56 protein-coding genes and 2 tRNA genes (1 of these 58 cut by a window edge) are annotated in these 57,523 nt (G+C 55.5%); 41 read left to right on the top strand and 17 right to left on the bottom strand.

All coding sequences use genetic code 11. The features are described 5' to 3' along the window. The 5 genes from NFR47_RS05360 to NFR47_RS05340 all read left to right on the top strand — a co-directional run. Positions 1-114, top strand: the final stretch of a protein-coding gene (locus NFR47_RS05360; protein ID WP_251214542.1) for a tetratricopeptide repeat protein. The gene continues 978 nt to the left of window position 1, outside the view; only the last 114 of its 1,092 coding nucleotides appear in the window; the start codon falls outside the window, past its left edge; it ends in the stop codon at positions 112-114. 5 nt (positions 115-119) lie between these two features. After that, a complete protein-coding gene (locus NFR47_RS05355) occupies positions 120-287 on the top strand; it encodes a hypothetical protein (protein ID WP_251214541.1) in 168 nt (55 codons plus the stop codon). A gap of 102 nt (positions 288-389) precedes the next feature. Further along, the gene (locus NFR47_RS05350; protein ID WP_420838560.1) at positions 390-842 is read left to right on the top strand and encodes a very short patch repair endonuclease; all 453 of its coding nucleotides are present in this window, start codon (positions 390-392) and stop codon (positions 840-842) included. 60 nt (positions 843-902) lie between these two features. Beyond that, positions 903-2,153 (top strand): DNA (cytosine-5-)-methyltransferase, encoded by a 1,251-nt coding sequence (gene dcm, locus NFR47_RS05345; protein ID WP_251214540.1) that lies wholly within the window; start codon positions 903-905, stop codon positions 2,151-2,153. Then, on the top strand, positions 2,137-3,321 hold the full coding sequence (locus NFR47_RS05340; protein WP_251214539.1) for a type II restriction endonuclease: 1,185 nt from the start codon (positions 2,137-2,139) through the stop codon (positions 3,319-3,321). The genes dcm and NFR47_RS05340 overlap by 17 nt, the downstream gene beginning before the upstream one ends. Before the next feature lie 499 nt (positions 3,322-3,820). Here the strand turns inward: NFR47_RS05340 and NFR47_RS05335 are convergent, their stop codons facing one another. The 3 genes from NFR47_RS05335 to NFR47_RS05330 form a co-directional block, all read right to left on the bottom strand. Then, entirely contained in the window at positions 3,821-4,114 is a 294-nt protein-coding gene (locus NFR47_RS05335; protein ID WP_251214538.1) for a helix-turn-helix domain-containing protein, read from the bottom strand. Beyond that, entirely contained in the window at positions 4,092-4,280 is a 189-nt protein-coding gene (locus NFR47_RS08530; RefSeq protein ID WP_300851270.1) for a helix-turn-helix domain-containing protein, read from the bottom strand. Before NFR47_RS08530 ends, NFR47_RS05335 begins: the two co-directional genes overlap by 23 nt. Before the next feature lie 235 nt (positions 4,281-4,515). Then, positions 4,516-5,733, bottom strand: coding sequence for a site-specific integrase (locus NFR47_RS05330; protein WP_251214537.1), 1,218 nt, complete (start codon positions 5,731-5,733; stop codon positions 4,516-4,518). Between the two features lie 411 nt (positions 5,734-6,144). On the opposite strand from NFR47_RS05330, the gene NFR47_RS05325 reads away from it, so the two are divergent. From NFR47_RS05325 to NFR47_RS05290, 8 genes are all read left to right on the top strand, one after another. Next, positions 6,145-7,428, top strand: a complete 1,284-nt coding sequence (locus tag NFR47_RS05325; RefSeq protein ID WP_251214536.1) for a site-specific integrase — start codon at positions 6,145-6,147, stop codon at positions 7,426-7,428. Between the two features lie 63 nt (positions 7,429-7,491). Continuing rightward, positions 7,492-8,787: a PDDEXK nuclease domain-containing protein gene (locus NFR47_RS05320; RefSeq protein ID WP_032582750.1), complete on the top strand. Its 1,296-nt coding sequence runs from the start codon at positions 7,492-7,494 to the stop codon at positions 8,785-8,787. A gap of 8 nt (positions 8,788-8,795) precedes the next feature. Then, positions 8,796-9,839 carry a hypothetical protein gene (locus tag NFR47_RS05315; RefSeq protein WP_004308775.1) on the top strand — a complete coding sequence of 348 codons (1,044 nt, stop codon included), beginning with the start codon at positions 8,796-8,798 and terminating at the stop codon, positions 9,837-9,839. 224 nt (positions 9,840-10,063) lie between these two features. Then, positions 10,064-10,372, top strand: coding sequence for a DUF3853 family protein (locus tag NFR47_RS05310; RefSeq protein WP_004308776.1), 309 nt, complete (start codon positions 10,064-10,066; stop codon positions 10,370-10,372). Between the two features lie 14 nt (positions 10,373-10,386). Next, the gene (locus tag NFR47_RS05305) at positions 10,387-11,463 is read left to right on the top strand and encodes an AAA family ATPase (RefSeq protein WP_008766855.1); all 1,077 of its coding nucleotides are present in this window, start codon (positions 10,387-10,389) and stop codon (positions 11,461-11,463) included. Positions 11,464-11,675: 212 nt separating this feature from the next. After that, on the top strand, positions 11,676-12,632 hold the full coding sequence (locus NFR47_RS05300; RefSeq protein ID WP_148365914.1) for a toprim domain-containing protein: 957 nt from the start codon (positions 11,676-11,678) through the stop codon (positions 12,630-12,632). A 211-nt stretch (positions 12,633-12,843) separates the two neighbouring features. Continuing rightward, entirely contained in the window at positions 12,844-14,247 is a 1,404-nt protein-coding gene (locus NFR47_RS05295; RefSeq protein ID WP_004308779.1) for a hypothetical protein, read from the top strand. A gap of 88 nt (positions 14,248-14,335) precedes the next feature. Beyond that, positions 14,336-14,689 (top strand): nuclear transport factor 2 family protein, encoded by a 354-nt coding sequence (locus tag NFR47_RS05290; protein WP_004308780.1) that lies wholly within the window; start codon positions 14,336-14,338, stop codon positions 14,687-14,689. Between the two features lie 445 nt (positions 14,690-15,134). On the opposite strand, the gene lnu(AN2) is transcribed toward NFR47_RS05290, so the two are convergent. From lnu(AN2) to NFR47_RS05275, 3 genes are all read right to left on the bottom strand, one after another. Further along, positions 15,135-15,647 (bottom strand): lincosamide nucleotidyltransferase Lnu(AN2), encoded by a 513-nt coding sequence (gene lnu(AN2) / locus NFR47_RS05285; RefSeq protein WP_009038171.1) that lies wholly within the window; start codon positions 15,645-15,647, stop codon positions 15,135-15,137. A gap of 24 nt (positions 15,648-15,671) precedes the next feature. Then, positions 15,672-16,877, bottom strand: a complete 1,206-nt coding sequence (gene mef(En2) / locus NFR47_RS05280; RefSeq protein ID WP_005786079.1) for a macrolide efflux MFS transporter Mef(En2) — start codon at positions 16,875-16,877, stop codon at positions 15,672-15,674. A 327-nt stretch (positions 16,878-17,204) separates the two neighbouring features. Next, a tRNA-Ser gene (locus tag NFR47_RS05275) sits at positions 17,205-17,291 on the bottom strand. A 322-nt stretch (positions 17,292-17,613) separates the two neighbouring features. Between NFR47_RS05275 and NFR47_RS05270 the strand changes: the two genes are divergently transcribed. Both NFR47_RS05270 and NFR47_RS05265 read left to right on the top strand, forming a co-directional pair. Next, positions 17,614-18,735: a hypothetical protein gene (locus tag NFR47_RS05270; protein ID WP_251214535.1), complete on the top strand. Its 1,122-nt coding sequence runs from the start codon at positions 17,614-17,616 to the stop codon at positions 18,733-18,735. Positions 18,736-18,756: 21 nt separating this feature from the next. Further along, positions 18,757-20,478 (top strand): OmpP1/FadL family transporter, encoded by a 1,722-nt coding sequence (locus NFR47_RS05265; RefSeq protein ID WP_251214534.1) that lies wholly within the window; start codon positions 18,757-18,759, stop codon positions 20,476-20,478. A 165-nt stretch (positions 20,479-20,643) separates the two neighbouring features. On the opposite strand, the gene NFR47_RS05260 is transcribed toward NFR47_RS05265, so the two are convergent. After that, on the bottom strand, positions 20,644-21,636 hold the full coding sequence (locus tag NFR47_RS05260; protein WP_251214533.1) for a manganese catalase family protein: 993 nt from the start codon (positions 21,634-21,636) through the stop codon (positions 20,644-20,646). Positions 21,637-21,919: 283 nt separating this feature from the next. On the opposite strand from NFR47_RS05260, the gene proS reads away from it, so the two are divergent. From proS to NFR47_RS05245, 3 genes are all read left to right on the top strand, one after another. After that, complete coding sequence (proS, locus tag NFR47_RS05255) at positions 21,920-23,404, top strand: proline--tRNA ligase (RefSeq protein WP_251214532.1); 1,485 nt, start codon at positions 21,920-21,922, stop codon at positions 23,402-23,404. Positions 23,405-23,790: 386 nt separating this feature from the next. Continuing rightward, positions 23,791-24,372, top strand: a complete 582-nt coding sequence (locus NFR47_RS05250) for an RNA polymerase sigma factor (protein ID WP_251214531.1) — start codon at positions 23,791-23,793, stop codon at positions 24,370-24,372. 56 nt (positions 24,373-24,428) lie between these two features. Beyond that, positions 24,429-24,578 (top strand): hypothetical protein, encoded by a 150-nt coding sequence (locus NFR47_RS05245; protein WP_251214530.1) that lies wholly within the window; start codon positions 24,429-24,431, stop codon positions 24,576-24,578. A 121-nt stretch (positions 24,579-24,699) separates the two neighbouring features. Here NFR47_RS05245 and NFR47_RS05240 read toward each other — a convergent pair whose 3' ends face one another. After that, positions 24,700-25,290 carry an HdeD family acid-resistance protein gene (locus NFR47_RS05240; RefSeq protein WP_251214529.1) on the bottom strand — a complete coding sequence of 197 codons (591 nt, stop codon included), beginning with the start codon at positions 25,288-25,290 and terminating at the stop codon, positions 24,700-24,702. Positions 25,291-25,478: 188 nt separating this feature from the next. Here NFR47_RS05240 and NFR47_RS05235 point away from each other — a divergent pair, with 188 nt between their 5' ends. Next, a complete protein-coding gene (locus tag NFR47_RS05235; protein WP_251214528.1) occupies positions 25,479-26,348 on the top strand; it encodes an enoyl-ACP reductase FabI in 870 nt (289 codons plus the stop codon). A gap of 51 nt (positions 26,349-26,399) precedes the next feature. On the opposite strand, the gene NFR47_RS05230 is transcribed toward NFR47_RS05235, so the two are convergent. The 3 genes from NFR47_RS05230 to NFR47_RS05220 are packed head-to-tail and all read right to left on the bottom strand — an operon-like array spanning position 26,400 to position 29,422. Beyond that, positions 26,400-27,593 (bottom strand): cytochrome d ubiquinol oxidase subunit II, encoded by a 1,194-nt coding sequence (locus NFR47_RS05230; protein ID WP_420838562.1) that lies wholly within the window; start codon positions 27,591-27,593, stop codon positions 26,400-26,402. A 23-nt stretch (positions 27,594-27,616) separates the two neighbouring features. Then, positions 27,617-29,203, bottom strand: coding sequence for a cytochrome ubiquinol oxidase subunit I (locus tag NFR47_RS05225; protein ID WP_251214526.1), 1,587 nt, complete (start codon positions 29,201-29,203; stop codon positions 27,617-27,619). Positions 29,204-29,218: 15 nt separating this feature from the next. Next, positions 29,219-29,422: a DUF4492 domain-containing protein gene (locus NFR47_RS05220; RefSeq protein WP_251214607.1), complete on the bottom strand. Its 204-nt coding sequence runs from the start codon at positions 29,420-29,422 to the stop codon at positions 29,219-29,221. A 118-nt stretch (positions 29,423-29,540) separates the two neighbouring features. On the opposite strand from NFR47_RS05220, the gene NFR47_RS05215 reads away from it, so the two are divergent. Together NFR47_RS05215 and NFR47_RS05210 are read left to right on the top strand one after the other, a co-directional pair. Next, positions 29,541-30,980 carry a Na+/H+ antiporter NhaC family protein gene (locus NFR47_RS05215; RefSeq protein ID WP_251214525.1) on the top strand — a complete coding sequence of 480 codons (1,440 nt, stop codon included), beginning with the start codon at positions 29,541-29,543 and terminating at the stop codon, positions 30,978-30,980. Continuing rightward, positions 30,977-31,627 (top strand): HAD family hydrolase, encoded by a 651-nt coding sequence (locus NFR47_RS05210; protein WP_251214524.1) that lies wholly within the window; start codon positions 30,977-30,979, stop codon positions 31,625-31,627. Before NFR47_RS05215 ends, NFR47_RS05210 begins: the two co-directional genes overlap by 4 nt. On the opposite strand, the gene NFR47_RS05205 is transcribed toward NFR47_RS05210, so the two are convergent. Next, on the bottom strand, positions 31,624-32,751 hold the full coding sequence (locus NFR47_RS05205; protein ID WP_251214523.1) for a sigma-54-dependent transcriptional regulator: 1,128 nt from the start codon (positions 32,749-32,751) through the stop codon (positions 31,624-31,626). The two genes, NFR47_RS05210 and NFR47_RS05205, sit on opposite strands and share 4 nt — an antisense overlap. 307 nt (positions 32,752-33,058) lie before the next feature. Here NFR47_RS05205 and NFR47_RS05200 point away from each other — a divergent pair, with 307 nt between their 5' ends. The 11 genes from NFR47_RS05200 (at position 33,059) to NFR47_RS05150 (ending at position 42,550) form a co-directional block, all read left to right on the top strand. Next, positions 33,059-33,742 (top strand): DUF4290 domain-containing protein, encoded by a 684-nt coding sequence (locus NFR47_RS05200; protein ID WP_251214522.1) that lies wholly within the window; start codon positions 33,059-33,061, stop codon positions 33,740-33,742. A gap of 114 nt (positions 33,743-33,856) precedes the next feature. Next, the gene (locus tag NFR47_RS05195; protein ID WP_251214521.1) at positions 33,857-34,999 is read left to right on the top strand and encodes a peroxiredoxin family protein; all 1,143 of its coding nucleotides are present in this window, start codon (positions 33,857-33,859) and stop codon (positions 34,997-34,999) included. 3 nt (positions 35,000-35,002) lie between these two features. Continuing rightward, a complete protein-coding gene (locus NFR47_RS05190) occupies positions 35,003-35,755 on the top strand; it encodes a UDP-2,3-diacylglucosamine diphosphatase (RefSeq protein ID WP_251214520.1) in 753 nt (250 codons plus the stop codon). Beyond that, positions 35,752-36,645 carry a thymidylate synthase gene (gene thyA, locus NFR47_RS05185; RefSeq protein WP_251214519.1) on the top strand — a complete coding sequence of 298 codons (894 nt, stop codon included), beginning with the start codon at positions 35,752-35,754 and terminating at the stop codon, positions 36,643-36,645. The genes NFR47_RS05190 and thyA overlap by 4 nt, the downstream gene beginning before the upstream one ends. 77 nt (positions 36,646-36,722) lie before the next feature. After that, entirely contained in the window at positions 36,723-37,202 is a 480-nt protein-coding gene (locus NFR47_RS05180) for a dihydrofolate reductase (protein WP_251214518.1), read from the top strand. A gap of 177 nt (positions 37,203-37,379) precedes the next feature. Next, positions 37,380-38,078 carry a 4Fe-4S dicluster domain-containing protein gene (locus NFR47_RS05175; RefSeq protein WP_251214517.1) on the top strand — a complete coding sequence of 233 codons (699 nt, stop codon included), beginning with the start codon at positions 37,380-37,382 and terminating at the stop codon, positions 38,076-38,078. A gap of 8 nt (positions 38,079-38,086) precedes the next feature. After that, the gene (locus tag NFR47_RS05170) at positions 38,087-39,172 is read left to right on the top strand and encodes a heterodisulfide reductase-related iron-sulfur binding cluster (protein ID WP_251214516.1); all 1,086 of its coding nucleotides are present in this window, start codon (positions 38,087-38,089) and stop codon (positions 39,170-39,172) included. A 28-nt stretch (positions 39,173-39,200) separates the two neighbouring features. Then, positions 39,201-40,205: an FAD-dependent oxidoreductase gene (locus NFR47_RS05165; RefSeq protein ID WP_251214515.1), complete on the top strand. Its 1,005-nt coding sequence runs from the start codon at positions 39,201-39,203 to the stop codon at positions 40,203-40,205. 4 nt (positions 40,206-40,209) lie between these two features. Continuing rightward, positions 40,210-40,545: a 4Fe-4S dicluster domain-containing protein gene (locus tag NFR47_RS05160; protein ID WP_251214514.1), complete on the top strand. Its 336-nt coding sequence runs from the start codon at positions 40,210-40,212 to the stop codon at positions 40,543-40,545. Between the two features lie 2 nt (positions 40,546-40,547). Next, positions 40,548-42,332, top strand: coding sequence for a (Fe-S)-binding protein (locus NFR47_RS05155; RefSeq protein ID WP_251214513.1), 1,785 nt, complete (start codon positions 40,548-40,550; stop codon positions 42,330-42,332). 142 nt (positions 42,333-42,474) lie between these two features. After that, a tRNA-Met gene (locus NFR47_RS05150) sits at positions 42,475-42,550 on the top strand. Positions 42,551-42,701: 151 nt separating this feature from the next. Here NFR47_RS05150 and NFR47_RS05145 read toward each other — a convergent pair. Genes NFR47_RS05145 through NFR47_RS05135 form a run of 3 tightly spaced genes read right to left on the bottom strand, consistent with a single transcriptional unit; the run spans position 42,702 to position 45,164 of the window. Continuing rightward, the gene (locus NFR47_RS05145; RefSeq protein WP_251214512.1) at positions 42,702-42,977 is read right to left on the bottom strand and encodes a hypothetical protein; all 276 of its coding nucleotides are present in this window, start codon (positions 42,975-42,977) and stop codon (positions 42,702-42,704) included. 51 nt (positions 42,978-43,028) lie between these two features. Then, on the bottom strand, positions 43,029-44,438 hold the full coding sequence (locus NFR47_RS05140; protein WP_251214511.1) for a CCA tRNA nucleotidyltransferase: 1,410 nt from the start codon (positions 44,436-44,438) through the stop codon (positions 43,029-43,031). A 3-nt stretch (positions 44,439-44,441) separates the two neighbouring features. Then, complete coding sequence (locus NFR47_RS05135; RefSeq protein WP_251214510.1) at positions 44,442-45,164, bottom strand: pyridoxine 5'-phosphate synthase; 723 nt, start codon at positions 45,162-45,164, stop codon at positions 44,442-44,444. 155 nt (positions 45,165-45,319) lie between these two features. On the opposite strand from NFR47_RS05135, the gene NFR47_RS05130 reads away from it, so the two are divergent. The 6 genes from NFR47_RS05130 to NFR47_RS05105 all read left to right on the top strand — a co-directional run bounded on the left by NFR47_RS05130 (position 45,320) and on the right by NFR47_RS05105 (position 52,058). Next, the gene (locus tag NFR47_RS05130; protein WP_251214509.1) at positions 45,320-46,213 is read left to right on the top strand and encodes an NAD(+)/NADH kinase; all 894 of its coding nucleotides are present in this window, start codon (positions 45,320-45,322) and stop codon (positions 46,211-46,213) included. A gap of 240 nt (positions 46,214-46,453) precedes the next feature. After that, a complete protein-coding gene (gene uppS, locus NFR47_RS05125; protein ID WP_251214508.1) occupies positions 46,454-47,167 on the top strand; it encodes a polyprenyl diphosphate synthase in 714 nt (237 codons plus the stop codon). A 27-nt stretch (positions 47,168-47,194) separates the two neighbouring features. Next, positions 47,195-49,735 (top strand): outer membrane protein assembly factor BamA, encoded by a 2,541-nt coding sequence (gene bamA / locus NFR47_RS05120; protein WP_251214507.1) that lies wholly within the window; start codon positions 47,195-47,197, stop codon positions 49,733-49,735. A 96-nt stretch (positions 49,736-49,831) separates the two neighbouring features. Then, the gene (locus NFR47_RS05115; RefSeq protein WP_251214506.1) at positions 49,832-50,338 is read left to right on the top strand and encodes an OmpH/Skp family outer membrane protein; all 507 of its coding nucleotides are present in this window, start codon (positions 49,832-49,834) and stop codon (positions 50,336-50,338) included. Between the two features lie 34 nt (positions 50,339-50,372). Further along, on the top strand, positions 50,373-50,897 hold the full coding sequence (locus tag NFR47_RS05110; protein WP_251214505.1) for an OmpH/Skp family outer membrane protein: 525 nt from the start codon (positions 50,373-50,375) through the stop codon (positions 50,895-50,897). A 198-nt stretch (positions 50,898-51,095) separates the two neighbouring features. Continuing rightward, positions 51,096-52,058, top strand: a complete 963-nt coding sequence (locus NFR47_RS05105; RefSeq protein WP_251214504.1) for an AraC family transcriptional regulator — start codon at positions 51,096-51,098, stop codon at positions 52,056-52,058. A 1-nt stretch (position 52,059) separates the two neighbouring features. Here NFR47_RS05105 and tamL read toward each other — a convergent pair whose 3' ends face one another. After that, entirely contained in the window at positions 52,060-54,438 is a 2,379-nt protein-coding gene (gene tamL / locus NFR47_RS05100; RefSeq protein WP_251214503.1) for a translocation and assembly module lipoprotein TamL, read from the bottom strand. A 5-nt stretch (positions 54,439-54,443) separates the two neighbouring features. After that, positions 54,444-55,190, bottom strand: coding sequence for a nitroreductase family protein (locus NFR47_RS05095; RefSeq protein WP_251214502.1), 747 nt, complete (start codon positions 55,188-55,190; stop codon positions 54,444-54,446). Between the two features lie 147 nt (positions 55,191-55,337). Between NFR47_RS05095 and dapF the strand changes: the two genes are divergently transcribed. Genes dapF through NFR47_RS05080 form a run of 3 tightly spaced genes read left to right on the top strand, consistent with a single transcriptional unit; the run spans position 55,338 to position 57,156 of the window. Further along, positions 55,338-56,141, top strand: coding sequence for a diaminopimelate epimerase (gene dapF / locus NFR47_RS05090; protein ID WP_251214501.1), 804 nt, complete (start codon positions 55,338-55,340; stop codon positions 56,139-56,141). A gap of 12 nt (positions 56,142-56,153) precedes the next feature. Beyond that, complete coding sequence (locus NFR47_RS05085; RefSeq protein ID WP_251214500.1) at positions 56,154-56,342, top strand: hypothetical protein; 189 nt, start codon at positions 56,154-56,156, stop codon at positions 56,340-56,342. 4 nt (positions 56,343-56,346) lie between these two features. Further along, positions 56,347-57,156, top strand: a complete 810-nt coding sequence (locus NFR47_RS05080) for an alpha/beta fold hydrolase (RefSeq protein ID WP_251214499.1) — start codon at positions 56,347-56,349, stop codon at positions 57,154-57,156. Positions 57,157-57,523: the final 367 nt, after the last annotated feature.

Below are 57,523 nucleotides of genomic sequence, written 5' to 3'. Positions count from 1 at the left end.
CTGGGACGAAAGGAGGAGGGCCGTCGCCATTTCCTCGAAGCCTGCCGCCTGGACGAGCGCATGGAGTATCGCGGCAACCTCGATCCCGAAATCACCGAACTGTTAAAAGACTGACGTCTATGAAAAACAAGAGAAACAGAATCGCTCTCGTGGCGATCATCGCAGCGTTGTTCGCCTCCGCATTCGCGGCCTGCAACGTCTACGAAAAAGAGGAACTCGAAATCCGATGGTGCCCGCAGGTGCAAGACACGATCATCATACCCGGGTGGGACGACATGGAGCAATAGATTGAATCAAGTACGGCAACGATTGAATATCGTTGCCGTACTTGTATAAATGCATATATACTTCGACATCTGGCAATTTATGGACAATATAAATTGATTTTTATGAGTATCTTTGCTTTATATATTTTACACATGGCGGATAAGCATGATAGTGCAACTCGTAGTTATAATATGAGTCGAATAAAAAACAAAAACACCCAACCTGAATTATGGGTGCGAAAATATCTGTTTTCTCAAGGATTCAGATACAGAATAAATGTTCATAATTTACCGGGATCCCCCGATATTGTATTGTCAAAATATAAAACTATTGTATTTATCAATGGTTGTTTCTGGCATGGTCATGAAGGATGTAAATATTTTGTGATACCCGAAACCAGAAAAGACTGGTGGATTGATAAAATCAATAAAAATATTGAAAGAGATAACAGAGCAAACGAAGCATTACGAGCCGCAGGCTGGAAGATTATAACAATCTGGGAGTGTCAGTTGAAACCAAAACAAAGAGGCGCAACACTTGCAGCACTTACCGTAAAAATCCGAGAGAATATATGACCGGTTCTTTCTGCTATTTTCGTATCTTTGCATTCTACAAAATGAAATTCATTAACGAAGATGAAAATATCTGACATTTTATATAAAAATCTGAAAATCAAAACAGATAAAACACATCCACATGTAGATGAAATGCTGGCGGTCATCACTCATTGGATGCATAATACCGGCAGAGCTTCGGTTTCTCCGTATGGAAAAGAATGTCGTAAATATCTTCAGACAATATTATGTACATTGAATCCTGCAATTGATAAAAAAGATATAACGCTTAAGTCTATAAAAGAGCAGGGATTGTTCCAGGATGCCGTTGATGTTCCGTTTCCATCTCCCGAACGGTCCAAATTTACGTTCATAGACCTGTTTGCCGGAATGGGCGGATTTCGGTTGGCCATGCAGGCACATGGAGGACGATGTGTATTTTCTTCGGAATGGAATACATATGCACAAAAAACCTATTTTGCTAATTTTGGCGAGGTCCCGTTCGGAGATATAACTGAGGAGCGGATAAAGGCTTTTATACCTGACAATTTTGATATATTATGCGCGGGATTTCCTTGTCAGCCATTCTCCATTGCGGGAATATCCAAGAAAAACAGTCTGGGACGTGCCCATGGCTTTTTGGACAAAACACAAGGCACATTGTTTTTTGATGTTGCAGAGATTATCCGAAGAAAGCGCCCTAAAGCATTTTATCTCGAAAATGTAAAGAATCTGCAATCTCATGATAAAGGTCGGACTTTTCATGTTATATCAAATACACTCCAAGAATTGGGTTATAACATTCATTATCAAATAATGGATGGGAAATATTATGTACCCCAACATCGGGAGCGAATAATGATTGTCGGATTCAGAAAGGATTTGTATCAGGAAAAGGAAACATTCTCTTTTCCCGTAAAGGAGGATCCGCATCTGAAGATCCAGAATATTCTGGACCCGAATATTGATGCAAAATATACCCTTACGGATAAATTATGGCTGTATCTTCAGAATTACGCGAAGAAACATCAGGCCAATGGGAATGGATTCGGATATGGACTCACGGACCTGAATGGTATATCACGGACATTAAGTGCCAGATATTATAAAGATGGTTCGGAAATCCTGATTCCTCAATGCGATGGAAAAAATCCCCGAAGGCTCTCACCCCGAGAATGTGCCCGTTTGATGGGATATAGTGATCGATACATAATTGATGCTGTTTCCGAAGTTCAGGCTTACCATCAATGTGGAAATTCCGTGATAGTCCCCTTGATCACGGACGTTGCCGGAAACCTTGTAAAATCCATGTTGAATGATGAGTGCAAATAATTTGGTCGGACGTGCTGTTGCCACGGTCAATAAGGCCACAAAAGCTTTCTGCAAGTTTACATCTGCCAATGATGCTGGGTCAACCGGGGCTCATCAGGCAGGCTATTACATGCCTAAAAATGCATGGTCAATCATGTTTGATCATCCTGGTCTGAAAGGAGAAAACAAGGATCGGACAATCATGATAAAATGGCAGAACACGTTCGAAACAGAAAGTCGCTTCATAGACTACGGTAAAGGTACCAGAAACGAATATCGCCTCACTCGTTTTGGACGAGGGTTTCCATTTCTTTCTGAAGATAACGTCGGCGATTTGTTTATCCTGTGTCAGATTAGTAAGGATTATTATGAAGCATATGTGCTGTCTGCGGATGATGACATTGATTCATTCCTTGAGGCTATTGGTATTGGTCCGACAGAAACCAATGCCCTTATATCTATGCAAACCCATCCTGCCCCGGAAGATGTATTGCATCAGTTGTTTCAGGAAATTTTGTCTCGTTACGATCATTTCCCTGAAACAAATCTAATGGCTGCATATGCCCGTAAATACCATATGCAGGCTCACAATATATCTGAAGAATTTCTGCAAAATAATCCTGACACATCAATATTGGCTTGGATCAATACGGAATATGATTTGTTCAAATCTTTTGAAACCAAACTATATTCTCCCGAAATCAGCAGGGGATTCGGGAACGTGGAAACTTTGATTGCCTACTCCAATCAAATTCTGAACCGGAGAAAGAGCCGGGCAGGCAAATCATTGGAGCATCACTTATCAAGCATATTCCATGCAAATCACCTGCGTTTTGAAACGCAGGTGATTACAGAGGAACATAAGAAGCCAGATTTTATATTCCCGGATGGTGAATCCTATCATAATTTTGAATTTCCGGCTGAAGAACTGATATTTCTCGGTGCCAAGACTACATGTAAAGACCGATGGCGGCAAATTCTGAACGAGGCAGATCGTATTCCCAGAAAGCATCTGTTCACACTTCAACAAGGAATTTCAAAAAATCAGTTGACGGAAATGTATAGAGAAAATGTCTGTCTGGTCGTTCCGGAACCATACAAAAAATCTTTTGATCAAGACTTCAGAGGACGAATACTCTCATTAAAACAATTTACAGAGTCTGTTAAAAGAATACAAAATATTGTTTAATCAGTAATTCGTCGTAATCCACTCCTCCTGCCGGCGGCGGGAGACTTTCGAGGCGGTGATGGTGCGGTCGAGCCGATGGATCGTCCAGCCGTGCCGGGCGGCGAGGCGTTCGATCTTCTCGTGCGGAGTGTCATATGTTCGAAAGATAGAATCGTATGGACAATAACAATTCCCATTTAAGTAACATGGGTGCATTTTCGTATCCAGCGAATCATCGACGGAGAAGTCTTCACGCTTGACGACATCGACCGATGCAGGTTGGAAATCGAAAAACGATACCCGCAGTATGAGCAACCTATTGATGCCGATTCCGGAATTTTGTTTGCCGTAGAAGCAATCCGCAAATCTTTCGGAAACAGGTTTTATCTAATATTATATCGGTATCCGATCAAAATCGACTTCGGGACCCCGAACAGGCGAATATGTATCATCCACCCGAGCAATTTTATCGAATACGAAAAGAGACAGGAGGATTGACGTCCTCCTGTCTCCTGCTCATTTAACCCAGATTTTTCATGTAGTTGCGTTCAAGGACGCCGAATATCCCGGACTGCGGATAAAGAAACTTTCCGCCGATCGTCGTGTAGGGAATGATCCGTTCGTCCCGATAGGTTTGCAGGGAGCGCCGACTGATGCCGAACATACACCGGACCTCCTCGCCGGTCAGATACACCTCGTTGAAGATCGACGGGCGGTGCTCGTCGATCAGACGGTTGACCGACTTCAAGGCTTGAAGAGCCTTCTTGCGCAACTCAACGTACTCGGCAGAATTACGCGTGATGAAATCTTCCATTACTTTTTGGGGTAATCATGTTGGCCGCCAGCAGACGTTGGACGTCCGCCTCCTCGATGAAGATTTTGTTGCCGATCGCCGTATAAGGTACGATGCCCTGCTGACGAAAGTATTGCAAACCCCGTTTGGTAATGTGCAGCGCCTTGCAGACTTCTTCTTGAGTCAGTCACTTGTCGGGCTTGTGAGGCTGGCACAGCGAACCGAGATACTCCACACGCTCGCAGACGCGATGGAGCAGGGAGCACATTTCGTCGTAAGCTCCCGCTTCGATCATTTTACATTCCATAACTGATAAGATTAAGTTGAACAATCCCCGATTAGACGGGCCGAATGCAAAATAAAGCCAATCGCACCCACTTGCCACGTGCTGTCCTTTGTGTGCCGTTTATGGCCGACAAACTCTATAATGCCATATTCTTTGCGACGGTCTGCATATCGCGCATAATGGATGAATCGAGAATGCGGGCATAATGGCGGGTCATCTTCGTATCGGAGTGCCCGAGCATTTTAGCAACAGTTTCGATAGTCGCACCGCTGGCAAGGGTCAGCGTGGCGAACGTGTGCCGGGCCACATGCGTCGAAAGACTTTTTTTGATTCCGCAGATATCGGCCAGTTCTTTCAAATAAACATTCATCTTCTGATTGCTGCAAACGGGCAACAGCACATCGTGTGCTTGACAATAGGGATTATTATGATAGCGAGCCAATATTTCCCGTGCTGCATCCAGCAGAGGAATATTGCACATATTTCCGGTTTTTTGACGCGTTTTGCGAATCCATTGCATCCCGTTAATATCTGTCGCAATATGCTCTGCTCGCAGCTGTTTTACATCCGAAAATGCCAACCCCGTCAGACAGCAGAATGCGAAGATGTCCCTAATCTGCGCCAAGCGGGGAATGTCGATCGTTTTATCCAGAAGTTTTTTCAACTCATGCTTTTCAAGAAAGTCCCGTTCGACATTCTCCAAGTGAAAACAAACATTGGCGAAAGGATCGTTTTTCATCCATTTCCTTGAAAGCGAAAGGCGAGTGATTTTTTTGAAATTTTTGAGATACTTGGTGGTCGTATTGTGGCAACACTTGCGGACGGTTTTCAGATAAAATTCAAAATCTTCGACGAATTGATCCGGAAGTTCATCCAGATAAAGGTCTTTCTTTTTATAAGTATTGCGGATGAACTCTTCGGTTATCCTTAGGCAAGTATCGTAACGCTCGACAGTCGCGACTGCAAGGTCGATTCCGGCCAATTTCCGGCATTTTTCATTATGTTCGCGAAATACATTCAATAATGTATGACGCTCCGAACGCTCCTTGCCCAGATAACGGTCGAGAACCGTATGTGCTGATAATTCCGCTCCCTCCAGTTCCATATCCCGTTGAATACGTAAAATATTTGCGGAAACGGCATCGAGGTAGAAATTCAGTTCTTTGCATCCGCGGCCGTTTTCGACCGCCTTGCCTTTAGCGGTGTTCCACAATCGAGGTTCGATGAATCGTCTTGCCGAGGCATCGGCCCGCTGGCCGTTAACCGTAATACGCATGAAGATCGGAGCTTCGCCCGCCTTGTTGAGTTTTGTTCTGCGGATGTAAAACAGCAAACTGAAAGAGGTTCTTTCCATAGACACTTGTTTTAGGGTTGCAAATTTAAATTCCCAAGTGTCGGATGTCAAGATGTAATACGATGCAATAGAGTGCATTAGATGCTTATTCGGTGTACTTTTTTCGGTACCTGTCAGGTACACCGAATAAGACACCGCGAATATGCTTCGAAATGCACTTTCGTTCTATTGGCCTAAAAATAAAATTTCCTGTAAACCAACCGTTTACAGGAAATCGCTTTTCTTTTCATTGTACTTTGGCGGAGAGAGAGGCTCTCGAACTTATACTTTCACAGAATATCATAAAACTGCAAACGACTGATAATCAAGTGTAAATTACAATATAGAGTAAAAGTAAATGTTTCTAAATGTCTTTTGCTATCTCAATAATTGGGTGTATATTTGGGTGTAGAATTTCAAACGCACCCAATTATGAATATCAAGCGCAACATCATTTTTGCATTGGAGAGCCGGAAAAAGAACGGTGTGCCAATCGTAGAGAACGTACCCATCCGTATGCGTGTCATCTTTGCCAGCCAACGCATCGAGTTTACAACGGGCTACCGGATTGACGTAGCCAAATGGGATGCAGATAAGCAGCGGGTAAAGAACGGATGTACCAACAAGCTAAAGCAAAGTGCAGCCGAAATCAATACGGACTTGCTGAAATACTATGCCGAAATCCAGAATATTTTCAAGGAATTTGAGGTGCAGGAGGTCATGCCAACGACCCAACAGTTGAAGGAAGCTTTCAACATGAGAATGAAAGACACCAGCGAAGAACAGCCGGAAGAAGCCCCTGTCAGCTTTTGGGAGGTGTTCGATGAGTTTGTAAAAGAGTGCGGTAACCAGAATAACTGGACGGCATCCACCTATGAAAAATTTGCAGCAGTGAGGAACCACCTCAAAGAGTTCAAGGAGGATGCAACGTTCAACTATTTCAACGAGTTTGGATTGAACGAATACGTCAACTTCCTGCGTGACACCAAGGATATGAGAAACAGCACCATCGGCAAGCAAATGGGATTCCTAAAATGGTTCCTGCGCTGGAGCTTCAAGAAAGGACATCATCAGAACATTGCATACGATACGTTCAAACCGAAACTGAAAACCACCTCGAAAAAAGTAATCTTCCTGACTTGGGATGAACTGAACAAGCTGAAAGACTACCAGATACCCAAGGATAAGCAATACCTGGAACGTGTGCGTGATGTTTTCCTGTTCTGCTGCTTGACGAGTTTGCGGTATTCGGATGTTCGCAATCTGAAAAGAAGCGATGTGAAGTCCGACCACATCGAAATAACCACAGTCAAGACTGCCGACAGCCTGACGATTGAACTGAACAAATACAGCAAAGCCATACTGGACAAATACAAGGACATCCATTTCGAGAATTACATGGCTCTGCCCGTCATCAGCAACCAGAAGATGAACGATTACCTGAAAGAGCTGGGCGAACTGGCAGAAATCAACGAGCCTGTACGGGAAACCTACTACAAGGGAAATGAACGTATTGATGAAGTCACACCCAAATACGCTTTGCTCAGTACCCATGCAGGAAGAAGGACATTCATCTGCAATGCGCTGGCTCTCGGAATCCCGGCACAGGTGGTCATGAAATGGACGGGACACAGCGACTACAAAGCTATGAAACCCTACATTGACATAGCGGATGATATTAAGGCAAATGCCATGAACAAGTTTAATCAACTATAAAAGTATCAAACAGTTTCATAGATAGTTACCAATGACTATATTTGTAGAAATTATCATCACAATATGAGCAACAAGGAATCCAACATAGAGAAAACGAATTTTGATGCATTCATACAAGCGGTCGGTTCGGAAATAGAACAGGCACAAGTAAGGCTGATTGTTGCAGCCAATGCACAAATGCTGTTCCATTACTGGAAGATAGGCAATTACATCCTTTATCACCAGCAGCTGCACGGATGGGGAAGCAAAATCATCAAGCAGTTGGCAAAGGCTATCCGACTGCATTACCCTGAAAAGAAAGGCTATTCGGAACGTAACCTTACCTATATGTGCCAGTTTGCAAAAGCATATCCTTTAAGAGCGTTGCAAAGTTTCATAGAAACAGATGCAAGCCTGTCTGTCCCAACCATACAGAGTGTGACCAATGAAGTATTAAAACTGAATGACAAGCAATTTACGCAGGAACTTACTGCGCAAATGCAATCGATTGATTGTCAATCATTAGCAATTACGCAGGAAGTTCCTGCGCAATTTGAAGATGTGGGAAAAACCGTGTCTGCCATTTACAGGATGGGAATCAGGGAAATAGAAGAAGTTTTCTTGACCTCTCCTATAGCCAAAATAAACTGGACAAGCCAAATGACTATACTTGACAGTTCGCTACCTTTAGGTCTAAGCTACTGGTACATGAAGCAGTCTGTGGAAATGGGATGGAGCAGCAATGTATTGAAAATGCAAATTGACAGTGATTTGTATAGCCGACAAATCAGCAACAACAAGGTAAACAATTTCACGACCACACTTCCGGCTCCACAAAGCGACCTTGCCAATTACCTACTCAAAGACCCGTACATCTTTGATTTGGCAGGAGCCAAAGAAAAAGCAGACGAAAGGGATATTGAAGAACAGCTGGTGAAACACGTTACCCGCTACCTGTTGGAAATGGGCAACGGTTTTGCCTTCGTTGCCCGGCAGAAGCACTTCCAAGTCGGAAACAGCGATTTCTTTGCCGACCTGATTCTATATTCCATTCCGTTGCACGCATATATCGTGGTAGAATTAAAGGCTACCCCATTCAAACCGGAGTATGCAGGACAACTGAACTTCTACATCAATGTGGTGGATGATAAACTGAGGGGAGAGAATGACAACAAGACTATCGGGTTGTTGCTATGCAAGGGAAAAGACGAAGTTGTGGCACAATACGCATTGACAGGCTATGACCAGCCCATCGGCATCAGCGATTACCAATTGAGCAAAGCGATTCCCGAGAAACTGAAATCAGCGTTGCCCAGCGTGGAAGAAGTGGAAGAAGAACTGGCCTCTTTCCTTGACAAAGACAATAACACTCAAAAATAGTTGCGTCCATGAAAGATGTAATTACAACGCTGATTCCCCGATACGGAGAATTGAACAGAATATATAAAGACTGGTTTGATAATAAAGGTTTCTCTTTTGAAAAGCAGAAATTCATTACCAAGTTCTATCTGGACTACAATGATGTAACGGTTCTTGAAACAGCCATTCTTGAACTGGTGTTTCATCTTCCACAGGAGCAATACACACTGATTCTGAATAGCCTGAAAAAGGAAGTATGCGAAAACATAAGTTATTACAAGAAAGGATGTATGCCGGATGAACAGACCGTTTACAATATCTGCTTCCGAGTTTCAGAAATCTATAAAGAAGCCATAGAAGAACAGCAATACAAGACGACCAAGCTCCATGCTCCGCTAAACGAAGCATACCACCGATACGATTCCATAGGTTATCGGGAACACACTGCAGAGGATGAAAAGCGTGCGGAAATGGAATATGAACGGTGCAAAGATGAATACGAGGAGAAAAAAAACAAGCTGACCGAACTCTACGATCTGCAAAAACAGACCAGAGAGAAAGCCCTGCAATATGCAAAAAGCCGTTTCAATGAAATCTATCGGCTGGGCTGCCACCTCAAAGAGACATTGGCGAAATATGTATTTGATGAAACAAACGAGCCGGAAGAGCCAGCCGAACAAGAACCAAATGCCCCCAACATACAGGAAGAAGTGCTGGGAACGAAACAGACTGAGTATTTCAATATGGAACTGCTTTCGCTCATTCATGTAACCTGCGTGGGAGAACAGTTCGAGAATATTTCCGAACATGATTTCTATACCTGCATGAACCTGCTACCAAGCGACACCAAACCCCAAATCAGACCGAGAGAAAAAATACGTACCTGCTATCTGATATTCCTGATGAGCGAAAAACTGCCCAAACAGGACAGGGAGAATTGGAAGAGGAATATCCTGAAAATATTGGATATTGAGGAAAGCTACTACAAGTCAAAGTACAAAGAGCCTGTTTCCGATTTCCCCAGTGACAGCAACCGGAAATTTGCCAAAGAAATGGATGGTATATTCCGATAATCTGTGATATGCCCTGACATTTTACGAAACAACCACTTTTACCACTCAAATTAAATTTTTGAGTGGTATTTTTATTATCTGATATTCAGATAAATAACAAGATATTCCATTTATATCAACCACATCCTTACCACTTACAACCCTACCTAATTTTGCATCGTTCGAGAACAGAGATAACAGCCAGTGCGCAGGGCTGATTGTTAAACGACTAAATAGATTGAACGATGAAAAATCTTCAAGAATTATTATCAAAACCCGTCTGGCAGATGACAGGTGAAGAGTTCATATTCCTAAGTAAGCACGCTTCCCGTCAAACGGAAACGCAGCCACAGCCCATTACAGACACAGAAAGAAAATATGTGTACGGAATACTGGGCATAGCCAAACTGTTCGGGTGCAGCCTACCCACCGCCAACCGTATCAAGAAAAGCGGAAAGATTGACAAGGCAATCACTCAGATAGGACGTAAGATTATCGTGGATGTTGAGCTTGCCCTTGAACTGGCTGGAAAGAAAACAGGAGGACGGAAATAACGGGAGGCATGGCTATGGACTATATGAAAGAGACTAAGGAAATATCGGCTGAAGAAGCCATAATCCTTTGGCAAGCCTCACGTTTGAGCCTGTCGAAAAGTTATGAGAAAGCACCTGAAATCCTTAAAGTACATGATTCTGTCATTGGGACATTGGGTAATTTCAGCGCATCCATCGGCAAAGCCAAAAGTAAAAAAACGTTCAATGTATCGGCTATCGTAGCCGCTGCATTGAAGAACGGCACAGTGCTGCGGTATGTGGCTGAACTGCCTGAAGATAAGCGGAAAGTGCTTTATGTTGATACAGAGCAAAGCCCTTACCATTGTCTGAAAGTCATGACGCGCATTTTGCGAATGGCTGGTTTGCCAGATGATAGGGACAATGAGAATCTTGAATTTCTTGCCTTAAGAAAATACACGCCTGAGCAGCGTATCAGGATTGTGGAACAGGCTATTTACAATACACCCGAAATCGGTCTTGTAATTATAGACGGCATACGGGATATGGTGTATGACATCAACAGCCCCAGTGAATCAACACGCATCATATCCAAGCTGATGCAGTGGACGGACGACAGGCAGATACATATCCATACGATACTGCATCAGAACAAAGGGGATGAGAACGCAAGAGGGCACATTGGTACGGAGTTGAACAACAAGGCGGAAACCGTATTGCAGGTAGAAAAGGACAAGGGCAACGGTGACATCAGCCATGTTTCAGCCATTCACATCCGGGCAATGGACTTTGAGCCTTTCGCATTCCGTATCAACGACAAAGCCCTTCCCGAACTCATTGAGGGATACAAACCTGAAACAAAGAAGCCGGGAAGACCCGAAGAAGAGAAGTTCGACCCTTACAGGCATATCACCGAGCAGCAGCACCGTATCGCATTGGAAGCCGTTTTCGGGCTGAAAGAGGAATACGGCTACAAGGAACTGGAAGATGCCTTAATCAAGACCTATATGTCAGTGGGTGTAAAGCTGAACCATAAAAAGGCGGTATCGCTCATCACCATGCTCCGCAACAAACGGATGATAGTGCAGGAGACAGGCAGAAAATACACATTCATGCCTGACTTCCACTATTAGCCCATTTCCCTGCAATCACTTCACTTTATTCTCGGGGTGTATATATTAGGAATATAGTGAAGTGCTTGGGGAATGGGACTAAATCACTTCACTTTATTACCGTATCCTATATATACGAGAATTTAGTGAAGTGATTATAGACCGTACTTCCTAAAAAGGTACGGGCAAAAAGAAAAATAAACCAATTCACCAACTACTAAAACAATCATTTTATGGATATACAGACAGCCAAGCAAATCAGAATAGCGGATTATCTGCATAGTTTAGGATATTCTCCCGTCAAGCAACAAGGTGTCAATCTGTGGTATAAATCACCGTTAAGGGAAGAAGCCGAAGCCTCGTTCAAGGTAAATACCGAACGTGAACAATGGTATGACTTCGGTTTGGGTAAAGGTGGTGGTATCATAGAACTGGCTGCACACCTGTACGCTACCGACCATGTACCTTACATCTTGAAACGGATAGCAGAGCAGACACCGCACGTGCGCCCGGTATCTTTCTCTTTTGGAAAGCAAAACTCTTCCGAGCCGAGCTTCCAACAGTTGGAGATTGTTCCGCTGTCATCTACTGCCCTGCTTGCCTACTTACAAGGTAGAGGAATTAACATAAAACTGGCGAAAAGAGAATGTAGTGAAGCACGTTTCACTCACAACTGCAAGCGGTACTTTGCCATCGCCTTTCCCAATGGTTCGTGTGGATATGAAATCCGCAACCGCTATTTCAAGGGCTGCATCGCCCCAAAGGAAATCTCCCACATCAGGCAGTCGGGAAAAGCGAGGAATACCTGTTATGTGTTCGAGGGATTTATGGACTACCTCTCCTTTTTGACATTGAGACAAGAGAGCTGCCCAAATTATCCGGAATTGGACGGGCAGGACTACATTGTATTGAACTCCGTATCGAATGTAAACAAGGCTCTCTATCCGTTGGGCAATTACGAACGCATCCACTGCTTTTTCGACAACGACCATGCAGGACTGGAAGCACTCCGGCAAATCCGCATGGAATACGGCAGAGAGCGGTACCTCCGGGACGCTTCGCAGATTTACAGAGGATGCAAGGACTTGAACGAATACTTACAGAAACAGATTGAAAGAAAAAGGCAGCTCCAGTCCGCCAAAGGGGTGCGCAGCCAATCACCGGAAAAGAAGAACGGCTTCCAGTTATAGCCCACTATAACTACACGCTTCGCTTTCGTAGTTGTGGGCTCTCCCGAGGGGATTAGGGCTTTGCCCTAATGACCCACTCAGGGCGTTTCACCCCTGAGAACCCCGAGCAAAGAGTGACCCTCTCTTTGCAATCTCCGCTTATGGGTTACCCCTAAGAACCCCTCTGCGAAAGCGAGCAAAGTAAATCAATTGTAAACAAAGGAAAGAAGCTATGGCAACAAAATCAAGCATACATATCAAGCCTTGCAACATCGCATCGAGCGAGGCACACAACCGAAGGACTGCCGAGTATATGCGTAATATCGGGGAGTCCAGAATCTATGTCGTTCCCGAACTTTCCACCGATAACGAACAGTGGATAAATCCCGACTTCGGCACTCCCGAACTGCGAACTCATTATGACAATATCAAGCAAATGGTCAAGGAAAAGACCGGACGTGCCATGCAGGAAAAGGAAAGGGAACGCAAGGGAAAGAATGGAAAGATTATCAAGGTGGCGGGATGCTCACCCATCCGTGAAGGAGTATTGCTTATCAGACCGGACACCACACTGGCTGATGTACGCAAATTCGGTGAAGAGTGCCAAAGACGCTGGGGCATCACTCCGCTACAGATTTTCCTGCATAAAGACGAAGGGCATTGGCTGAACGGTCAGCCGGAAGCAGAAGACAAGGAGAGCTTCCAAGTCGGTAACAGATGGTTCAAACCAAATTATCATGCTCATGTCGTATTCGACTGGATGAACCATGAAACTGGAAAGAGCCGAAAGCTCAATGACGAGGATATGGCAACCATGCAGACCCTTGCTTCCGATATTCTCCTGATGGAACGTGGACAGGCAAAAGCTGTCACAGGTAAAGAGCATCTGGAACGAAATGATTTCATCATTGAGAAGCAGAAAGCCGAACTGCAACGTATAGAGGAAACCAAGCGACACAAGGAACAACAAGTAAGCCTTGCCGAACAGGAACTCAAACAGGTAAAAGCAGAGATACGCACGGACAAACTAAAGAAAACAGCCACCAATGCTGCTACCGCCATAGCAAGCGGTGTAGGTTCTCTTTTCGGAAGCGGTAAGCTGAAAGAACTGGAACATCACATCGAGCAGCTACATCAGGAAATTACCAAACGGGACAAAGCTACTGATGAATTAAAAATTCAGATACAACAAATACAGGAACAGCATAGCAGACAAATTCGTAATCTTCAAAGAATACATAATCAAGAACTTGAAGCCAAAGACAAGGAAATATCACGATTGAGCACCTTGCTTGAAAAAGCCCACAAATGGTTTCCCATGTTCAAAGAGATGTTGAGAATGGAAAAATTATGCGCTGTTATCGGGTTTACCAAAGACATGATAGAAAACCTCTTGACAAAGAAAGAATCCATACAATGTAGTGGCAAAATTTATTCCGAAGAACACAGGTGGAAATTTGACATCAAGAATGATATTTTTAGGGTTGAGAAACATCCGATGGATAGTGGTAAGCTTATGCTGACCATAAACCGACAACCCATAGTACAATGGTTTAAGGAACAATGGGAAAAGTTACAGCAGAATCTACGTAACTCGGTGCAGAGAGAGCAAAAATCCAGAGGATTTAGAATATAGAATAGCCTATTATTAATAAAATCAAGTATCTATGCATCCAAACAGATTGTTTTTATTACAGAATCAAAATCCTAAGAATTTATAAAAAATGAAGCCTAAAGAAGTTTTGGAAAAATGGATAGATTGCTTTAACAAAGCAGATGCTTATCATATAGCAGAGCTGTATGCTACTAATGCAGTAAATCATCAAGTCGCAAACGAACCAATAATAGGTAAAGAATCAATCTACAAAATGTTTGTGAATGAATTTGCCACTGCTAAAATGGTTTGTATGGTGGAAAATATTTTTGAAGATGGCGAATGGGCTATCATGGAATGGAAAGACTCTCTTGGACTTCGTGGATGCGGATTTTTTCATGTAAAAGATAACAAAATCGTCTTTCAAAGAGGGTATTGGGATAAACTTTCATTCTTGAAGCAACACAATCTTCCAATTGAATAAGTACTATCAGAATACGGACTGGGAAATTGAAATACCCAGTCCGAGTTATATAATGAATTTTACTTGTTAAACTATTTAAAGTCAGTTGGATAACAAACCATACCTTTCACATTCTCAGTAGCTCCAGGTATTAATTCAGCCACCATGCAATATTCATGAGAGACTTCGAAAGGAAATTCAATTCCTAAATCGATAGCCTTGCGATAGCCAAATCGAGGATAATACTCTTTATGCCCCAATACGACTGCTGTGCCGTAACCCAAAAGTGCTGCCCTCTGATGGGCTTACTGAATCAACATCCCCCCCAATTCCCTTACGCTGGAATTCCGGCAAGACTGCCAATGGAGCTACACTCAGGGATGTGACAGACTGGGTGTCACTGTCTATCTTTACTTCTGTAAGTAAGATATACCAGACAATTTGTTTTTCTGTCATTTTCTTGTTCTTATCTAATTGTTAGGCTCATTGTTGTTATACATTGTTTAATTATAGATAAATCGTGAATATCCTTCTCTCTTAAATCGTAGCCCGAATGGAATACTTGTTGCCCTTTTGCAGAAATGCAAGGGATGCTTCTGCCTTCAAAGACTGCTGTTCCAAAATAGTCCGGTTGAAATTCATACCAGCCTCCATCCAAGTCGGCTTGTTTGGAAGTGCCGTCCGCATTCAAGACAAAAGGATGGATATCAATATAGCCTAATTCTTTGCTATACAGTTCCATACGGGTGGGCAACCAATTTGTTTCAATTTGATATCCTCTCTCCTGCAAAAGATCAAGGAGTTGGTCTGTATAATTGGCATCAAAATCAATGTCAATATCTCTATGCAAGCGGGTTTGCTGTCCGTACAAGACATCCACTCCCCAGCCTCCATCCAACCAAAACTGCATGTCCAGGCTTTCCAACAAGTCCAAAACTTGAAATAACTCTGTAATCGTAGTGTGTTCTTTCTTTGTCATATAATAATTCTTTAATAAATAATACTATGCGTAATTATCCAACTGCTTGATTGAAGAAATAAAATTTGCACCCACTCCAATCAGAAAGATAACCCATCCGCTGATCATAAAGACGGATGTGATACCCCATGCTTCCACCCAATATCCTGAAGCTACGATACCCAGCATTGATGGAAAGGTACTCAAACTAAAGATGAGAGAAAAAGTCCGTCCAAGCATGTCCGAAGCCAAGTTCTGCTGAATAATAGCGATGAAAAGCGCATGGTAAATGGAATAGGCTATGCCTCCTGTAAATGTTAGGCAAACAAAACCTATAAATGCGCTTGATGGTAAATAACTGGCGCTAATCAGATACAATCCCAATATCACATAAGCCGTATGCATCACTAATGTTTGCTTGCTTTTCAAAGCCTTACAGGCAAGTACTAAACCGCCCAACAATGCCCCTGAGCCCCAACCCATTTCCACAACTCCCATTTGCAAAATGTTTCCGTTGAAATGCAGAAGCGTCATAAAAGGAAATAACGTAAAAACAGGCATAAGGACAAAAGTCACCAGCGTAAAGCATACGAATAAAGGCAAAATGCCCATTGTACGCCGCAAGGTATGCCAACATTCCGTCAGTTCTTTTTTGAAATCTGGAAGAACTTTCGTTTTTTGAAGAGAAGGAATCTGGACACAAAGTAAGGTCAGACAAGCAGCAACAGCTCCGATCACATCTATGAGCAGAATATACTGTATGGGAAGCCAAACAACGAGGCTTGCCCCTACAACGGGAGCTATCACCTCACTGAAGGATTGAATGGAATGGTACAAACCTGATACCCTGACAAGATGGTGCTTGGGAACCAGTAGAGGGATGCTTGCCTGTAAAGCAGGTGCATGAAACGTACTGCCTATTGAACGACAAGCAGTCAATAGATAAAAAAAAGAAAGGTCTTTATAACCCTTGGTTATCACAATAAAAAGACATAGGGTACAGAACGCGATGAACAAGTCCGAATAAAACATCGTTTTCTTTCGATTCCATCTGTCAACATAGACCCCGGCAAACAAGCCTAATACAAATTGTGGTAAAAATCCAGCTAAAATAGCCAGAGATAAAGCTGTCGGGGATTTAAATTCGTTGCTAATCCAAAAAATAATGGAGAAGCCAACAATCGTACTTGTTAAAATAGATATGAGTTGGCCTATTCCTATCACGGCCAAAGTTGATTTCCAATGATTCATTGTGCTAATATTTCATGCGTTTATAGATAAGTACTTTCGTACATTAAGCAAAACGAAATTCTATCCACACAAAAAACTTGTATTATAATCCACTCCTGACGTTGGAATACAATAACAAATACTTTCAGGACGATGTAAAGTCCTGAAAAATCAAACTGAATGGATAGATAAATATTAGTCTTTTCTCATCGGATTCTTTTAATATCGCTACTCTTTTATTATGTAGTGGTTGTATTATCTTAAATAAAACAAAAACACCCGACTTTACATTCTTGGGTGTAAAACTGGGTGTTTGTTTTGCAATTTGCTGATTTTCAGCGTTTGTTGCGGAGAGAGAGGGATTCGAACCCCCGGTACAGTTGCCCGTACACCGCATTTCGAGTGCGGCCCGATCGACCACTCCGGCATCTCTCCGAATAACGGAACCCGAAACCCGCGTTTCGGGACTGCAAATATAGAAATAATTTTTTATTAAAATACGCAAAGGCCCCGAAAAAAACGCACGAGACGAAAAAACACGAGGAAACACCGCGCAAAGAATTGCTGAACGCGAATAATTTTTACCTTTGCAAAAAAGGTATCCATCGAAAACAACGACGCAAAGGATTGCACCATTTTTGCCGTGGAAAGAGAAGCGGAGCGTACGGAAAGGGTCCGATAATTCCACGAAGCCATACTAAAACCGACACGGATTTCGTTGGATGGACAAACAGATGACGTTAAGAACAAGCGCGTTATGAAAAAATGGCTATTTATCATCGGAACGGCCGCGACGACGGTGTGGCTGACGGGATGCTCGTCGAGCTACTTTGCCGCGGCGGGATACGGAAACGACGACCTCTATGCCATTCACGACAAGGCGGAGATCGCCCGGCGCCAACAAGCGGAAGCCGAAAAGAAGAAAGCCGAGGCCGAAGCCCGCAGGGCGGAATGGGAAGCCCGGCTGGCCGAAGCGGAAGCCGAAGCAGTACAACGCCGCTACTACGAAACGACGTCGAACCCCTACGAAGATGTGCTGGCCGACACCTACGAAAGCGCCTATGCCCGGCGTCTGCGGGGCTTCGAGTCGCCGACGTACCGGATGCCGTCGAGCTACTATGATTTCCGTTACGGCAGCTCTTTCCACTACGTGTCGGCCTACGACCCTGCGTTCTACAACGTGATGGTCATGGGCGACCAGGTGTGGGTCGAGCCCAAATACATCACCGCCATGTTCGGCACGTGGGGCCGCCCGTCGGTCTACGTGGACCCGTGGTACTACGGCTGGAACTGGCGTCCCCACTTCAGCTGGGGATTCTCGTTCGGCAGCTGGGGCTGGGGTTTCGGCCCCTGGTACGACCCGTGGTACTATCCGGGCTGGGGTCATGGCTGGGGATGGGGGCACCCGCACTGGGGACCTCCGCACTGGGGCGGGCATCCGCATCGTCCCTACGCCTCGAACATCGTACACCGTGCCAATCCCAATACCCCACCCTCGTCGGGCAGCCGCTACTACAACCGTGACCAACGTTTCGGCACCTACGGAACAAGCGGCACGCCGAACCGCGGCAGCAGCAACGGCCATTTCGGCGTACGCAACCCGTCGTCGGGCAATCAGAACGCCCGGCCGGGCACCACGACGAACCGCGGCAACAACCGCGGCAGCTACTCGAATCCGTCGTACCGCAACAACTCGGGCGGCAACACCTACAACCGCGGCGGCTCGACGAACAACAATTCGGGAAGCTCGTACAACCGGGGCAGCAACAACTCGGGCTCGTCGTACAACTCGGGCAGCTACAACCGGGGCGGCAGCACGGGCGGCTCGTACAACCGCGGCGGCGGGGGCGGAAGCTCGCGCAACGCAGGCGGACGCTAAACAGACAAAACACCAAAAGCAATGAAACGCACACGCTGGATTATATGGGCCGCGATACTGGCCGTCGGGACCGCCACGGCCCAGACGAGCTACAACCGCGACATGGGCGGTCTGCTCATCGACCGCGACGTCATGACGCCGGCCGACCTGCTCGGCCTGTCGCAGACGCAGTTCAACTTCGGGACGGCGCGGGCGATGGCAATGGCGGGAGCTTTCACTTCGCTGGGAGCCGACGCCTCGTCGATGGCTATCAACCCGGCAGGACTGGGCATGTACCGCAAAAACGAAGTGACCTTCACGCCGATGATGACCTTTGCGCGAAGCACGACGCCGGATGCGGGTGCCTACGGCAGCAACAGAACCAACCGCTTTTCGGCCTCGAACTTAAGCGTGGTCATCAACACGGTGAACCGCACCCGCGGGCTGATCGGGCTGAGCATCGGATTCGGCTACAACCGCATTGCCGACTTCAACTACGACTACTCCTACCAGCGTTCGGGGCAGGCCGCGACGGTGGCCGACGTCTATGCGCGGCAGATGGTGTGGAACCGCATCTCGAAAAACGACTTCTATGACGACGGCGGCCAGGGCAACTGGAACTGGGACCGCATAGCCCCCCAATACTGGAATGCCGCCCTCGCCTACCGGGCCTACATGATCGATCAGACGGGCGAAAACGCCTGGGCCCCGACGTGGATCGGCAACGGTGCCGACATCACGCACTACACCACCGTGAAGAGCCGCGGCTCGGCGGGCGAATTCGCGATGTCGGTAGGCGCCAACATCGAAAACAAACTTTACGTAGGCGCCACGGTGGGCATTCAGAGCATCCACCGGAAACTCTACGTCGACTACGCCGAAGACTACCGCTATGCCGACCCGAGCACGGAACACCCCTACGGCACCGACCCCTCGCTCGACTACCAGTTGCTCTATGCGAAACTCAACCAGGCCATGATTATAAACGGTGCGGGCGTGAACCTGAAAGTAGGTTTGGTCTACCGGCCGATTCCGGGCCTGCGGATAGGCGCGGCGTTCCACACGCCGACTTACTATTCGCTCGACCGCAAGTACCAGAGCTCGGCAGCCTCGATGGCTTTCGCCAACCGCAACACCGACCCCAACGTACGCCCCGACAGCAAGGGCTACATCTCCTCGGGCACGGAAAACATGACCACCCCGCTGCTCTACGACGAAAACCCCGACGGCTGGTCGTTCACCACCCCGGCCCGTCTGCTGCTGGGCGCATCCTACACGTTCGGCAGCCGGGCCATCCTGTCGGTGGACTACGAGCGCGACTGGTACAACGGAATCCGCATGAGCGACAACCCGATAGGCACCGAACTCAAGCACTCGTACAAGCAGACGTTCCGCGACATGCTCAAAGGCTCGAACATCGTCCGGGCAGGCGCGGAGTTCAAGGCGCTGCCGGGGCTGGCCCTGCGTGCCGGATTCGGATACAGCGGTTCGATGCTGCGCGACGAAAACACGATATTCGCACAGCCGGCCATCAAGAAGACGGTCTATTACAGCGCAGGCATCGGCTTGGCGCTGTCGCGGGTATGCACGCTCGACCTGGCCTACCAATACATGAAGCACACCACGACGGACTACTATCTGTTCTACGTGAGCGAGACGGAAGACACCCCCACGGGGCCGCAGGATATGTTCGCGGAGAGTTCGCTCTACCGCACCGATTTCGCCCGTCACAACGTGGCGCTGTCGCTCAGCTTCCGGTTCTGACACTCCGGACCGACCCGAATACTCGCCCCTGCCGCAACGGTTTGCGGCAGGGGCGATGCCGTTTCAGCCCAAGACATAAAAAAGGCCGCCCGACACATCGGGCGACCTCGCAGAACAGCCGGGCGGCCTACTCCCCACCGACCGGACCGTTCCGAACCGGAGGAATCAGTCCTGCTCGACCGGACGGCGGCGGGAACGGGACGCCGTCCCCTTTTTATCGTTTTCGGCCGGGGAATATTCGCACCATTCGAGGTTGCGTTCGGGCGTCGCGCGGCGAACTTCGCGGCTGCGCTCTTTGGCGAGCTTCCGATCGTCGCTGCGCACCGAAGCCAAGGTGCGCGACGTACCCTGCGGCTCGATTCGGGTGAGGCCGTCGGTCTCGCGGACCTGCCGGCAGGGGTCCTCGACATAAATCCACTCCTCGTCGAGCCCCGTGCTGCGGCCCTCGTTCCAAGGCCCGCGCGCGTCGTCGCCGACCGAGTGGTTGGAGTAGATGTTGCTGTAGCGGGGATCGCTCTGAAGCACTCCCGGCGGGAAATTAGGCTGGATGGTGTCGAGCGCCGCCTCGAACTGCTGGAAATGGGCGACCTCGCGCGTGAGGAGGAAGTTGAGCGTTGCGAGCACATCCTTGTCGTCGGTGAACTGCATGAGATACTCGTAGACGATTTTGGCCCGCGATTCGGCGGCGATGTTGGACCGCAGGTCGACCGTCAGGTCGCTGTTGGCGTTGACGTAGGAGCCCTGCCAGGGTACGCCGTTGCTGTCGGTGAGCCGGGGCCCGCCGCCCGTAATCACCCCGAACTGGGGATTGATGGAGAAGGCCTGGTGGATGAAATCGTCCTTGGAGAAATCGCCCTCGCCGAAGACGTCGTTGCGCTCGGCGGCATCCTTGAGATTGCCGTTGACACCCGCCAGAAGCATCTGGATGGTAGCACCGACAATCTCCAGATGACCCAACTCCTCGGTGGCGATGTCCATCAGAAGATCGTACTTGTCGGGATAGGGGTTGTGGCAGGCGAACGCCTGCACGAAATACTGCATGGCCGCTTTCAACTCGCCGTTGCCGCCGCCGAACTGCTCGAGCAGCAAGCGCGCGAACCGGGGGTCGGGCCGCGAAACCCGGGCCTTGAACTGGAGTTCCTTGGAATGGTAGAACATACGCTTGTTTTTTAGTTCGGTTTATTTCCGCCTGCAACGCCGCAGTCCGGCGGCGGAACCTGCCGGAACCCGACAGAATCATGCGCCGAAAAGACCGCGGCATACTCCGTCAAGTGCAAAAGGGTTGCCAAAAAGGGCAGGCGCAGCGAGCGGCGGGCCGCCGAGGTCTCCGAGCCGGGAAACAGCGCGGGCGTCCGAAAATTGCGCACTGCGACGCGTTGCCATTATGAATAATATTTGCTAATTTTGCAGCACGAAAAAAGCTAAAACGCAAATCAGCACTATGGCAAAGGAACTCAAGGACCTGACCAAATCGGACGAGAACTACTCGCAATGGTACAACGACCTGGTGGTCAAGGCGGGGCTGGCCGAAAACTCGGCCGTACGCGGCTGCATGGTCATCAAACCCTACGGCTATGCCATCTGGGAAAAGATGCACGACGCTCTGGACCGGATGTTCAAGGAAACGGGCCATCAGAACGCCTACTTCCCGCTGTTCATCCCCAAGTCGTTCTTCTCCAAGGAAGCGCACCACGTGGAGGGATTTGCCAAGGAATGCGCCGTAGTGACCCACTACCGGCTCAAGAACGACCCCGAAGGCAAGGGAGTGGTGGTCGACCCGGACGCCAAGCTGGAAGAGGAACTGATCGTGCGCCCGACGTCGGAGACGATCATCTGGAACACCTATAAGAACTGGATTCAGTCGTACCGCGACCTGCCGATTCTGTGCAACCAGTGGGCCAACGTGGTCCGCTGGGAGATGCGCACGCGCCTGTTCCTGCGCACGGCCGAATTCCTGTGGCAGGAGGGCCACACGGCCCATGCGACGCGCGAGGAAGCCATCGAGGAAGCCACGAAGATGATCCACGTGTACCAAAAATTCGCCGAGGAATGGATGGCCGTGCCGGTGGTGGTGGGCCACAAATCGCCCAACGAGCGCTTCGCCGGAGCCGAGGACACGCTGACCATCGAAGCGCTGATGCAGGACGGCAAGGCCCTGCAAAGCGGCACGTCGCACTTCCTGGGGCAGAACTTCGCCAAGGCGTTCGACGTGCAGTATGTCAACAAGGAGGGCAAGCTGGAATACGTATGGGCTACCTCGTGGGGCGTTTCGACCCGTTTGATGGGCGCCCTTATCATGGCCCACTCGGACAACAACGGCCTGGTGCTGCCGCCGAAACTCGCGCCGATTCAGGTGGTGATGGTACCGATTTACAAGACGGCCGAGCAGCTGGCCGAAATCGTGGCCCGGTTCGAGCAAATCGCCGCTGAACTGCGGGCCAAAGGCATCAGCGTGAAAATCGACGACCGCGACAACGTACGCCCGGGCTTCAAGTTCGCGGAGTACGAGCTCAAGGGCGTACCTGTACGCTTAGCGATGGGCGGCCGCGACATGGAGAACGGCACGGTGGAACTCGTGCGCCGCGACACGCTGGAAAAGGAGACCCTTTCGCAGGAGGGGCTGGCCGGACATATCGAAACCCTGATGACCGACATCCAGCACAACATTTTCCGCAAGGCGCTCGACTACCGCAATTCGATGATTACGCGCGTCGACACGTGGGACGAATTCAAGCGCGTGCTCGACGAAAAGGGCGGCTTCATATCGGCCCACTGGGACGGCACGGTCGAAACCGAAGTGGCCATCAAGGAGGCCACGAAAGCCACGATCCGCTGCATTCCGGTCGACGCCGAAGAGGAAGAGGGCGTCTGCGTCTTCTCGGGCAAACCGTCGCACCGCCGCGTCCTGTTCGCCCGGAGCTACTAAAGATTTCGGGAAACCGTTTGTCCATGCGCGCCGGAATTGTTCCGGCGCGTTTTTCATGGCGGACAGCCGCACATTTCACCGGCGAAAACGGTCGGTTGACCGGAAAACGGCGGGCAGACAAAACGCCGGAAAAACCCGGCTGAAAAGGCCGTCACGGCACGAAATTTGCACTTCCGCACGACGCAAAAAAGAGCCCGGACGGGTTCGGACGGAGTGGAAGCCGGTTTGGTATTTCGGGAAAAAGTGCTTACCTTGCCGAAGCAAGGCCGCTCCGGAAGACCGGAACCGAAGGCCGGAGCCGCTGGCTCGAATTCGCAACAACGCAAAAAAAACGGATCGCCTATCGAGAAAATTCTACTCTTTGCAACCAAATTGAGGAGAAGAGTATGAACGTACAGTCGAATGACCGGGTATTGCTCAGCCGATACCTTTCGGGGGACCGGAGCGCCATTTCGCAACTCATCGAACGCCACAGCCGCCGCGTGCGCGACTACATACGGATGCTGGTCAAGGACCGCGACGTGGCGGAAGACATCTTTCAGGAGACATTCATCAAAGCGGTGCGCGTCATCGACGAAGGCCGCTACTGCGACAACGGAAAATTCCTTTCGTGGATACTCCGCATAGCCCACAACCAGGTAATCGACCACTTCCGGGCCCGGCGCCAGGACAAATCGGTGACCGAAGCCGAAGCGGGCTACGACCTGCTGGGTTCGCTGCGCCTGGCCGAGAAGACGGTCGAAGACGAAATCGTGAGCCGCCAAATCGAAAGCGACGTGCGGATGCTGATCGAGATGCTGCCGCCCGAACAGCGCGAAGTGGTGATGATGCGCTACTTCGGCGGGCAGAGCTTCAAGGAAATCGCCGAGCAGACAGGCGTGAGCATCAACACCGCGCTGGGACGGATGCGCTATGCGCTCATCAACCTGCGGCGCATGATCAAGGAAAAAAATCTGGTTCTGTGCTGAGTTCTGCACAATATTCGCCGTAGACACTGCGTTATTCATATAAAAAGAGACTGCCTATGGAGGATATTGACAAAAACGAAGTTTCCGACAGTGCCAACTCCGAAGACGACGAACTGATGCTCAAGGAAGTGATTCGCGACGAAGCCGACCTCTACTACCTGCACCACTATCTCTCGGACGTGCTGCGGCCTGCGGACGATTTTTAACAAGGTTAGTTATTCAATTAGTTTTTGATGGGGAGAGGAACCGGACGTGTCCGGTTCCTCTCGTTTTTGCACGAAGAAACCGGGGAGTTCGCTCCCCGGTTTATCATTCGGCGTACGCTTCTCAGCAGTCGCCCTTCGCCAGACAGCGGTGGGCGGTCCGCAGCTGGAACGAGAGCGCCATGGCCGAAACGCCTGCGAAAAGCAGCGCGACCCCGAGCCATACGACCACGAACGCCGTGCCGAAGACCAGCGGCTGGAAAAGCATCCACAGGGCGCACAGCAGCAGCAGAACCCCGCCGACGATGGTCCAACCGGCGCCCGAGATGCCCATGGCCCGCATGTCGCCGCCCAGACCGATGGTGCTGAAACCACGGAACAGGAGCCAGAACCCGAGCACGATAGGCAGCGTGACGGCCGAAAGGGCGACATTGAACACCAGAATCAGACCCAGAATAATCTGGATGACACCCCCGGCCAACATCCAGCCGCGGCCCGTGACGAAATGGTCGCTCGAAGCCGAGAGCACGACCTCCAGGATACCTGCGGCGAGGATGACCCAGCCGAAAAGCACCGCCATGCTTACGTAACTCTGAGCGGGATAGACGAACACGAGGATTCCGAGCACGAAAAGCGCGATGCCGATGAGCAGCATCAGCCACCAGTAACGCACGGCCTGCTTCGACCGCTCGATAAGGTAAGTTACATTTTTCATCGTAAAACTTGTTAAATTAAAGCTGTCTGTTCTCCGACAATTCGCGTGCCGGAGCGGACGCAGGCCGAATCGATCCGGACCCTGCCGAAGCGGAAAAGCCTGCACGGAATTAAACCGATAAAAACGGCCGGAAAGGAGCGATTGAAAAAATTTTGTTACTTTTGTCCGGAATTTTAACCTTGTACAACATGGCATCTCAATTACTCAAAGGAAAGAAAGGTCTGATTTTCGGAGCGCTCAACGAGCAGTCCATCGCCTGGAAAGTGGCGGAGCGGGCAGTAGAGGAAGGCGCCGAAATCGTCCTCACGAATACGGCCATATCCATCCGCATGGGCACCATCGGCGAGCTGGCCAAAAAATGCAACACGATAGTGGTTCCGGCCGACGCGACGAGCGTGGAAGACCTGGAGAACCTCATCGACAAGACGATGGAACACTTCGGCGGCCGCTTCGACTTCATGCTCCACTCCATCGGCATGTCGCCCAACGTCCGCAAGGGCCGCACCTACGACGACCTGGACTACGACTATCTGTCGAAAACGCTCGACATCTCGGCCGTTTCGTTCCACAAGGCGATTCAGGTAGCGCGCAAGAAGGACGCCATCAACGAATGGGGCTCCATCGTGGCGCTGTCGTACATCGCCGCCCAGCGCACGCTCTACGGCTACAACGACATGGCCGACGCCAAGGCGCTGCTGGAATCCATAGCCCGGAGCTTCGGCTACATCTACGGCCGTGAGAAGCACGTGCGCATCAACACCGTCTCGCAGTCGCCCACGCCGACCACGGCGGGCAACGGCGTGCTGGGACTGGGCGACCTGATGTCGTTCGCCGAAAACATGTCGCCGCTGGGCAACGCCACGGCCGAAGACTGCGCCGACTACGTGCTGACGCTCTTCTCGGACTTCACGCGCAAGGTGACGATGCAGAACCTCTTCCACGACGGCGGATTCTCGTCGATGGGCATGTCGCGCCGCGCGATGAAGACCTACGAAAAGGGCATGCGCTTCGACGACGTGCACCAGAACCAATATCCGTTCGGCGAGACGAAAGAATAAGTCCGGACGGACGGAAACGAATGCGGGGCCTCGGATGAGGCCCCGCATTTTTCAATATTGGTGTCCGTCGCCATGCAGCTCGCCGCGTGTGAGCGGCCTGCGGCTGACGGCCCGCCACGCATACCATATATAAGCCAGCACGAACGGAACCAGCAGCGAAACATACGCCATCACCCGCAGCGTGAAAAGGCTCGACGACGAGTTGCGGATCGTCAGCGACGACTGCATGTCGGCCAGCGAGGGGTAATAAGCCGTGTGGTTCCACCCGGCACAAAGCAGCAGCGCCAAAACGGCGAGCACCGTTCCGGCACCGCCGTACCAAATCGCCTTGCGGCTGCCGCGCCAGCCCGCATAAACGCTCCACAACACCAACCCCACGCCGACCGCGAGCCCGACAGCCAGAAAAGGCATCTGAGAAAAATTGTGCAGATATTTATAAGGTTCGGCTGTAATCAGCCCGGCCGGGTTCTCCGTGTAACCCGTGGCGAAAAGCAGATGCACCAGCCACGCCACGAAGAAAGGCACGAATCCGCACCCGCAAAACAACATCCGCCTGCGGGCCCGGCAGAAAACGGGTTCGTCGCCGACACTGTTCATCAGATACTGACAGCCGAGCGTCATGGCGAGCAGAACGACAGCGACGCCCAGCACCGGGTTCCACACGACGGCCAGCGCATCGAGCCCATACCACGGGGTGGTCCATTGCGAAATGACGGTGCTGCCGTTGGTGCCGGGGTCGGCCAGATTAAGCCGGTCGACGGTGAACGGGGCCCCGGTGAAAAGGGTCGAAAGGGCCGTGCCCAGCAAGAACGGGCCCAAGATGCCGTTGACCAGCAAAAACGCATCGAACGTTTTTGCGCCCAGCACGTTGGCAGGCTTGCGGCGATATTCGTAAGCCACGGCCTGCACCACGAAACAGAACAGAACCGCCATCCACACGTAGAACGCCCCGCCGAACGAAGTCGAATAGAAAAGCGGGAACGACGCGAAGAATGCGCCGCCGAAGACGACCAGCGTCGTGAAAGTCAGTTTCCACTTGCGCCCCAGCGCATTGACCGCCAACGAACGCTCCTCGTCGGTCCGGCCGATGCTGTACAACAGCGCCTGCCCGCCCTGCACGAAAAGCAGAAAAACGAGCAAAGCTCCCAAAAGCGAAATCAAGAACCACCAGTAGTGCTGCAAGAAAGCGAACGCTTCCGAAGAGCCGCCCCCCTCCGGGCCATGCCCGAGCGAAAAAACCTGCATGAAGATGAACGTATCCATAAATATCAGAGTTTCTGGGGTTTGGAATTTCCGGCCGCATCGGGACCGATTTTAATCTGCCGCAGGAGAATGCTCACTTCAGCGACGAACAGCGCCGTAAAAAGAGCGAGAAAAAGGAAGAACGTGACGCTGACCGAAGCGCCGGGAATCTTCGAGGCGGCGACCCCCACGGGCATCAGGTTCTGAATGGCCCACGGCTGGCGCCCCGCCTCGGTCACCACCCACCCCGCCTGCGAAGCGAGATAGGCCAGCGGAATCATCCACACGCATGTCCGCAGCAGCCACCGCTTTGACGCAAGCCGGTTGCGGCGGTTGAGCCACCACACAACGCCCAGCACCACGATAAAGAGGACTCCGGCGCCGACCATGACGCGGAACGAATAGAAAAGCAGCGGCACGTTGGGCACCAGCTGCGCGGGCGTATCCAGATAACCGTAACCCAAATAAGCGAAATATTCGCTCAGAAACTCCTCGCCCTCGGAGGTCGCCGGGTCGAACTTACGCCCCACGGCGGCCATCGTCCGGCGGTCGCCCGCTTCCGAAGCCGCCCGGTAACGGGCCAGCTCTGCGACCGCCACCCGGCCGCGGGCCATCTTCTCGGCGGCCGACAAAATCCCCTGCTTCGGATTGCCCGCCAACAGGTCGCCGATACCCGGCACATAGGCCTGCGCATCGCGGAAACTCATGACCGACAACAATTTGGGAACGCCTAACCCGAAATAGAAAGGATCGTCGGCCGTGCGGCTGCCTGCGGGCCGGAGCACCCCGACGACCGTGAGCGGCGCCCCGGCCTGACCGTTGTAGAGCGCCTCCAAAGCGGCCAGCTTCATGGGCTGGACGCGGGCGACAAGCGCCCCCGAACGGTCACCCGTAAAGGCAGTGACGAGCGCGAAGACGAATCCGAACACCGACGCCACGCCGATGCTCTGCCGGGCCATCCGCTCCTCGCGGCGGCGCAGCAGATACCACGCGCTGACGCCGACGACGAACAGCGCGGCGAGCATGAACGACGAAGCGACGGTATGGAAAAACTTGTTGACGGCGACGGGCGAAAAGGCGACCTCCCAGAAAGAGGTCATTTCGTTGCGCACGCTCCCCAGGTTGAACGTACACCCGACGGGATACTGCATCCAGGCGTTGGCCACCAGAATCCACCAGGCCGAAAGGCTGGCGCCGACGGCCGTGAGCCACGTAGCGGTGAGGTGGACCCTACGGCTCACCTTGTCCCACCCGAAGAACATGACGGCAATGAAGGTGGTTTCGAGGAAGAACGCCATGATGCCCTCGATGGCGAGCGGCGCGCCGAAAATATCGCCGACGAAGTAGGAATAGTTGGACCAGTTGGTGCCGAACTCGAATTCGAGGATGAGCCCCGTGGCCACGCCGATGGCGAAATTGACCCCGAACAGCCGCATCCAGAAACGGGCGGTCCGCCGCCAGAACTCGTCGCCGGTGCGCACCCAGCAACTCTCCATGATGGCGACCAGCACGCTCAGCCCGAGCGTGAGCGGCACGAAAAGCCAATGATAGACGGCCGTCAGAGCGAACTGCGCCCGCGACCAGTCGACGGTCTGCAAATAATCGGAAACCATATTCGATTCAGGATTTCAAATTCCGGTGAGCTGCTCCAGCACGCAGGCCGCCTGCTGGGGCGCGCTTTTCCCGGCGAGCAAATCGGGGAAGAAGAAAAGCCGGAGCACGGCGAACATGATGAACAGCTTGACCAGGACAATGGCCCACAAGGTCCGGCCGAGGGTCATCGCCCGGAACCCGTCGACATAGAAGAACACCACCCGTCTGAGAAACGCCATCATCGGCCGCACGCATTTGCCGCACGCTCCGCAAAAATCGCCGCAAACCGCCCGCCGTATTCCGCCGTTGCACTTTATTTTGTATTTTTGCCCCCGGTCAGGTTATCCGGTCAGAAAAATGCAACACGAAACAACGAAAACACCGTCGCCGTGGGTGGCGGTCATCCCGCTGGCGGTACTCACGCTGCTGCTCTACGTCGTCATCCGCTGCTTCGGCGGCGGCGCCATCGACGGAGGCAGCCAGATCGCCCTGCTGTCGGCCGCCTCGGTCTGCGTGATGCTCTCGATAGGCATCTACCGCTGCCGCTGGGCGGTGCTCGAAGAAGCCGTCATCGACAACATCCGCGCTTCGGCGTCGGCCATCATCATCCTGCTGCTCATCGGCGCCATAGCAGGGTCGTGGATGGTCAGCGGCGTAGTCCCGACGATGATATGCTACGGTCTGAGAATCCTGCATCCGTCGTTCTTCCTGGTAGCCACTTCGGTCATCTGCGCCGGAGTGTCGCTGATGACCGGAAGTTCGTGGACGACCATCGCCACCATCGGCGTGGCACTGATGGGCATCGGCCGGGCGATGGGATTCCCCGAAGGCTGGGTGGCCGGAGCCATCATCTCGGGCGCCTACTTCGGCGACAAGCTGTCGCTGCTCTCCGACACCACGGTGCTGGCCTCCTCGACCGTCGGGGTCGACGTCTTCGCCCACATCCGCTACATGCTGCGCACCACCGTGCCGTCGATGCTCCTTGCGCTGGCTGTCTTCACCGTAGCGGGCCTCACGCTCGACCACGAAACCGGCACCCACGCACAACTCTACGCCGAGACGCTGCGCGCCTCGTTCCGCATCACGCCGTGGCTGCTGCTGGTGCCGCTGGCGACGGGCCTGCTTATCGCGCGCAAGCTCCCGGCAATCGTCACCCTCTTCGCCGCCACGGTATTCGCCTGCATCGCCATGCTTGCCGCACAGCCCGGGCTGGTGGCCGAAGTGGCGGGGGTCGAAAAACTCGGATTCCTCTCGGGATTCAAGGGGGTGCTGATGACCTGCTTCGGCCCGACAGCCATCGAAACGGGCAACCTCCAGCTCGACGAACTGATCGCCACACGCGGCATGGCCGGCATGCTCAACACCGTGTGGCTGATTATCTGCGCCATGTGCTTCGGCGGCGTGATGACGGGCAGCGGCATGCTGCGGTCGCTGACCGGAATCTTCCTGCAGCTGGTGCGCCGCAGATTTCCGGCCGTGGCCTCAACCGTGGGTGCGGGCATCTTCTTCAACCTCTGCACGGCCGACCAATACATTTCCATCATTCTTTCGGGACGCCTTTTCCGCGAGCTGTACGCCGAACGGGGGCTCGATGCGCGCCTGCTCAGCCGCTCGGTCGAGGATTCGGCCACGGTCTGCTCGGTACTCGTGCCGTGGAATTCGTGCGGCATGACGCAGGCCACGGTGCTGGGTGTATCGACCTTCGTCTACATGCCCTACTGCATCTTCAACATAGTCAGTCCGCTGATGTCGCTCGCGGTAGCGGCCGTGGACGGACGCATCCGCAGAAAACGATGAAGACCGAACTGGCGATTTTCGACCTCGACGGCACGCTGCTCGACACCATCGGCGACCTGGCCGTGGCGTGCAACGCCTCGCTGGCGCTGCGCGGACTGCCGCAGCACTCCTACGACGAATATTGCGGTTTCGTGGGCAACGGCATCATGCGGCTGGTGGAACGGGCCCTGCCCGAACCGTTGCGCTCGCCCGAGAACGTGGCGCTGATGCGGGCTGACTTCGTACGCTACTACACCGAACATATCGACACCTACACCAAGCCCTACCCCGACATCCCCGAACTGCTCTCCGAGCTGGTACGCCGGGGCGTGCGGCTGGCCGTGGCTTCCAACAAGTTTCAGGCAGGCACCGAAAAGCTCGTCCGGCTTTTCTTCCCGCAAATACCGTTCGACCCGGTTTTCGGGCAGCGCGCAGGGGTGGCGCTGAAGCCCGACCCGGCGGTGGTGGAAGAGATATTGGCCCGCACGGGCATCACGCGCGAACGGACCCTCTACATAGGCGATTCGGGCATCGACATAGAAACGGCCAAGGCCGCAGGAGTGCGGTCAGCCGGCGTCGCGTGGGGATTCCGCACCCGCGCCGAACTCGAACAGGCAGGCGCGGACCACATCATCGACCGGGCCGAAGAACTGCTCGGAATACTCTAACAATAGTTCTTGACGTCGTCGGCCGTAATCTTCTCCTCGCTGAGGATGAGCAGCCGCTCGATGACGTTGCGCAGCTCGCGGATATTGCCCGTCCACGGCTTGGCCTGCAGGGCGGCCAGCGCTTCGGGGTCGATTTTCTTGGGCGGGAGGTTGTATTCGGCCGAAATGACGCGGATGAAATGGCCGACCAGCTCGGGGATGTCGCCCGCACGGTCGCGCAAGGCAGGCACCCGCACGACCACGACGCCGATGCGGTGGTAGAGGTCCTCGCGGAAATTGCCCTTGTCGATCTCCTCGCGCAGGTTCTTGTTGGTGGCGGCGATGACCCGCACGTCGACATCGATGTCCTTGTCGCTGCCGACGCGGCTTATCTTGCTTTCCTGCAAGGCCCGCAGCACCTTGGCCTGCGCGGCGAGCGACATGTCGCCGATTTCGTCCATGAAAAGCGTTCCGCCGTCGGCCTGCTCGAACTTGCCCTTACGCTGTTTGATGGCCGAGGTGAAGGCCCCCCGCTCGTGGCCGAAAAGCTCGCTTTCGATAAGCTCGGAGGGGATGGCGGCGCAGTTGACCTCGACAAACGGAGCGGCCGAACGGGGGCTTTTGGCATGCAGCCAACGGGCCACCAGTTCCTTGCCGGTGCCGTTCTCGCCGGTAATCAGCACGCGCGCGTCGCAGGGCGCAACCTTGTCGATGAGCTGCCGCACCTGCCCGATACGTTCCGAAGTGCCGATAATCTCCTCGGCGTGCATGGCATGGGCCCGGCGCGCGCGGCGCGCAGGAGCGGCGGCGGGTTCGGGCGCCGGGTCGTCGATGGTGCGGTGAATCGACCGCAGCAGCCGGTTCATGTCGACGGGCTTGGTAAGGTAATCGCGGGCTCCGCTGCGCACCGCCTCGACCGCCGAATCAATGGACGCCTCGGCCGAGAGGACGATGAACGGAACGCCCGTATCGGGGACCTTGCAGCCCGTGTCGGAGAGAATGACGTCGAACGGAATCTTACGGCACATCTCCGACGCTGCGGCTTCGTCCTCGACCGCCTCGGTCGAGAAACCCTCGTATTCGAGCCGCTCGCGCAGCGTGTTTCGCATACTTTTTGAACGGTCGAGAATTAAAACCTTTGCCATAATTGTTTTTTCTGAAATTTTACCTACTTTTGTCGGAGCCGAACCCTGCCGCCACGGCAGCAGAAACCGCTTCGCGGAAGCAGCGTGCGGCATCGCAGCGGCCCCGGCCGCAACGGGTCCGCAAAGGCCCCGAACCCCGGCTTCCGACCCAAAGGTAGGGCTTTCCGCCGCGTAAAACCAATTTCCGGGCCCGGTCCGGCGGCCGGATTCCGGCCCGCAGAAACAGCCCGAATCGCACCACTGCAAACGACCTGCCGGACCTCGCGGCCGACCGCACGAAACAGCCGCCGCGACCACAACGACAACCATGAAAAAGAACTACAATTACACACGCCGCAAGCTGTATCTGCCCGAATACGGGCGCCACATCCAGGAGATGATCGATTCGCTGTCGCTCATCGAGGACCGCCGCGAACGCAACCGCCAGGCACGCGCCGTCATCGCCGTCATGGGCAACTTGTTCCCCCTGCTGCGCGACACGGCCGACTACACCCACAAGCTCTGGGACCACATGTTCATCATGTCTGATTTCCAGCTCGATGTCGATTCGCCCTACCCGCGTCCCTCGCGGCAGGAGCTCACCGCGGCGCCCCACCGGATGCCCTACGCCCAGAGCCGTCTGAGCCATAAGCACTACGGCAAGTACGTGGGCCAGATGCTCCGCAAACTGGGCGAGGCGAACAACCCCGGCGCCGTGGCACGGACGGTCGGCAACCTGGCTTGCTACATGCGTGCCAAGAGCTACGAATACAACCAGGAGCACCCCAACAACGAAATCATCATAAAGGACATCAGGCAAATGTCCGCAGGTGCCGTGCAGATCGACGAAACGGCCTTGAATAATCTCCGAAGCGACTACAAACAGCACTTTTCGGCGCGTCCGCAGAAAGGCGGACAGCAGCGTCAGCAGCGCATGCAGCGCGGCCGCAACCAGCAGCACGGCAACCGCAATTTCCAGAAAAACGGCCAGCGGCGCAATTCGCAGAAATAAAACTTGCGCCATTATTGGATTATCCCTATATTTGTAGATAGAAGACAGACGCCGCCCCGACAACGCTCCGGCCCGTTCTGTCGTTGAACCCCGACCATGCGAAAACTCAGCAACATGAACAGACTTACGCTCGGCGCCCTGCTCGCCGCAGCCCTCCTGGCCACCGGATGCCGCTCGACGAAGGCGACCCTCGCAGGCCGTTTCGCGGGCAGCGAAGCCCGCAGCGTCTACCTCGAACAGGTCACCCCGCTGGCGCAGACGATCATCGATTCGGCCGCCCTGGGTCCCGACGGCGGCTACAAGTTCCGGCTCAAGGACGTGGCCGCCACGCCATCGCTCTACAACCTCGTGTGCAACGGCGAGCGGATTCCGTTGCTGATTGCCGGGGGCGACCGCCTGACGGTGAACGCCGTGGGCAGCGTCGTCCGCAACTACACGGTCGACGGCTCCGAAGAGACGGAGCTGCTCCGGCAGTTCTACCAGCCCTACGTCGCCGGAGCGCAGAAACTCGACGCCATCGCCGCGCAGTTCGCCCGGCAGGACCTGGCGGAAGCACAGCGCAAGGCACTGGGCAAGGAATACACGGCCGAATATTTCCGCATCCGCCGCGAACAGCTCCGCTTCATCATCGAAAACAAGGCTTCGCTGGCCGCCGTCTACGCCCTGTATCAGCGGCTGCCCGGCGACACCTACCTTTTCAACGGCGACAGCGACGTGGTCTACTTCCGCACCGTGGCCGAAGCCATCGAAGAACGCTACCCCGAATCGCCCTACCTGCAGCCCCTGCTGGGCGAAATCGCCCGCATGGACGCCCGCATCAGCCTGACCTCCAAGGTCTCGGAAATGGGCTATCCCGACCTGGAGCTGCACGACATCTACGGCCGTAAAATCCGGCTCTCGTCGCTCGCGGGCAAGGTGGTTCTGATCGACTTCTGGTCGGCCGAAGCGGGCAACAGCAACACCCTCAACGCCGAACTGAAAGAGACCTACCGCAAATATGCCGACGCCCCCACCTCGTTCGAGGTCTACCAGGTGTCGCTCGACACCTCGAAAGCCGCGTGGATTACAGCCGTGCAGGAACAGCGTCTGCCGTGGATTTCGGTGAGCGACCTGCGCGGACGCGCTTCGGCGGCCGTGGGTCTCTACAACATCAGCAAGCTGCCCGCCAACTTCCTCATCGACAAGAACGGCACGCTCGTGGCCAAGGACATCTACGGCAAAAGTCTCGAACGCAAACTCGACGAGCTGACCCGATAAGCCATGCCCGTCTACTTCGCATCCGACGTCCACCTCGGAGGTGGCGACCCGGCGGCGGCCCGCGCCGTCGAACGGAAGTTCCTCGCGTGGCTCGACCTCGCGGGCAAAGATGCCGAAGCGATTCTCCTCGTAGGCGACATTTTCGATTTCTGGTTCGAGTACCGCCGGGTCATCCCGACAGGCTATGCCCGCGTGCTGGGCAAGCTGGCCGAGCTGACCGACCGGGGCGTGCGCGTGGTGCTGTTCACGGGCAACCACGACATGTGGACGGGCGACTGTCTCGCCCGCGAATGCGGCGTGGAGGTCTGCACCTCGCCGCAGGTCATGACGCTCTGCGGCCGCCGGATTTTCATCGCCCACGGCGACAACATGCAGATAGACGGACAGCCGCTGCTCAAACTGCTGAACCGCGTCTTCCGGTCGCGGGCCCTGCGCTGGCTCTTTTCGTGGGGCGTGCATCCCGACTGGGCGGTGTGTTTCGGCCGCTGGTGGAGCGGACGCTCGCGCAAATCGCACCACGCCGAGGGAGCCCCCACCGCCGCCATGACCGAGCCGCTGATCGAATATGCCCGCAACTATGCAGCTACCCACCCCGAGCCGCCCATAGACCATTTCGTATTCGGCCATCTGCATTTCGCCCGCGACTACCGCGAAGCGGGGCTCCACACGGTCCATCTGGGCTGCTGGGAAGAGACCCCTGCCTACGCCGTACTCGACGACACGGGCGAACTGACCCTCAAACGATTCGACCGATGAAACAATATCTCGACCTCCTGCGCCGCATCCGAACCGAAGGTGTCATCCGCGGCGACCGCACGGGCACGGGCACGAAAAGCGTGTTCGGCCATCAGATGCGGTTCGACCTGAGCGAGGGATTCCCGTTGCTGACGACCAAGAAAGTCTTTCTGAAAGGGGTTATCCACGAACTGCTGTGGTTCCTGCGCGGCGACACGAACATCCGCTGCTTGGTCGAAAACAGCGTACATATCTGGGACAACGACGCCTACCGCTATTACGGCGAGCTGTGCGCGGCACGGGGAATCCGCCCGCTGGACCGCGATGCGTTTCTCGCATCGGCAGGCGCCGAATCGCCCATAGAGGGCTACCGCTATGGCGACCTCAACCACGTCTATGGCTACCAATGGCGTTCGTGGCCGCGGCCCGACGGCGGAACCATCGACCAGATTGCGCAGGCCGCGGAACTGATTCGGAAGAACCCCGAATCGCGGCGCATCATCGTCTCGGCATGGAACGTCGCTGAAGTCGAAGAAATGGCCCTGCCGCCGTGCCACGTGCTGTTCCAATTCTACGTAGCCGAGGGACGTCTCTCGTGCCAGCTCTACCAGCGAAGCGCCGACACGTTCCTCGGAGTACCGTTCAACATCGCGTCCTATGCGCTGCTCACGCAGATGATGGCGCAGGTGTGCGGACTGCGGCCCGGCGAATTCATCCACACGTTGGGCGACACGCACCTCTACCTCAACCACATGGAGCAGGTCGACGAGCAGCTCTCCCGCGCTCCGCGGCCCCTGCCCGTCATGCGGCTCAACCCCGATGTGAAGTCCGTCTTCGATTTCCGCTACAACGATTTCACACTCTCCGGCTACGACCCCTGGCCCGCCATCAAGGCACCGATGTCATTCTGACCGCACAACGTACAAGGCAGAACGTCATTGCGAGGGGGGGGGCGATGGACCGGAAACAATCAAATCGCAGAAAACCTATGATTTCAATAATAGTTGCCGTAGCGTCGAACGGAGTAATCGGCGACAAGAACACGCTGCTGTGGCACATCCGCGAAGACCTGCAGCACTTCAAGGCGCTGACGACGGGCCATCCGGTGGTCATGGGACGCAAAACCTACGAATCGCTGGGCCGCCCGCTGCCCAACCGCCGCAACATAGTCGTCTCGCGGCAGGAGATAGCAATCGCAGGCTGCGAAGTCGTGCACTCGCTGACCGAAGCGCTGGCGCTTTTCGCCGCCGAAGAAGAAGTCTTCATTATCGGCGGCGCGCAGATTTACGCCGAAGCGCTCCCCTTGGCCGACCGCTTCTACCTCACCCGCGTCGAACATCCCTACGAGGGCGACACCCGTTTCCCCGAATGGGACTCGGCGCAGTGGCGGCTCGTCGCGTCGGAAGCCTTTCCGCACGGCGAGACCTATCCCCACCCGTTCGTCTTCGAGACCTACGAACGGCGATAGACGCCCCATTAAATCGTTTTAGCAAGGTTGCTAAAACGTTTCAACAGCCCGGGGCTGCATATCTGTACATGCCATATCGACCCGTCCAATCGGTCCGGCGACCCGAAATTAGGTATTTATACCACCTCGCAGGCGGCCGATAATGAGTACCTTTGCCGAGCAAAGGATACTGCGAACATGGCAAAATATTTCGACATGCTGATGGAAGACGTGCGGTTCCGCGAGGGGCTCAACTCCTGCATGAACTGCGGCGTCTGCACGGGTGTCTGCCCGGCGGCGGAGTTCTACAACTACGACCCGCGGCAGATCGTCAGCATCGTACAGACCCGCGACGAAGAGGCCATCGAACGCCTTCTGAAAGGCGACACCATCTGGTACTGCGGCGAGTGCATGTCGTGCCGCCCCCGCTGCCCGCGCGGCAACACGCCGGGCTATGTGATCCAGGCCCTGCGCACGCTGTCGCAGAAACTGGGATTCTTCGCCGAAAGCGAAAAGGGACGCCAGCAGCTGGCCCTCAAGCGCATCATCGGGGACAACATCCTGCGCACGGGCTACTGCATCGTACCGCGGCTGGTCAAACCCGACCTGCACCCCGAACAAGGCACCGTCTGGAAGTGGATTTTCGACCACGACAAGGATATTTTCCCCCAATTCACCCCGGTCTACATGCGGCACGGAGCCGGAGCCCTGCGGCGCCTGGACGAAGAGTCGCTCGGCGAAATCGACCGCATTTTCGAGGTGAGCGGCGGCAAGGCCATGTTCGAGAGCATCGAACGGCACTCCGACCGCAAGGCCCGCGAACTGGGCTACGAGGAGGGCGCCGACCAACGATACATGATGGACGTCTTTCTGAACAACAGCAACGAACATTACTGACCGACGCCATGAAACGCAACAGCTGGAAAGAATACCAGAAACAGATAGCCGACGACCGCTACTACTACGCGCGCAGCTGCATCCGCCAGAACTTTTTCCCGGGCAGCGAAAAGGCGTTCATCGACATCCTGCAGAACGACCTCGGCCGCGACCTGCTGGACGACCCCAAGCACTCGTCGTGCACGGGCATCGGCTACCACTCGGACATCGTGCCGCTCGAAACGATCATGACCGTCGTGGCGCGTCAGTTCGCCCTGATGACCGAAGCGGGCTACGAGAATTTCGTGGCCTCGTGCATCACCTCGTTCGGCGTCTACACCGAGGTGCTGGCCACGTGGGAGGAGTTCCCCGAGACGGAGGAGAAGACGCGCGAGAATCTGCTGAAAGCCACGGGCCGCGAATTCCGCAAGCCGGCCAGCCTGGCCCACACCTCGGACGTGATGTTCCACTTCCGCGAGGAAATCGCCCGCAAAGCCAAACACAAGCTGGTGAACGCCCTCACGGGCGAACCGCTGCACGTGGTCGAGCACATCGGCTGCCACTACGCCAAGATTTTCCCGAAATCGGGCATCGGCGGATCGGAATTCCCCTACGTGCTGGCCGGCATGATCGAATCGTGGGGCGGCCAGTGCGTCGACTATCCCGAACGGCGCCACTGCTGCGGCTTCGGATTCCGCAACTACCTGGTGCAGGCCAACCGCGGCTATTCGATTGCCAACTCGCACAAGAAGCTGGAAAGCATGGCCCCCTACAAACCCGATTTCATCGTGGCCAACTGCCCGGGCTGCGCCATGTTCCTCGACAAATGGCAGTACGCCATCGCCGAAATGGAGGGGACGACCTACGGCGAGAACGGCCACGGCATCCCGGTGCTGACCTACGAGGAGATGGCCGGGCTGGTGCTGGGCTACGACCCGTGGGCCCTGGGCATGCAGATGCACCAGGTCGACGTGGAACCGCTCCTGGACAAGATGGGCATCGACTACGACCCTGCGGCCAAATACCTGGGCCGCAACGGCAAATACATAGGCAAACCCGCTTCGGCGGTGGTCAACGGCTGCCCGCCCGACACGCTCTACGACATGCGCGAATAGGCGGCCGCCCGAAACTGAAGAAACTCGTATGAAAAAGGTTATCATCATAGGCGGCGGTGCCGCGGGCATGCAGACGGCCCTGCGCCTTGCGGAGCGGGGCATCGAAGCGCTCATTCTCGAAAAGGAAGCCGAAGCGGGCGGCAAGCTCCGGGGCTGGCACGCGCTGTTCCCCACGTTCACTCCGGCGGAAGAGGTACTCACGGAGCTGCGCCGCCGCATCGAGGAGAAAAAAATCGAGATACGCACCCGTTCCGAAGTCCGCAGTCTCACGCCCAAAAGCGTGACCCTCGCCGACGGCCAGCGGCTCGACTGCGACGCCGTGGTGCTCGCGTCGGGCTTCACGCTGTTCGACGCCGCCATCAAGGAAGAATACGGCTACGGGCTCTACGACAACGTTTTTACCTCGGCCGACATCGAACGGATGCTCAACGAGGGCCGTGTGGCACGTGCCGACGGCTCGGCTCCGCAGCGCATCGCCCTGCTGCACTGCGTGGGTTCGCGCGACGAAAAGGTATGCCAGCAACATTGCTCGCGCGTCTGCTGCATCACAGGCGTGAAGCAGGCCATGGAACTCAAGCAACGTTTCCCCGAAGCCGACATCTTCAACTTCTACATGGACATCCGCATGTTCGGACCGGGCTACGAGGAGATGTACCGCGAAGCTCAGCAGAAATGCAACGTCCATTTCGTCCGCGGCCGCATATCGGAAGCGGCGCCGACGCTCGACGGCCGCATCCAGATCAAGGCCGAAGACACCCTCACGGGACGCCCTCTGCGCATGAGCGTCGACATGCTGATTCTGCTGGTCGGAATGCGGGCCAACGACGACAGCGCCGCCCTGGCCGAAAGCGCCGGACTGCAACGCTCCCCGAGCGGATTCATGGCCCCGCGCGACCACTTCCTGCACAACGTCGAAAGCAACGTCGAAGGCATTTTCTACGCCGGGACCGTCACGGCGCCCAAGAACATCGGCGAGACGCTCAACGAAGCCATCGCAGCGGCCGACGCCGCGGCGGACTATCTGAACGAGTAAAGGCATGGCATCCATCAACTTCGGATATACGATTTCCAAGCCCCGGGCCATCGACGTCGACCGCAACAACCTGCGCCGGAGCGACGAAATCCTGCACGAAATGCCCGAACTGCAAACCTGCATCGGATGCGGGAGCTGCACGGCGGTCTGCACGGCCGGGAATCTGACGGAATTCAACTTCCGCAGGGTCCACACCCTCGTGCGCCGCGGCGAATACCAGGGCGCCTACGAGGAGATGAACAAGTGCATGCTGTGCGGCAAATGCCGGCTCGTCTGCCCGCGGGGCATCAACACGCGCGGAGTGGTCATGCTTATCAAACACAAATTGGGAGACCTCTGACCATGAAGTTCTACGCACCGTTCTGCCTGCCGTTCATCATCGGCGCCACGGCCATGTTCGCCATTGTGCTGGGCAAGTGGCTCGTATGGCTCCTGCGGCTGCCCCGCGCCGACAAGATGCTGATTCTGCGCGGCCTGCCCTCGCGCGCGACTTTCGGAGCCGTCGGCGAAGTCTTCTGCGAATCGCTGCTGCACCGCCGCATCTTCCGGGTCAACCCCGTGCTGGGCTACATGCACATGTCGCTGGCTTTCGGGTGGTTCCTGCTTATCTCGGTCGGCTGGATCGAGACGGTCGCCCACTTGGGATTCCGCTACGTCCCGCTGCAAGGGCACGTCTTTTTCAAGTACTTCGCAACGAGCCTCGAACACAAGCCGTTCTTCGACTTCGCGATGGACCTGCTGCTGCTCTTCGTCCTTTCGGGCGTGGCGCTGGCATGGGGCAAGCGACTGCGGTCCAAGGCGCTGGGCATGCGCCGCACGACCAAACACGTCCTCGGCGACCGCATCGCCCTGTCGGCCCTGTGGTTCATCTTCCCGGCGCGTCTGCTGGCCGAAAGCGCCACCTGCGCCCTCTACGGCGGGGGGGGGTTCCTCACCGGGTCCCTCGGCGGATGGATGCACGACCGCATCGGAATGCTCGCGCTGATGAACCTCGAAAGCGCCGCATGGTGGTTCTACTCCTCCTGCCTGGGGCTTTTCTTCGTGGCGCTGCCGTTCTCGCGCTACATGCACATCTTCACGGAAATACCGCTTATCTTCCTGCGCCGCTACCGGCTTCGTTCCGGCGAAAAGGCGACTTCGTACGACCGTTTCCAGCTCGAAGCCTGCTCGCGCTGCGGCATCTGCATCGACCCCTGCCAACTTCAGAGCGTGCTGGGCGTCGACAACGTGCAGTCGGTCTATTTCCTGCGCGACCGCCGCTACAAGATGCTCCGGCCCGAAATCGCCGACAACTGCCTGATGTGCGGCCGCTGTGCGACGAAATGTCCGGTCGGCATCGACCTCAACACCCTGCGGCTCAACTCGCGCAACAGGCTCCGCAACCTGCCCGACAAACGCCGCTACGCCTATCTGAAAGAGACCGACCGCTCGCAGGGTTCGGGCAAGGTGGGCTACTTCGCAGGCTGCATGACCCTGCTGACGCCCCGCATCTTGCAGGCCATGGAGCAGGTTTTCACGGCGGCGGGCGAACAGGTGTGGTGGGCCGACCGCGACGGCGGCGTCTGCTGCGGCCGTCCGCTCAAGCTCTCGGGCGAAACCGATGCGGCCCGCAAGATGATGCGCTACAACACCGAGCTGTTCCGCAAACACGGCATCACGACGCTGGTCACCTCGTGCCCCATCTGTCTGAAAGTTTTCCGCGAAGACTACGCGCTGGAAGGCATCGAAGTGCTCCACCACTCCGAATATATCTTGCGCCTGCTGCGCACCGGGCGTCTCCGGCTCAGCCACGGCGATACGCGCTACACCTATCACGACCCCTGCGAACTGGGACGCGGAAGCGGCATCTACGACCAGCCGCGCGCCGTCATCGAAGCGATGGGCCAACTGCTGGAACCTGCCGAGACGCGCGAGAACGCCCTGTGCTGCGGCTCCTCGGTCGCCAACACGGCCATTTCGGACGGGCAGCAGGCAGCCATCGCCCGTTCGGTAGCCGCGGAACTGGAAGCCACCGGAGCCGAAACAATCGTCACGGCCTGCCCGCTCTGCAAAAAAGCCATTGCGCGAGGCGCCACCAAAGAGGTGCACGACCTGGCCGAAATCGTCGCGGCCCATATCCGGCGATAATTTTTTTCGGTGCGTTAACTCCCTGCACGGCAACCCGGTAGAGGAAAAAGCGCATGAACGGATGCGAATTTTATTTTGCAAACACCGTTTTTTGTATTACCTTTGCACTCACAACAGCGATAGATTCATTCTGACGATATATCGCGGGATAGAGCAGTTGGCAGCTCGTCGGGCTCATAACCCGGAGGTCGGAGGTTCGAGTCCTCCTCCCGCTACCAGAGGGGCCGAACGAAAGTTCGGTCCCTTGTTTTTTTGCCCGGAGAGGACGAAAGCGGAGGTTCGGACGATCTTAGGAGTGAATGCAGAGCCGGATTCGTCCGGGCCCTGCCGAACGACGGCAGGCCGAAGACAAGCAAAGTCCCCCCCCCACTATCGCACGCTGACAGTCGGCATGCGGTTGATATCGAGACCTGGCATCTCGCGGACATCGACCTGGAAACCGCCGAAAGGTGCACAGATTTCCACGCGAGGAATCTCGACGATACGGACGTTGACCACATCCTTGGACAAATAGGCCGCGGCGGCAGGATCGGAGAGCGGATCGGCCTTGGCAGGCGTAACGAACGAAATATCGCGCAAAACAATCAGTACAAGACAAAGAGCGATGACGGTAAGAACTGCCTTGGTATAAAAATCGGTTTTCATAGGAGGGGATTAAAATTGGACAAAATATCTATCGGCTGAAAAGTCCGAAACCTATGCTTTGTCGGATTCAGGCAGCACCAATCCCCGCTCGGCGGCGAGGCGGAGCATCAACGCGTAGGCGGCATCGTATTCGTTGGGAATCTCGCCGTCGAGAATCGCATTCTTGATAACCTCCTTGATTTCGCCGATGACGCGCGAAGGACCTATGCAGTAAGTCTTCATGATGATTTCGCCGGTAATCGGCGGCTGGAAGTTGCGGATGCGGTCGCGCTCTTCGAGGTCTTTCATCTTGCGGCGCACCAGCTCGAAATTGGCCATGTAGCGCTTCACCTTGGCGTCGATGCCCGACGTGATGTCGGCTTCGCACAGCGTCATCAGCGCCTCGATGTCGTCGCCCGCCTCGAACAGCAGACGCCGCACGGCCGAATCGGTCACAAGGTCCTCCGAAAGGATGATGGGCCGCAGATGCAGGAACACGAGCTTCTGCACGAACTTCATGTGCTCGTTGAGCGGCAGTTTCAGCTGCCGGAAAATCGCGGGCACCATCTTCGAGCCGAGCACCTCGTGGCCGTGGAAGGTCCACCCGATGCGCGGGTCGTAGGCTTTGGTCTGCGGCTTGGCGATGTCGTGCAGCACGGCGGCCCAGCGCAGCCACAAGTCGCCGGAACGGCGGGCCACGTTGTCCAGCACCTTGAGCGTATGGGCGAAATTGTCCTTATGGGCATGCTGACCGCGGCGCTCCACCCCCTTGAGCCGGTGCATCTCAGGAAATATCAGTTCCAGCAGTCCGGTCAGTTCGAGCAGCTCGAAACCCATCGAGGGCACGGGCGAAAGCACGATTTTGTTGAGTTCGGACGCAATCCGTTCGCGCGAAACGATTTTGATGCGGGAGGCGTTGCGGCGGATGGCCTCGAAAGTCTCGTCCTCGATGGAGAAACCCAGCTGGGCCGCAAAGCGCACGGCCCGCATCATGCGCAGCGGGTCGTCCGAAAAGGTGATGTCGGGGTCGCACGGCGTGCGGATGATGCAGGCGTCCAAATCGTCCAGCCCGCCGAACGGGTCGACCAGCTCGCCGAAGCTGTCGCCGTTGAGCGACCAGGCCAGCGCATTGATGGTGAAGTCGCGGCGCCGCTGGTCGTCTTCCAGCGTTCCGGCTTCGACCTGCGGCTTGCGCGAATCGCGCGTATAGGATTCCCGCCGCGCTCCCACGAATTCCACCTCGACCCCTCCGGCCCGAAGCATCGCCGTGCCGAAAGTCTTGAAAACCGACACCTTGGTGTGCAGTTCCCGCCCCAGCGCCTCGGCCAGCGCGATGCCGCTGCCCACCACCACCACGTCGATGTCGGTCGACGGACGGCACAGATAATGGTCGCGCACATAACCGCCCACCACGAAGGCTTTCACCCCCTGGGCATCGGCCAAGCGCGAAATACGGCGGAATATGGGATTCGACAGCGGCACGCGTTATTCGGCGGTTTTGAGTTGGCGGCGATAGAGCTGCACGGTGTTTTCCAGCCCTAAGTAGAGCGCGTCGCTGATAAGCGCATGGCCTATCGACACCTCGTCGGTCCACGGAATCCGCTGCACGAAATAGTGCAGATTCTCCAGCGACAGGTCGTGCCCGGCATTGAGCCCCAGCCCCTGCCGCCGCGCTTCTTCGGCAGCCGCGACATAAGGCGCAACCGCCCGCTCCGGGTCGGCCGGATACTCACGGGCATAGGCTTCGGTATAGAGTTCCACCCGGTCGGCACCGCAGGCCTTTGCCCCGGCGACCATGGCCGGGTCGGGGTCGACAAAGAGCGAAACCCGAATACCCTGCTCATGGAAACGGGCCGTCACAGCGGTCAGAAATTCCCGGTTGGCCACCGTATCCCACCCGGCATTGGAAGTTATCGCGTCGGGAGCGTCCGGTACGAGCGTCACCTGCGCGGGAACGACCTCCGACACCAACGCGACGAACTCCGGCGTCGGATTGCCCTCGATGTTGAGCTCGGTCCGAAGCACCCGCCTGAGCGCCCGCACGTCGTCGTAGCGGATATGCCGGGCATCGGGCCGCGGATGGACCGTAATCCCGTCGGCGCCGAACCCCTCGATGCGGGTTGCGGCGAGCACCACGTCGGGCAGGTTGCCGCCCCGCGAATTGCGGACGACGGCAATCTTATTGATATTTACGCTCAACTTTGTCATAAAATTCACTATATTTGCTTGGTGAACCCTGCCGGCGGGACGACACGCCAAAAACGTTCTCAGCCCGGTCCGGATTCCCCGCAATGCCGTTCTCCGACCCTGTGCAGGAGTGCGGCGGCGTGGTAAAGTTACTTACTTTTTTTGAAACTCCGCCGATGAAAATCATACTTTTTTCCCGCAGCGGCCCCGCCCGCAGCGCCGAAGAACTCCGCCAGCTGTTCGACACCCTCCGGGCCTCCGGATTGGGGTTCCTGGTCAACGAAGAGTTCGCCGAAGCGGTCCGCGCAACAATCGGGCTGGAAATCCCTGCCGACTGCATCTACGGCAAGCGCATCGGCCCGCAGCCCGAAGGCACGATCATGGTGTGCTACGGCGGCGACGGCACCTTGCTCGAAGGGGTGCACCGGCTGGGCGGCGCACCCATACCTGTGCTGGGCATCAACGCCGGGCACTTGGGATTCCTCACCGGAGCCCCGAACGAGGGGTTGGAACAGATTTTCGGCCAGATAGCCCGCGGCGAGCTGTCGGTCCAGCCGCGGTCGATGCTCGAAGTGCAGGGCGGCTTCGCCGGAAACCCCGACAGCCGGCTGGCCCTCAACGAAATGACCGTCCGCCGCCACGGAGCCGACATGCTTTCGATAGAGACCTACGTCGACGGTCAGATGGTCGCCACCTACCACGGCGACGGGGTCATCGTCTCCACCCCCACGGGCTCGACGGCCTATTCTCTCAGCGCGGGCGGCCCGGTCGTGGCGCCCTCCTGCGCCTGCCTGATTATCTCGCCGCTGGCGCCTCACAACCTGACCATGCGCCCGGTGGTCATCCCCGACACGGCCCGCATCGACCTGCGCGTACACGAACGCCGCTCCGATTCGTTCGTCACCCTCGACAACCGCATCTACCCCGTCGGCCCCGAAGCGACCTTCACCGTGCGGCGGGCCGAACAAAAGATTTTTCTGGCCATGCCGTACAATATCTCTTTCTACGACACGTTACGCAATAAGATGATGTGGGGCGTGGACTTACGAGAAGTGAAAAGTGAAAAGTGAAAAGTGAAAGGCGGAAATTGATTATCCGGGGGCCGGCCTCTCGGGAGCAGCTTACATCTTCCGCACGGCCATGGACCGCCATCTTTTCGGCAGACCACAGGCCGCACGAATCGTGAAAGCATTCGGGGCCCGTACTCCAAAATCGACAGAAGCCGGAAACGATTTTTAATTTTTCATTTTTAATTCTTAATTACACCACCTTGGAATAACCCGGTAAAATCCCTATATTTGTGCCCTATTATGAGCGACGAGAAACGCATACCGCAGCACGTGGCCATCATCATGGACGGCAACGGACGCTGGGCCGAACAGCGCGGACTGGAGCGATACGAAGGCCACGCGGCCGGCATCGAACCCATCCGGGCCTCGTCGCGCGCCGCCATCCGCCACGGGGTCGCCTTTCTGACGCTCTACGCCTTTTCCACCGAGAACTGGGGCCGTCCTGCGCAGGAGGTCGACGCGCTGATGGAGCTGTTCTGCCAGAGCGTCATCCATGAAACGCCCGACATGCAGCGGCAGGGCATCCGCCTGCGGACCATCGGCGACCGGAGCCGTTTTTCCGAAAAGGTGCAGGCCCACCTCGCGCAGGCCGAGGAGCTCACGGCTGGGGGCGACAAACTCACCCTCACGCTGGCGCTCAACTACTCCTCGCGCGACGAAATCACCCGGGCCGTCCGCAAGCTCGCAGCCCGCGCAGCCGCCGGGCAGCTCGCCCCGGAAGCCATCGACGAAGCGACCATCGGCCGCACGCTCGACACGGCCGCCGACCCGGACCCCGACCTGGTAATCCGCACCAGCGGCGAACGCCGGCTCAGCAATTTCCTGCTCTGGCAGGCTTCCTACGCCGAACTCTGGTTCCCGGAGGTGCTGTGGCCCGATTTCACCGAGGAGGAGTTCGACCGGGCGATGGAGGAATACGCCCGGCGCGAACGGCGGTTCGGGCTGGTCAAGTAAATGAAGTTGAAGATTAGATTGGAACAGATGAATCATTTCGGCAAGGTATTCGCGGCAACGGCGCTGCTGACGCTCCTTTGTGCGAATACGTCCGCTCAGGAGCCCGCTCCCGCCCAGCCCGCAGCGCAGGAAAAGAGCGTTTCTTTCCCCGAAGACGCACCGATGCTGCGCTCCGACGAAGCCCCCCGGCTCTACCGCATCCGCAGCGTCGACATCCACGGCGTACAATACCTCAACCCCGAAATCATCAAGTCCTCGGCTGGGCTCATCGCGGGCGATTCGATTTACCTGCCCAGCGACTTCATTTCCAACGCCATTTCGCGGCTGTGGAGCCAGCGGGCCTTTTCGGACGTGAAGATAGGCGCCGAAATCGAGGGCGGCGACCTCGACCTGCAGGTGTTCCTCAAGGAGCGGCCCCGCGTGCTCAACTGGGATTTCGAGGGGGTCACCAAAGGCAAGAAAAAAGACCTGCTCGAAAAACTCAAGCTCCGCCGCGGCGGCGAGCTGTCGGACTACGTCATCGACAAGAACATCAAGCTCATCAAGGCTTATTGGGCCGACAAGGGTTTCCGCAACGCCGAGGTCGGTGTGCGCGTCGAGAACGATTCGCTGCGGCCCCAGGCGGTCAAGGTGACCTTTCTGATCGACAAGAAGGACAAGGTCAAAATCGGCAAAATCAACTTCATCGGCAACGACCAGTTCCCCGACAAGCGCCTGCGCCGCACGTTCAAGAAGACCCATCAGAAGTCCATCAACTTCCTGCGCAACACCAAGCTCAACGAAAACGATTTCGAGGAGGACAAGGAGCTGCTCATCGACTTCTACAACGCCCGCGGCTACCGCAACGCCACCATCGTGCGCGATTCGGTCTACCCCATCGACAGCAAGCGGCTGGGCATCGACATCGAACTCTCGGAGGGCAACAAATACTATATCCGCAACGTCTCGTGGGTCGGCAATTCGGTTTACGAAACCGACGAATTGCAGCGCATGTTCGGCGTCAAGCAGGGCGACACCTATGACAAGAAGACCATGCACAAACGGCTCGGCATCCAGAAGGAGGTCGACCTCGAAGCCATGTCCGTCTCGTCGCTCTATCAGAACAACGGTTATCTGATGTCGCAAATCGAGCCCGCCGAGACCATCGTGGGCCCCGATTCCATCGACATCGAAGTCAAGGTCTTCGAGGGCAAGCAGTTCACCATCAACAACGTCGGCATCACGGGCAACCAGCGCGTCGACGACGAGGTCATCCGCCGCGAGCTCGCCACCTACCCCGGCGAACTCTACAACCGCTCGCTGCTGATGCGCACCCTGCGCCTGCTGGGTTCGATGGGCCACTTCAACGCCGAGAACATCGCCCCCGACATCCGGCCCGTCTCGAACGAGCTGGTCGACATCAACTGGGCGCTCGAAGAACAGGCTTCCGACCAGTTCAACGTCGCCGGCGGATGGGGTTCGGGCACGTTCGTCGGCTCCATCGGCATCACGCTCAACAACCTTTCCATCCGCAATTTCTTCAAGAAAGGCGCCTGGCGTCCCTACCCGATGGGGCAGAACCAGCGGCTTCAGCTTTCGGCCCAGACCAACGGTACTTATTACAAGGCCGTCGCTTTCAGCTTCACCGACCCGTGGCTGGGCGGCAAAAAGCCCAATTCGTTCACCCTCTCGGCCCACTACTCCGACCAGAACGACGCCTATTTCATCACCCAGAAGCCCACCCGCTTCTTCCGCACCTACGGTGCCGCGGCCGGTCTGGGCAAGCGTCTGACCTGGCCCGACCCCTACTTCACGTTCTACGCCGAAGCCAACTACGAACGCTATTCGCTCAAGAACTGGAAGACGTTCGTGATGGACAACGGTTCGTCCAACCTGCTGTCGCTCAAGCTGGTATTCGCCCGCAACTCGGTCGATCAGCCCATTTACCCGCGCCGCGGTTCGGAATTCAGCGCCTCGGTCCAGGCAACCCTGCCCTACTCGCTGTGGAACGGCAAGGACTACAGCAATCCCAACATGAGCCAGCAGGAACGCTACCGCTGGATCGAATTCCACAAATGGCAGTTCAAGGCGCAGTGGTTCCAGTCGCTCACGCGCAACGAAAACTTGGTGCTGATGCTCAAGGCCGAAATGGGCTACTTAGGCAGCTACAACAAACACAAGGTTTCGCCGTTCGAGCGCTTCGAGGTCGGCGGCGACGGCATGACGGGCTACAACATCTACGGTATCGACATCATTTCGATGCGCGGTTACGAAGACGGCGCACTCGACCCCTCGGACAACTATTCGCGCGGCTACAACAAGTACACGGCCGAACTGCGCTACCCCGTCATACTGAAACCCTCGTCGCAAATCTATGTGCTGGGCTTCCTCGAAGGCGGTAACGCGTTCGATTCGTGGCGCGACTTCTCGCCCTTCAAAATCAAGCGTTCGGCGGGCTTCGGCGTGCGTCTCTACCTGCCTGTGGTGGGCATGCTCGGCATCGACTGGGGCTACGGCTTCGATCCCCCGGCAGGCAGCACCAAAAAGAGCGGCAGCCAGTTCCACTTCGTCATGGGACAGCAGTTCTGACGGCGGCGGCCGCACCGTGGCAATAAATTTGAAAGAAAAGAGTTATATTTACGGAGTATTCCGCCTCCCAAGGGCATAACTTCAAAACACCGGATTATGAAACGTCTGATTCTCCTCGCCGCTTTCCTGCTGGCCGCCACCGCGCTGTCGGCCCAAAACTGCATCGTCGTCAACAGCGAAAAGGTCTTCAAGTCGATCGACGCCTACAACGAAGCCATCGCCGAGCTGGACAAGCTCGCCGAACAATACCAGGAGCAGGTCGACGCCCGCTATGCCAAAATCGAAAGCATCTACAACAATTATATGGCGCAGAAGACCTCCCTTTCGGCCAGCGCCCGCCAGTCGCGCGAGAACGCCATTCTGACCCTCGAAAAGGAGGCCGCCGAATACCAGGAAAGCATCTTCGGGCAGGAGGGAACGCTCATGAAGAAGCGCGTCGAACTGATTGCGCCCATTCAGAAACAGGTCTTCGCCGTCATCGCAGCCTATGCCAAGCGCGCAGGCGCCGAGGTGGTGATCGACTCGTCGAACAACCCGACGCTGCTTTACACCGACCCCACGGCGGAACGCACCCAGCAAATCATCGACGCGCTCGCCCAATAAACAAGCCATCAAAACATTAACGCATACACTAACTATGAAAAAGGCTATCAAACTGACCCTTGCGGTTGCCCTCATGCTGAGCGCCACGTCGCTCTTCGCCCAGAAGTTCGGGCGCATCAATTCGCAGGAGATCCTGCTGGCGATGCCCGAAACCAAGGAGATGGAGACCAACCTGCAAGCCTACGCCAAGGACCTCCAAGACAACCTGGAAACCATCGCCGTCGAATTCAACCAGAAACTGGCCGACTTCCAGAAAAACTACGCCACCTATTCCGATTCCGTGCGTCAGCTCAAGGAACGCGAACTGCAAGAGTTGCAGAACCGCCGTCAGGAGTTCGAGCAGGTAGCCCAGCAGGACATTCAGAAAAAACAGCAGGAGCTGCTGACCCCGATTATCGAGAAAGCCAAGGCTGCCATCGACAAGGTTGCCAAGGAAAACGGTTACATGGCCATCTTCGAGACCGGGTCGCTGGCTGCGTTCGACGAAGCCGCCCTCACCGACCTCGCCCCGCAGGTACGGGCCGAACTGGGCATCACCGACGCTCCCGCCGCACAATAGTTTCCGGAGAAACGTTTCTCCGTTTTTCAACGCGCTGTTTCCAGCGCGTTTTTTTGTTGCCGTTCCCCGGAGCAGAAAGCGATGCGAGTATTCGCGTTTTCGATTCCCTCCGCCTTGTTGTTCGATATGACCTATTTTCCGACTTTCCGGGCCGAATAAAGCATAATATTCTTATTTTTGTCGTCTAACTTGGAACCAATGGACAGCAAGCAACAACCGAATACCGCACCGATAGCCAGCTTCTCGCTCGGCGAACTCATCAGCATAGCAGGCGGCAGCCGACCGGCCCCCGACTTCCTCATCGTCCACAGCGATGCCTCGCAGCTGGACGCATTCCGGTTTCCGTGCAGAATCAACGCCTTCTTCATCGGTCTCGGACACGAGGGCGAAACCGAGATTTCGATCAATCTGAACCAATACACGCTGCGCCGGAACACGCTTTTTCTGATAGGGCCGCAGAGCATCATCCGCACCGGACACGGCGGAACGCTCAAAGGCGACGTCATCGTCGTGTCGCCTCAGTTCATGCAGCGGATGAACATCGGGTCCAAGCAAATCATGTCGCTTATTCTTCAGCTCAGCGCCCACCCCTGCATCGAAATTTCCGACGAGGAGAGCCGGCAGCTCCGCGACTTCATCCGCTTGATGGATGCCGAAAGAGGTATTTCCGGGGAGTTCTCCGACCAGCTGCTCGGCAACCTGCTGCTCGCGACGCTCTACAAAATCGGCAACACGCTCCAAAGCTACCTCGAAGCGCATCCTGCCGCACAGGAGCGCAGCAACAGCCGCGCCGACATCTATTTCCGCAAGTTCCTCCAAACGCTCAGCGAACACTACAAGGAAGAACGCAGCGTCGGATTCTACGCCCGCGAACTCTGCGTCACGCCCAAATACCTGACCACGCTCGTCAAGCGCATCAGCAGCAAGTCGGTTTCGGAGTGGATAGAAATCTATGTCATCCTCGAAGCCAAAACGCTGCTCAAATATTCGAGCCTGAGCATCCAGGAAATCGCCTATACGCTCAACTTCCCCAACCAGTCGTTTTTCGGGAGCTACTTCAAGCGCAACACGGGCATGTCGCCCTCGCAATACAAGTCGGCCGACTGCCCTGCGGAAAACGGCGGGGGGGGGTATTCTTTGGATGCTTCTGAGATAGAGTAGATTAGAACGGATAGCCCACGCCGAAGTTGAGCGCCGTATTTTTCCAGCGGAAGTTGTGGATCCACCGCTCGCCCGCAGGCTTGTTGGGATTGTGAAGCTGAATGCCCCAGTCCAGGCGCAGCACGGCGAACTTGATGTCGAGCCGCAAGCCCAGTCCGGTGTTGAATCCCAGCTGCTTGTAGAAATCGTCGAAATGGAAGACCGCCTCGCTGGAATACTCCGACGGATTGGTCCGGACGTACCAGATATTGCCCACGTCGAAGAACGTGGCTCCGTGGACGATGCCCCATATCGGGAAACGGAATTCGAGGTTGGCCTCCAGCTTCATGTCGCCCAACTGCGTCGGGAATTCGTCCGTCCGGGTAATCGGCACCGAACCCGGGCCCAACGTACGCGGGGTCCAGCCGCGCATGCTGTTGCTGCCGCCGGCATAGAACAGACGGTCGAACGGCACGACCTTGGAATTGCCGTAGGCCAGCGCCACACCGCCGTACAGACGCCATGCAAGGGCCGTTTTCTCGCCCATCATGATTTTGCGGCTAAGGCTGAGGTCGGTGCGGAAATACTGCGCATAGCGCAGTTTGAATATCGTGTAGTAGTCCTTGCCGGGCACAGGCTCCGAAAAGAGGTGTTCGAGCCCGTCGATCAGATTGCCCGAAGTCTCCACGTTGAAGCGGATGACCGTAGCGTTGCGCCCCAGGTGCTTGAGCTGGTTGTTGAAACCGTAGCTGAACGCAAGGCCCGCAATGAACTGCGATTCGTAGCTCTTGATAAGGTACTTGTTGGTGGTCCCTTGCAGGAAATCACTGTTCAGATAGCTCACGTCGACCACATTGATGTCGATGGGCCGCAGCGAGAACGACGAATAGCGCGAATTGGTCCACAGATAGGTCCATCCCGCACTCGACAGCGTTCGCCGGTAGTAGGGGCGGTCCTGGAAGTTGATGGAGAGCTCGACCTTGGTTTTGGGCTGGTTGACCGAACGGTAGCGCCGCGTGCGCCACGGCACTAAGAAGCGGGGAAAGGTCAGTCCTACCGTGGCACCGAACTCGGTGGCGCGCTTCTTTTTGGCGTCGCGCGCCTTCATGAATTCGTATCCGCCCGTAAACGACACGTCGAACGATTCGGCGCCGCGGAAGATGTTGCGGTTCTGGTATCCGGCCGTCGCCTTGAGCCCGTAGAAACTCGACGTCGTACTCCCCTCCAGCTCGATTTTGAAACTCTGCTTGAGCATCGGCGTGCAGAGAATGTTGCAGGTCAGATAACCCTCCTGGGTATAGTCGGTGCGGGTCGAATCGGCCGTCGCACCGATATACGAAACGTAATTGGTGACGTCCACCGTCTGCGGCTGCTCGACGAAAGCGATGCGGGCGCTGCGGAAATACCCCATCGCCATGAGGTCGGTATAGGTGCGGTCGACCTGCGCCGAATTGTAGACATAGTTGGGATAGAGCGGCACCGCCTGCCGCAGAATCGAGGGCCGCAGGTTGGGCTTGCCCTCGTAGATGACGTTCAGACCCCGGTAGTAGAGCGTGTCGAGCCGCGAAACGAGGGTCGAATCGCTCCGGATGGCCAGCGGGTCGTAGTCGGGGAAGATGTTGATCCGCTCGATACGGTAGACCATGTTGTTGTCCATGACGGCCTGCCCGCGCTCGTCGTAACCCGTCAAGTGCTGCTTGACCACAATCCGCACCCCCACGCGGTGGTCGGCCGAGAGGGTGTCGGCCACGAACTCGATGTTGTTGACCGAAAAATTGTAGTAGCCCCGCTCCTTCAGATAGGCCGTGATGCGCTCGCGCTCGCTGTCGAGCATCGTGATGTCGAAAATCCGCCCCGGTCGCACCAGCGTATTGGCCGTGTCGGGGGCCAGAATCTGTTCGAGGAACTTGTCGCGGAACTCATAAGAAACCGTGTCGATCAGATAGGGCGCCCCCTGCCGCACGCGGTAGGTCACCTTGGCCCGCCTGCGGCGCGAAATGGTGTCGACCTCGAACGACGCCCGCGACGAGAAGAACCCCTTGGTATCCATGTAGACCTTCAGATTCTCGGCGCTCTTCTGCGTCAGGTTCATGTCGAGCAGCACCGGCTCCTCGCCGATTCGGCGCTTCCACTCGTTCCATTTGTTGGTCTTCGCGGGGTCGGCCTGCTCGTAGAGCCACACGTAGAAATTGGTCCCCAAAAACCGTTTGTTGGGGGTCTGCCGCACGTACTTTTCCAGGTCGGCCGTCGGAATCCGCTGCTTGCGGGGCGCCGAACGGTCGTCCTCGACGGTCACTTTCTGCAGGAAATATTCCCCCTCGGGGATATGGCGCGTGACGCTGCATGCCGAGCAAACGATGCCCAGCACCACAGCTGCCCCTATGCGACGCGCCTTGTGCACCCTCGTTAATTGTTGAAGAATCCTTGTTCCTTGAGCAAAGCGAAATAAGCCTGCGAAACGGCGAGGTTGTCGCGGCGGACATAACGGCGCTCGGTGAATATCTTGGCCAGGTTTTCCAGCCCGTTCTCCTCGATAAGCCGCTTCGTCTCCTCCGACTCCTCGCGCTCGGCCCACAACTCGTCGATTTCGGCCGCCGTGTAGTCGGTATACTTCTCGTAGTGGACCACCGCATCGAGCGGCAGACGGTCGGTCAGCCCGGGCGTTTCGTCGGGATACCCCACCACCACGGTGGTCAGCGGAATGACCCCCTTGGGCAGCTCCAGAATCCGGGCGATGTCGGCCGCCGTATAGAGGGTCGTACCGAGGTAGCAAATGCCCAAGCCGTGGATTTCGGCCTGCACGCACAAATTCTGCGCCGCCAGCAGCGCATCGGTCGCCGCATTGAGGAACCACTCGAAATTGTCGTAGGCCGGGTCGGCACCGCGCTGCTCGCACCACTGCGTGAAACGGTGCACGTCGGCGCAGACCGTGACCACGCACGGGGCCTGGGTCACCATCGGCTGGTTGAAATGGCACGGCGCCAGCCGTTCGCGCATGGCCTTGTCGCGCGTGACGACCAACGAATAAAGCTGCATGTTGCCGCAGGTCGAAGCCCGCGTAGCGGCTTCCAGACACTCGCGCAGCACCTCGTCGGGGATGGGTGCCGGGCGGAACTTGCGTATCGAGCGATGCTTGAAAAGCATGTTTTTCATGACGGACGGTTTGTTCGGGTTCTGCAAAAACGATACAAAGAACGGCCCGGAACGGCCGGGCGCATATCTTTTGCAAATTTAGCAAAACTTTCAGAAGTTTTATTATTTTTGTAACAAGATAACTGCCACGGACAAGACAGCAAAACCATGCGTTCGGCTTTCTGGAAATACGAGGGAGCGGGCAACGACTTCATCCTCGTCGACAACCGCCGGGGCGGCTTCACGGCCGACCCGCAGCGAATCGCCCGGCTGTGCGACCGCCATTTCGGCATCGGCGCCGACGGGCTGATGACCCTTTCGGCGAGCCCCGGCCACGACTGCTCGATGCGCTACTACAACGCCGACGGCTCGCCCGGCGAAATGTGCGGCAACGGAGCCCGCTGTTTCGCCCTTTTTGCCGAACACCTGGGCATCGGCGGCCGCGAAAAGAGGTTCGACGCCACCGACGGCCTGCACCGGGCGACGATTCTTGCGGCCGACGCTTTCGCCGGCGAAGTCGAAGTCGGCATGACCGACGTCGAACGAATCGTCAGCGGCGACGGCTGGTGGTTCCTCAATACGGGCGTTCCCCACTATGTGGAATTCGTGGACGACCCGGCCGCGGTCGACGTCGTAGCACGCGGCTCCCGCATCCGCCGCGACACCGCCCGGTTTCCGCAGGGTACCAACGTCAATTTCGCAGCCATCGTCGGCGACGGCCATCTGCGGATGCGCACCTACGAACGGGGCGTCGAAAACGAAACGCTCGCTTGCGGCACGGGCGCCACAGCCGCCGCCATCGTCGCCAACTTCACCCGCCAACCTGCCACCGACCGGTTCCGCATCGACGTACCCGGCGGCCAGCTGCGCGTGACCTTTACCCGCCGCGCCGACCAACACTACACGGACATCCGCCTCACGGGGCCAGCACGCCGCGTCTTCGAGGGAGTGTTCGACACAGACAATCACTAAGTCACCCCACCCATGAAAACACCCAAGGAGGTTCGCCACCGCGACACGGACGAACTTCGCAAGGCCAAGCGCCTTGAACCGATGCACAAAAGCGGCAAGGAACGCCATGCGCTCTACAGCCGCATGGACGACGAAACCGACGACGAACTGCCGCGCCCCAAACGCGAATCGGCGCTCGACTATCTGGACGACAACGAATAGGCCCATGACCGAAAAATTCATCATGGCAGGCCCGACGGCCCTGCATGTCTGCGATTCCGAACAAGGCGAACGGTGCGTCGTGCTGCTGCACGGCTATCTCGAATCGCTCCTGGTATGGGAAGAATTCGTACCGCTGCTCTACAAACGCGTGCGCGTGGTCACGCTCGACCTGCCGGGCCACGGCATTTCCGAAGTGAAAGGCGAAGTCCACACTATGGAATTTTTGGCCGACACGGTAGCCGACGGACTGCGGGCGCTCGGAATCGAACGGTGTACGCTGGTCGGCCATTCGATGGGCGGCTACGTAGCGCTGGCCTTTCTGGAACGCCATCCCGAAATGCTCGACGGCCTTGTGCTGCTGAGCTCCCCCCCCAATGCCGACACGCCCGAAAAAGCCGAAAACCGCCGCCGGGAAATCGCCCTCGTGCGGGCCGGAAAGAAAGATGCGCTGGCGCGCGTGGCGCCCGCCGCCGGCTTCGCCCCCGAAAACCGCCGGCGGATGCAAGACGAGATAGAAGATTTGACCGAGCAGGTTTTCATCACCGAGGACGAGGGAATCATCGCCCTGCTGAACGGCATGATTGCCCGCAAGGACCGCAACGAACTGTTGCGCGAATCGTCCGTACCGCAACTATTCATCCTCGGCAGCCACGACGGGTATATTCCGGCCGAAGCCGCCGAAGCAATGATAGCCGCCCACCCGCAGGCGCAGGTCGTCCGGCTCGAAAACTCGGGACACATGGGGTTCCTCGAAGAACCCGAAGCGACCGCACAGGCATTGCTGCAATTCATCTTCGGCAGCCCGACCGAGTGAGCAGCCGCAACCGAAACCCGGGCTTGAGAGACCATCCCCTTTCCGGGTGGCTTCGCCCCGATTTAACCGCACTTTAATCACAACGGTCGCTTATTGCACGCGCGAACACACGCCGCGCTCGGAGACAAGAAAAGCGCATGAATTTCTTGATTTCCGGCATCCCTATCGGCTTTCCATTCTACACGAAAGACTTTTTGTGTTATAAATATAACGCAAAAAGATTTTTTGATTATTCTTTTGGTCTGAAATTTGCGGGGAGGGGATTTTTTGTATCTTTGCACTGCCGGGCTGAAGCTGGATAGCCCGGTGCTGGGATGTTGACGCAACTCCACACCCTTCGGGGCACCGTCCGGAAATATTCGGACGG

The organism is Alistipes muris (genome assembly GCF_943193205.1).
Lineage (GTDB): Bacteria > Bacteroidota > Bacteroidia > Bacteroidales > Rikenellaceae > Alistipes > Alistipes muris.
Note: the sequence above shows the minus strand (reverse complement) of the source record. Positions and strands in the feature narration are given on the sequence as shown.

Coding starts and splice junctions, on each gene's coding strand:
- NFR47_RS05355 (WP_251214541.1), top strand. CDS start 120: ATGAAAAACAAGAGAAACAGAATCGCTCTCGTGGCGATCATCGCAGCG.
- NFR47_RS05350 (WP_420838560.1), top strand. CDS start 390: ATGAGTATCTTTGCTTTATATATTTTACACATGGCGGATAAGCATGAT.
- dcm (WP_251214540.1), top strand. CDS start 903: ATGAAAATATCTGACATTTTATATAAAAATCTGAAAATCAAAACAGAT.
- NFR47_RS05340 (WP_251214539.1), top strand. CDS start 2,137: ATGATGAGTGCAAATAATTTGGTCGGACGTGCTGTTGCCACGGTCAAT.
- NFR47_RS05335 (WP_251214538.1), bottom strand. CDS start 4,114: ATGGAAGATTTCATCACGCGTAATTCTGCCGAGTACGTTGAGTTGCGC.
- NFR47_RS05330 (WP_251214537.1), bottom strand. CDS start 5,733: ATGGAAAGAACCTCTTTCAGTTTGCTGTTTTACATCCGCAGAACAAAA.
- NFR47_RS05325 (WP_251214536.1), top strand. CDS start 6,145: ATGAATATCAAGCGCAACATCATTTTTGCATTGGAGAGCCGGAAAAAG.
- NFR47_RS05320 (WP_032582750.1), top strand. CDS start 7,492: ATGAGCAACAAGGAATCCAACATAGAGAAAACGAATTTTGATGCATTC.
- NFR47_RS05315 (WP_004308775.1), top strand. CDS start 8,796: ATGAAAGATGTAATTACAACGCTGATTCCCCGATACGGAGAATTGAAC.
- NFR47_RS05310 (WP_004308776.1), top strand. CDS start 10,064: ATGAAAAATCTTCAAGAATTATTATCAAAACCCGTCTGGCAGATGACA.
- NFR47_RS05305 (WP_008766855.1), top strand. CDS start 10,387: ATGGACTATATGAAAGAGACTAAGGAAATATCGGCTGAAGAAGCCATA.
- NFR47_RS05300 (WP_148365914.1), top strand. CDS start 11,676: ATGGATATACAGACAGCCAAGCAAATCAGAATAGCGGATTATCTGCAT.
- NFR47_RS05295 (WP_004308779.1), top strand. CDS start 12,844: ATGGCAACAAAATCAAGCATACATATCAAGCCTTGCAACATCGCATCG.
- NFR47_RS05290 (WP_004308780.1), top strand. CDS start 14,336: ATGAAGCCTAAAGAAGTTTTGGAAAAATGGATAGATTGCTTTAACAAA.
- NFR47_RS05270 (WP_251214535.1), top strand. CDS start 17,614: ATGAAAAAATGGCTATTTATCATCGGAACGGCCGCGACGACGGTGTGG.
- NFR47_RS05265 (WP_251214534.1), top strand. CDS start 18,757: ATGAAACGCACACGCTGGATTATATGGGCCGCGATACTGGCCGTCGGG.
- NFR47_RS05260 (WP_251214533.1), bottom strand. CDS start 21,636: ATGTTCTACCATTCCAAGGAACTCCAGTTCAAGGCCCGGGTTTCGCGG.
- proS (WP_251214532.1), top strand. CDS start 21,920: ATGGCAAAGGAACTCAAGGACCTGACCAAATCGGACGAGAACTACTCG.
- NFR47_RS05250 (WP_251214531.1), top strand. CDS start 23,791: ATGAACGTACAGTCGAATGACCGGGTATTGCTCAGCCGATACCTTTCG.
- NFR47_RS05245 (WP_251214530.1), top strand. CDS start 24,429: ATGGAGGATATTGACAAAAACGAAGTTTCCGACAGTGCCAACTCCGAA.
- NFR47_RS05240 (WP_251214529.1), bottom strand. CDS start 25,290: ATGAAAAATGTAACTTACCTTATCGAGCGGTCGAAGCAGGCCGTGCGT.
- NFR47_RS05235 (WP_251214528.1), top strand. CDS start 25,479: ATGGCATCTCAATTACTCAAAGGAAAGAAAGGTCTGATTTTCGGAGCG.
- NFR47_RS05230 (WP_420838562.1), bottom strand. CDS start 27,593: ATGCAGGTTTTTTCGCTCGGGCATGGCCCGGAGGGGGGCGGCTCTTCG.
- NFR47_RS05225 (WP_251214526.1), bottom strand. CDS start 29,203: ATGGTTTCCGATTATTTGCAGACCGTCGACTGGTCGCGGGCGCAGTTC.
- NFR47_RS05220 (WP_251214607.1), bottom strand. CDS start 29,422: ATGGCGTTTCTCAGACGGGTGGTGTTCTTCTATGTCGACGGGTTCCGG.
- NFR47_RS05215 (WP_251214525.1), top strand. CDS start 29,541: ATGCAACACGAAACAACGAAAACACCGTCGCCGTGGGTGGCGGTCATC.
- NFR47_RS05210 (WP_251214524.1), top strand. CDS start 30,977: ATGAAGACCGAACTGGCGATTTTCGACCTCGACGGCACGCTGCTCGAC.
- NFR47_RS05205 (WP_251214523.1), bottom strand. CDS start 32,751: ATGGCAAAGGTTTTAATTCTCGACCGTTCAAAAAGTATGCGAAACACG.
- NFR47_RS05200 (WP_251214522.1), top strand. CDS start 33,059: ATGAAAAAGAACTACAATTACACACGCCGCAAGCTGTATCTGCCCGAA.
- NFR47_RS05195 (WP_251214521.1), top strand. CDS start 33,857: ATGAACAGACTTACGCTCGGCGCCCTGCTCGCCGCAGCCCTCCTGGCC.
- NFR47_RS05190 (WP_251214520.1), top strand. CDS start 35,003: ATGCCCGTCTACTTCGCATCCGACGTCCACCTCGGAGGTGGCGACCCG.
- thyA (WP_251214519.1), top strand. CDS start 35,752: ATGAAACAATATCTCGACCTCCTGCGCCGCATCCGAACCGAAGGTGTC.
- NFR47_RS05180 (WP_251214518.1), top strand. CDS start 36,723: ATGATTTCAATAATAGTTGCCGTAGCGTCGAACGGAGTAATCGGCGAC.
- NFR47_RS05175 (WP_251214517.1), top strand. CDS start 37,380: ATGGCAAAATATTTCGACATGCTGATGGAAGACGTGCGGTTCCGCGAG.
- NFR47_RS05170 (WP_251214516.1), top strand. CDS start 38,087: ATGAAACGCAACAGCTGGAAAGAATACCAGAAACAGATAGCCGACGAC.
- NFR47_RS05165 (WP_251214515.1), top strand. CDS start 39,201: ATGAAAAAGGTTATCATCATAGGCGGCGGTGCCGCGGGCATGCAGACG.
- NFR47_RS05160 (WP_251214514.1), top strand. CDS start 40,210: ATGGCATCCATCAACTTCGGATATACGATTTCCAAGCCCCGGGCCATC.
- NFR47_RS05155 (WP_251214513.1), top strand. CDS start 40,548: ATGAAGTTCTACGCACCGTTCTGCCTGCCGTTCATCATCGGCGCCACG.
- NFR47_RS05145 (WP_251214512.1), bottom strand. CDS start 42,977: ATGAAAACCGATTTTTATACCAAGGCAGTTCTTACCGTCATCGCTCTT.
- NFR47_RS05135 (WP_251214510.1), bottom strand. CDS start 45,164: ATGACAAAGTTGAGCGTAAATATCAATAAGATTGCCGTCGTCCGCAAT.
- NFR47_RS05130 (WP_251214509.1), top strand. CDS start 45,320: ATGAAAATCATACTTTTTTCCCGCAGCGGCCCCGCCCGCAGCGCCGAA.
- uppS (WP_251214508.1), top strand. CDS start 46,454: ATGAGCGACGAGAAACGCATACCGCAGCACGTGGCCATCATCATGGAC.
- bamA (WP_251214507.1), top strand. CDS start 47,195: ATGAATCATTTCGGCAAGGTATTCGCGGCAACGGCGCTGCTGACGCTC.
- NFR47_RS05115 (WP_251214506.1), top strand. CDS start 49,832: ATGAAACGTCTGATTCTCCTCGCCGCTTTCCTGCTGGCCGCCACCGCG.
- NFR47_RS05110 (WP_251214505.1), top strand. CDS start 50,373: ATGAAAAAGGCTATCAAACTGACCCTTGCGGTTGCCCTCATGCTGAGC.
- NFR47_RS05105 (WP_251214504.1), top strand. CDS start 51,096: ATGGACAGCAAGCAACAACCGAATACCGCACCGATAGCCAGCTTCTCG.
- NFR47_RS05095 (WP_251214502.1), bottom strand. CDS start 55,190: ATGAAAAACATGCTTTTCAAGCATCGCTCGATACGCAAGTTCCGCCCG.
- dapF (WP_251214501.1), top strand. CDS start 55,338: ATGCGTTCGGCTTTCTGGAAATACGAGGGAGCGGGCAACGACTTCATC.
- NFR47_RS05085 (WP_251214500.1), top strand. CDS start 56,154: ATGAAAACACCCAAGGAGGTTCGCCACCGCGACACGGACGAACTTCGC.
- NFR47_RS05080 (WP_251214499.1), top strand. CDS start 56,347: ATGACCGAAAAATTCATCATGGCAGGCCCGACGGCCCTGCATGTCTGC.